This window comes from Tolypothrix sp. PCC 7601 (assembly GCF_025677855.1).
Lineage (GTDB): Bacteria > Cyanobacteriota > Cyanobacteriia > Cyanobacteriales > Nostocaceae > Aulosira > Aulosira diplosiphon.
In genome coordinates this window covers 8,939,078-8,996,748 of sequence record NZ_CP064879.1, presented here as the reverse complement: position 1 = coordinate 8,996,748, position 57,671 = coordinate 8,939,078, and the positions used below count along the sequence as shown (strand labels likewise).

Below are 57,671 nucleotides of genomic sequence, written 5' to 3'. Positions count from 1 at the left end.
CGGGTCAAGAATCGACTTACTCTGGAAAACCTCAAACAGCGATTAACAGCTAAAAATCCTCATCTAATAGCAGAAAAGCATGATTTACAACACAGCAACATATATATAGATGCGATGTTGCATAGTGCTAAGGTAGGCATTTGTCTGACTGATGAAAATGGATATTTTTTAGAGGTAAATCCTACCTACTGTCAAATGTATGGATTTACCAGTGAAGAACTAATTGGTCAACAATTTACCCTACATTATGCAAATTTAACAGCTGTTGCTAAATCTAATTTAATTCAGCAATATAAAAATTTTATTGTTAATGCGACTCAGTCAGAAAAAAGAGAATTTATTATTACCCGTAAAGATGGTTCGCGCTTACCTGTAGAAATGACTCAGGTAATTGGGCAACAGGATGATGGTAAATATTTTGTAGTCACCACATTCACAGATATCAGCGATCGCCAAGTTGCACAAGCTGCCCAAAAATCTCGCGAACGTTATTTAGAAGCTTTACTAGAAATTCGACGCAAATTATCTACTTTTGATGGCAATAAAAAATACTACGGCGAAATTGTCCAAATTTTGGGGATAGCCGCAAAAGTCAGTCGTGTATATATTTTTGAAAATCATCATGCAGCCGGAGGTGGTTTAGTGATGAGCCAATGTGCTGAATGGTGCGCGCCAGGAATTCAGCCGAAAAATCATAACCCTGCGCTACAAAGCGTTGCTTATGATAAGTCGTTTCCACGTTGGGCTACCTTATTATCACAAGGCGAAATGATTTCCGACATTGTGGCGGAATGTCCGGAGTTAGAACGGGAGATTTTAGCTAATCAGGGAGTTTTATCAATTCTGGTTCTCCCGATTTTTGTCAAAGGTGAGTTTTTCGGTTTCATTGGCTTTGATAACTGTGTCGCCGCTCGTTTTTGGGAAACTGCGGAAGTCTCACTTTTACAAGCCACCACTGCAGCTATTGCTGTTGCTCATGAGCGAGCGCAACTATTAGAAACAGAAAAACAAGCACGTGCAGAATTAGAAAAGCAAAATCGCCAACTCCAGCAGCAAATTCGTATCAGCGAAGCTTCGCGGAAGGCGCGCCTGTTTGCTCTTAAAGCTAGTGAAGGTAAATATCGTCACCTAGTTGAGACTTCCCAAGATATCATTTGGTCTGTGGATATAGAAGGATTAATTACTTTTATTAATCCGGCGGTGAGAAAGTTATATGGTTACGAACCCCAAGAGATGATTGGGCGGGCGTTTACTGATTTTATTTTGCCTAGCCAAGTGACGCAGATGCAGGAAGTGTTTCTGCGTCTTCTCAATGGCGAGTCGATTTTCCAGCATGAAACTATTTGTAGTACGAGAGATGGTAGTATTCTGTATCTGATGCTGAATGCGATCGCTCTACATAATGATGAGGGCGAAGTTGTTGGCATCACTGGTACAGCTAGTAATATTACGCAGCGCAAACGCGCCGAACAAGCATTACAATCCAGTGCAATTAAGCTGCGTCAGCATAATTTAGTACTTACAGAACTCGCCACCAATCAGGTGCTTTATCAAGGCGACTTAAAAGCAGCTGTGAGTCTGATTACAGAAGTAGGGGCAAAAAATATTGCGGTGGAACGAGCCAGTGTTTGGCTATATACAGAAAACGAGACAATTTTGCAGTGCATAGATTTATTTGAGCAAAGCCAAGATCAACATAGCGAAGGATTTTCCCTCATTACCGCCGATTATCCGGCTTATTTCCAAGCTTTGCATCAAAACCAACTAATTGTAGCCCATGATGCCTGTAACGATCCGAAAACTCAAGAGTTATCTCAGTCTTACTTAACTCCTTTAAATATTACTTCCATCCTTGATACACCCATCCGACTAGGGGGAAAAACTGTTGGTGTTTTATGCTTGGAATCTGTATTAATTGCTCATCATTGGACACAAGAAGACCAAAATTTTGCCCGTTCCTTGGGAAATTTAGTCTCTTTAGCCCTAGAAGCAAGAGAACGCCGACGCGCGGAAACCGCACGCCGCATTTCCGAAGAAAAGTTAGGTTCGGCTTTTCGCTCATCTCCTGACCCGATTAGTCTCAGTATTATTCCGGAGATGCGCTATATCGAAGTTAACGATAGCTTTTGTTCATTTTTTGGTTATTCCCACGGTCAAGTCATTGGACATACTAACCAAGAATTGCAGATTTGGGTAAATCCAGAAGAATATGCTTATCTTCAGCAAATTTTGCGCCAAACAAAAGCAATTCGTAACCATGAAGTTGATGTCCGTACTGCTACAGGTGAAGTGAAAACTACCTTGTTCAGCGCGGAAATGATTGAAATTGATGGGCAACAGTACATACTGGGTACAGCTAAAGATATCACTGAGCGTAAACAAGCTGAAAACGAAAGCCGTTTATTGTTGTTAACTACCCAAGCGATAACTCGCGCCATTGATGTAAACACAGCTTTAGTGGTGATTCTGCGCTTAATTTGCCAAAATATCGCCTGGGATTTTGGCGAAGCTTGGATACCGAGCGATGATGGCAAAATTTTAGAACATACTCTCAGTTGGTACGGTGAAGATAGCAGCTTAGAAGAATTTGGGTTAGAAAGTAAAACTATTAGCTTAAATCTGGGCGAAGATTTGCCAGGGCGAGTTTGGCAACAGAAACAGGCAGAATGGTTAGAAGATGTGTCTGGTGTCACACAGCCTGTTTTTTTGCGATCGCCACAAGCAGCTAGGGTAGGATTAAAAGCTGTGTTTGGTGTGCCAATTTTAGCTAGCAACAAAGTCCTAGCAGTTTTGGCCTTTTTTAAAAGCAGCTCGGTACAAGTTGATAAGCGGTTGCTATTGCTAGTATCTGCAGTTGCAGCCCAGTTAGGGGGATTAATTCAGCGCAAACAAGTAGAAGCAGCCCATAGAAAGAGCGAAGAACGCTTGCAATTAGCCCTAGAAGCCAGCGATTTGGGATTGTGGGATTGGAATCTCACCAGTAACAAAATTTATCGTGACTGGCGCTGGAAGAAAATGCTGGGCTATGAAGAACATGAAATTGAAGATAATGTCCAAGCTTTTGAACAATTAGTCCATCCCGAAGATTTACCTTTAGTTAACGCAGTTTTAGCGCAGCATTTGCAAGGTGTCAGCCCAATCTATGAAGTAGAATTTCGGATGCGCTGCTCTTCCGGTACTTGGAAGTGGATTCAAACTCGCGGGCAGATTTTTGAGCGTGATGAACAAGGTGTACCACTGCGAATGACAGGTACAAACAAAGACATCACTCAACGTAAAGCCTTAGAAAAAGAAATCGCCCTGAGAGAAGCGCGCCTCAATGCCTTTTTCTCTGGTGCGCCTGTGGGTATGAGTATTTTAGATAATCAACTGCGGTTTGTGCAAATCAACGAATTACAGGCAGATATTAATGGATATCCGCAAACAGACCACATTGGTAAGACTATTCAGCAAATTATTCCCCATATTGCCCCTGTGGTTACTCCATATTACGAGCAGGTGCTATCAACTGGGAAACCAATTCTCAACATAGAAGTCAGCAGCCCTGCACCCCAGCAACCAGATACGGTGCGTCACTTCTTGATTTCCTATTTTCCCATTCCCGGTGAAGACGATCGCCCTTCTGGTGTGGGTACAGTCATGGTAGAAATTAGCGATCGCAAATATGCAGAGCAAAAATTGCGTTTAGCTAACGAACGCTTACAATATCTCCTGACTTCTAGCCCTGTGGTGATTTATAGCTGCAAAACCTCTGGGGATTTTGGCACTACTTTCATGAGTGAGAACGTGAAGAAAATGCTCGGCTATGAAGCGCGAGAATTTCTGCAAGATTCGAGTTTCTGGTTGCGTTACGTCCACCCAGAAGATGTGGAATCTATCTTGAAAAAGTTTTCTGAGCTGTTTGAGCAGGAGTATCGGTCTTACGAATACCGCTTTTTACACGCTGATGGGACTTACCATTGGATATACGAGCAAGTACGGTTAATCCGCGATGAGGCTGGGAACCCGATTGAGTGTGTGGGTTATTTAGCAGATGTCAATGTGCGGAAGTTAGCAGAATTAGGTTTGCAAGCCAGTCAACAACGATATCAACTGTTAGCAGAAGCCTCACCAGCTTGTATTTTCCACACCGATGTTGATGGCAATATTTTATATTTTAATCAACGCTGGAGTGAAATTACTGGGCTTTCCTTAGTCGAGTCTCTGGGTAGAGCTTGGGCAAAAGCCATGCATCCAGATGATTACGAGCTTGTGTTGTCAAGTTGGGATACATCTAGGGCAAACAAAAGTCCCTATAAAATGGAACATCGGTTTCTCAGCCCTGATGGTAAAATTATCTGGGTAATTTGTCAGGCATTGCCAGAAATCGGCGAAGATGGCGAAGTTAAGGGCTACATCGGTACAGTTACAGATATTACCGAGCGCAAGCTAGCAGAAGAAGCCTTACAAGAAAGTGCGGAACGGGAAAGAGCGATCGCCCAAGTTATTCAAAGGATGCGCCAAACCTTAGATTTAGAGACGATTTTCGCCGCCACCACCCAAGAATTACGACAAGTGCTAGACTGCGATCGCGTTGTGGTTTACCGTTTCCACCCCGATTGGACTGGTGAATTTGTCTCTGAATCGGTGGGATTTGGTTGGTCTTCGCTCTTAGAAGCACAAAAAAATGACCCCTATCTTACCGAAGGTGCTTTAGCAGAAGGGCGTTGTATTTGGACAATGTTGGATAGTCTACAGCAGGTGCGAGATTCAGATCTGAACACTATCCCAGAGATTGAGTATACCCAAGTTGCCAATTTTCGCTATGTTGCAGACATTGACAAAGTCAAATTTCAACCCAATTACATCAACTTTTTAAAGCGCCTGCAAGCTAAAGCTTATATTACTGTGCCTATTTTATGTGGCAATGAAGTGTGGGGATTATTAGCTAGTTACCAAAATTCTGTCCCCCGTCAATGGAAAACAGAAGAAATAAACATTGTTGTCCAAATTGGTAATCAGCTAGGAGTTGCTTTACAGCAAGCGCAATTACTAGCCCAAACTCAAAGTCAGTCACAAGCATTACAAGCAGCTGCGATCGCAGCTGATGCGGCTAATCGGGCTAAAAGTGAATTTCTGGCGAATATGAGTCATGAATTGCGAACACCACTCAACGCGATTCTTGGTTTCACCCAAATCATGACCCGCGAAAATACCTTATCCAGCGAACATCAGCAACACTTAGCAATTATTAATCGTGCTGGTGAGCATCTATTAAATTTAATTAATGACATTTTAGAAATGTCGAAAATTGAAGCTGGTAGAACGACTTTGAATGTCACTAGCTTTGATTTAATTCATTTATTAAAAAGCTTGGAAGATATGTTACATTTCCGGGCTGCTGCTAAGAACTTACAGTTGCTATTTGAATATGCTGATGATATTCCTCAATATGTGCAAACTGATGAAAGTAAATTACTGCAAGTTCTGCTCAATCTTTTAGGGAATGCTATCAAGTTTACTCATCAAGGTAGCGTCATACTGCGAGTAACATCGCAGCAGCAAGAGCAAAATTCAGACCATGTTACCCAAATTGTATTTGAAGTTCAAGATACTGGCCCCGGTATTGCACCCCAAGAAATTGATTTATTATTTGAAGCCTTTGGACAAACTGAAACTGGTAGAAAATCGCAACAGGGAACAGGACTCGGTTTAGCCATTAGCCGCAAATATGTACAATTAATGGGTGGAGATATTAGCGTTAGTAGCACTTTAGGCGAAGGAAGTAAATTTACTTTTGATATTCAAATTAACCTCGCTTCAGCTAGCGACATTCATCTCCAACCAACTAAATCCCCTGTTATTGGTTTAGCACCTCATCAAGAACAATATCGCATCTTAGTAGTTGATGATGCTAGAGAAAGTCGTTTATTGATAGTTGAGCTATTAACATTTATCGGTTTTGAGGTGCAAGAAGCTACTAACGGCAAAGAAGCGATCGCGCAATGGCAAGAGTTGCAACCACACCTAATTTTTATGGATATGCGGATGCCGATTATGGATGGCTACGAAGCCACAAAATTTATTAAAGCTTCCGAAAGCAAACTTTCTATACCTCAGCGTCGCACGATCATTATTGCCTTAACTGCCAATGCTTTTGAAGAACAACGCGGCGCTATGATTAAAGCTGGTTGTGATGACTTAATTAATAAACCCTTCCGCGAAGAAATTTTACTAGAAAAGCTGAGTACTTATTTAGGAGTCAAATATCTTTACCAGCAAGACAGCAATCAATTAGTCAAGGCGAAGCTTAATAAAAAAGAACAAATTCTCACTTCTACCGAATTACTACCTTTGTTATCGCAAATGTCACCGGAATGGCTCACCCAGCTCTACCATGCTGCGGCTCAGTGCAGTGATGGCATGATTTTAGACTTACTGGATCAGATTCCCACAGAAAATCCTGTTTTAAAAACCTTTTTAACTGATTTAGCAGATAACTTTCAATTTGAAAAAATTATGGAACTCGCAGAGCAACCAGATATTTTTTCATGAGATGAGGTAGATGAGGGAGCAGGGGAAGAATAAATTACCAATGCCCAATGCCCAATGCCCAATGCCCCAATACAATTTTTACACCCTGCCCAAGTATGAAAATCTACCCGCCTTATTCTCTACCTAAAATTTAAAAATCCCCGAAAACTATTTATATAGGTACTATTGCCAAATTTTTATAAGCAGATATACTGAATATATAGAGACTCAAAAAAACTCTCGCATCTACAAAAAAAGTGAGAAGCTAGCTACAAGATATAGCAGCTAGCTTCTAAGGGTATCTACCGTTTTTCGTCTTCAGCCGCTTACTGCTCCAGTTCTCATACTAAGTTTGTCATTTTTTTTTGTCAAGCTGTCATTTAATTAAGACAAAAAAAAATGTCTTGCATTTGTGACTTCATGAGAGAAAATAAAAGACAAGCGTAATATTCAGGATTTCGGTATATGACTGACAGAAGGCGTTCTGATGATTACAAGCAAATCAGCGGCTATATTCCCCTAGATTTAGCGCTGGAGTTCAAGAGCATCTGCGCTCGTTTGGGTATTTCCCAAAGCGATGCGATCGAAGAGATGGCCCATGAGTGGATAGCCCAAAAAACGGGTTCTCGCTCGAACAGTTCTCGAAATGCTGCTCCCAAAACCATTGCTGATTTAGTGCGAACCAATATGACAGAACTGAAACGCTGTGGAATAAAAAACTTATCAGCGTTAGCCAAGGGTGAAGTTTTACCTACACCAGGAGACTTTGCAATTATCACATCGGCTTTAGCCATCCCGGAGGAGGAAAGAGTAAAGATTTGGGAAGAAACTTTTAAATTGTCCGTATATCAAGATACTAGGGGTGTAAAAGTGTATAGAGATTCTGGAGGTGTCAAAGAAGATGAGTGTGAGTATTCTTAGAATCCTCAACTTACCGGGATGGAATTATAAAATGTCTTATGAAGGAGTTTCAATTGTTGCTCCTACTAAGCGTGATGCTACGCAGCTTGCTCAAAGCTACGGAGACGCTCTCAGTGAAACTGCATACAGAATTAATGGGAAAGTGCGGATTCGCTGGCGAGGTTGTAAGAACCCAATTGAATTTTTTGGGTGGATGGCGACGCAAGAACCGCCAACATCCGCAGAAACTGCGGAACGGATATTACAATATCAAGGTTCTGTGTTTTGTAGCCAGTTGCAAATACCGTCAGAATTGTTGTACCGCATGGTAGCTGCTGCAGAAAATGAGCGCCCTGTGAGTATCGTCAGACAAGATACTCGCAAGCAAATCATTGTTAATCAGCCAATGGCTGAGATGCTAGAGACACCACCAGAAATTGCGACTCAGAGGGTAATGACCCAATTTTGGCTACCTGAGGATTTAGCAGAACTGGAACAAAGGTTACATAATGATCGCCAGTTCACCTGGACATATTCTGCGGGATTGAATGAGCGCGCTTGGGCGATACTCACCACTCAATTCGAGGCTTTTGAGGTTGATGGTATTTGGTATAGACAGGGAACCTGTTTATCAACGCCTCAACTTGTGCCGATTCCACCAGGGGTATTGGAACAGGCTTAAATAAATAATTTGACTCCTTCAAGAATTTAAAAATCATCAGGTGCGTCCTTTCTTTTGCAATTTCAGGGTGCGCTCCTTCAAAATTTGCGATATTAAATTTTGCGAAAAGTTGCAAGGAGGGTTTCCCTACGTAGCAAACTTTTCAAGACGGATTTTGGAGGAAAATTTGTGAAATTAAATAATACAGAATTTAATTAATAATTCCTGCAATCATTCTCGAGTAATTGAGATTTTGGACTATTATTAGCCCTCTTATGTCACTTGCGGAAAACAATAATCGGAGCGAAACTCTGAAACTTTGATTTGATAAAGTTTTGAGCTTTTATTTTCTAACAGAAACTAAAATTTATAGCCAAAAACTGAAAAGTAAAACTCTCAAAGGCTTTCAGGCATTGGTTTCTCCCAAAGTGACAGAACAGGGTTAGTCACATGTTTTTTTCAAAACCTCATTCCTCATCCCAAAAGTATCTTATTTACCACTTCCAAGGGCGGAATCTAGGTTTCAGATTTAGATTCGTTATCTGATGTGGTTTGTAATCCTTTTAGCTGTGATTGTGCATCTTTATAGCTATCTTGATCGCCTCTTTGCTTAAATAATTTTGCGGCTTGCTGAAAATCTGCGATCGCGCCTTTTTTCTCCCCTAATTTTGCCCGCAGTAAACCGCGATTATAATAGGCTAAGGCATAGCGCGAATTCACTGCGATCGCTTTGGTGTAATTTGCCAGTGCTACTTTTTTATTTCCCCATTCCAGATAAGCATTACCCCGGTTATTATAAGCAACTGCATTTTTAGGTTCTAGTTGAATCGCTTGGTTATAATCTACAATTGCGCCTTGATAATTTCCCAAAGAAAAGCGATGCATTCCTCTATGGAGATATGCTACAGCTAATTTCGGATTTAGCTCGATAACTTTGTTATAATCTTCAGTTGCTTCTAAATTTTTGCCCAAATCGCTATAAACATCTCCCCGACTTAGATAAGCTTCCAGATATTTCGGATTGATGTCAATGGCGCTATTATAATCTTGAATCGCAGCTTGACTTTGGTTATTTGTAAATAAAGTTAAACCCCGTTGATAATAGGCTTTAGCATCATGGGGATTTAGCTCAATCACTGTATCAAAATCTTGAATCGCAGCTTCTTTCATTTTTAAGCGGCGGCGGACAATACCCCGTTGTAAGTAGGCTTCGCTATACTTTGGCTGAAAGGCGATCGCTTTACTAAAATCAGTGATTGCTGCTGGATAATCTTTTAATTCTACACGTGCTAAACCCCGCCCATAGTAAGTATAAGGATTTTTGGCATTCAGTTTAATTGCTTGATTAAAATCTGCGATCGCCTGTTTATATTTACCTAATTCATAAAAAGAAAAGCCACGGTCATAATAAGCATTATCATCCCGGCGATTTAGCTGAATTGCCTTGCTAGAATCTGCTTGAGCTTTTTGATATTCTCCTAATCGATAAAAAGCATCACCTCGGCGATTATAAGCTTGTGCATGTCGCGGATTTAATGTAATTACCTGAGTCAAATCTTTAACAGCTTCTTGGAATTCACCTTGCTCATATTTTTCTATTCCTTGCAGGTATAATAACTTGGCATCACCCGCAGGTTTGGAAGTGAGTGAAAACCATGCAGCAGCACCAACTGTAATCAAGCTAGCGATTCCAGCAACAATTAACCAAGGCTTGTTAATTATCCGTTTTTGAGTGCCATTTGTTAGATGCTTGAGGTCATTTAATACTGCAGTAGCAGACTGATAGCGTTTGTGGTAATCAAAACGCACCATTTTATCGATAATTCTAGCTAAACCTTTGTTGACTTGTGGAATTTTATCACGCCAAACAATTTCACCTGTCAGCAAATTTTTGTGCTTTGGTAATATAGCTATTTCATTATCTGTTAAACCGATGAGAGCTGCGATCGCTATCATACCTAAAGCATATATATCGCTGTTAGGTTGGGTGTTACCTTGTAATTGCTCTATGGGTATATATTCGAGATTGCCAACAATATTAGCGACAATTTCTTTCATAGAACCAAAGTCAATCAAAACTAACTTGTTGTCCGACTCCCGCCGAATAATATTTGCTGGTTTAATATCCTGATGTATGACTTCTTGACTATGGATCAATACCAAAATTTCTAATATCTCAGTTAAGAGATTAATAACTTGCTCTTCCTCCCAAGGAGTACCTAAAAAAATTTCCTCAGTTAACGGCTTACCAGGAATAAATTCTTGTACTAAGTAGAATTCTTCATTTTCTTCAAAATAATTAACTAGCTGCTGAATTTGCTCGTATTTTTTACAGACTTTTTCTAAAGTTGCTGCTTCACGTGCAAACAAGCGGCGCAAAATTTTTAGATCTTGAGGATTTTTGTTGGCAGGTTGTAGTTGCTTCAAGATAAATTGACTGTTAGGAAGGTTTGTATCTTCCACCAAATAGGTTTGTGTCAATTCCCCTGTATTTAAAACCGCCAAGATTCGGTAACGTGCATCCAGAAGGTGACTATGCATGAAAATAAATATAGTTTTATCCGGAATGATTTGATTATAGCTTGCGTATTATTACTGATGTAAATTTATTTAGTTAGATAAAAATATGCAACAGTTTATTGCTAACTATAGGCAGTAAAGTATATTATGCCGTAAGTTAACGCCCCGCCAATGATATCAAAGTTGACGTGTTAAAGAAATCACTATCTTGAAAATAGGGAGCAGGGAAAGAGAAATTTTGATGTTTGGTTGTGGTATTTTTCCCTGGGGGCGAATTTGAAAATAGGGGCACTTAGGCTAAATAAGAACGATTTTCATGCTTTTTATGGAATTTTAATACCTAAAAACAGTACTGACGCTTCTACGGCTTCCCAAAGAGTAGCACCACTGTGTAGATCACTTCTGAAACAAGGTTAGCGCCTACCGTAATATTAATTTGAAAAGAGAATGCGACAGCTTGTAGAAGCACGGCAGTGCCTTGCCCTCTAGAATATATTGATGTATCGCAAACATTATTTGATTTGGTATAAGATATCCAAATCGTGGTAATGGACATACCCCCTTGTAGTCACTGCTGTCAAGTGGGATTGCTGAGTAACTTATATTAAGCAGTTAAAACAATTAATTACACAGATTATTTCTCTGTTCTCTCTTTCTACTAATAAACTTAATTTTGCACGATTATTAGTGTACGCAGTTGATGAAGGTTACTGAGTACTACTTTTCCAAATCAAAAATCTTAGCAAATATAGAAAACACAGAGTAAAAAATTATAATTTTTTACTCTGTATTTACCTATGTATCTGCACCCTCAAGATTCGTGATGCCCTTTGCTTTATTTCTGATAATCTTAGTTTTTTTTAAACAACATTTCCATCTGTCTTACGATAGGTTTGAAGATATTCTATTGTCTATAAGATTCTATTTTTTTCAGTGGTTAATCTCTATTAATGTTACCAGTTTATACTCATCAAAACAATGATACTACAGGAGATTTAACTTGTTGTATTTATTACGTGTTGCGCTTAAATAGGAAAATACAAGCTTAAAAATTTTGCTACATATTTGTAACTAGCTTCTTACATATAACAATTCGGTTTGATACCTGAAAATGCTTGTGTAGCAAGGGGAAAGAGCAACGATAATCAGGAATAAAACTATACCTACCTTTTTCATAAATCAAATATTATTCTTATATATGTTGAATTTATACAAATACAACTGGGTGCATCCCAGTTTTTATTTTATAACTAGAGAATTAAGCGTCATTGCGAGGAGGAACGACGAAGCAATCGCATGGATTTATTCCTGGTGAGAGATTTTGCGATTGCTTCACTCCACTTCGTTGCGTTCGCAATGACATTGAAAAAAGTGGGATGCTCCCAATACAACTCTTCTACAAGAATCATATTTTATACATTATTAAAAGCTTCATATTTAATAGAAAGCCATGAAACTTTGCTTATACAAAGCTATAGCTAGTAAAAAAAGCTGCATTATATAAGTACAGCGCGTCTTGAAGTAGGCTAGAATGCGTATATGTAATGTGTAGTTTATTAGCCACCCACTTGAATGTAAGAATCATATTTGATGGCTAAAAACTCTATATACCTTAATTTCTTCTTTCCTGTTCTCTTTCTACTTCAGTATTTTCTTTGCATCAAAACTGATTGCTATGGCATAGTTTGCAGCACAACAATATTGTGTTTTAATACATAGCAACTACATACAACAGACTATTACTGATTTTTAAATTGCTCGTCTACGGGAATCTGATAGCCATTAGCAAGGCGGTTAGTTGTATTTGCTGTAGCAACGATCGCTAACAATTCACCAAACATCGTATCAGTCATGCCCTTGGCACGTCCTGATGCTGTGTGTGAAGCAATACAATAATCACAGCCATTGGTCACACTGACCCCAATGTAAATTAGTTCACGCATCAATGGATCAATCTCCCCTGGACTGGTCATGACTTCCTTGACCGTTTGCCAAGTACGTTGCAGGGTAGGGGGATGATTAGCGATCGCTTTCCAAAAATTGTTGATATATTCAGTCTGACGTGTAGCGCGGATATCATCATATACCGCCCGCACTTCATCGCTAGCTTGTTCGTATTCTATTAAATTAGTCATTTGTCATTTGTCATTTGTCATTTGTCATTTGTCATTTGTCATTTGTCATTTGTCATTTGGTAATGGGTAATAGCTATTTCTTACTGTCTCCTCATCCCCCTCATCTCCCTCATCTTCCCCAGTTCCCAGTCCCCAGTCCCCAATCCCCATTACCCCTTATCCCCAGAGGGGGCCCCAAGTTCCCCAATCCCCAACTAAACAGTACTTTCTACAAGTTGGTTTTCTTGACGCAAATAGGCTTGAATGAAAGCGTCAAGGTCGCCGTTCATCACATCGGTAATGGCTGTTGTTTCAATGTTGGTACGCAAATCCTTCACCATTTGGTATGGGTGAAACACATAGTTACGGATTTGGTTACCCCAAGAAGCTTCCACCATATCGCCGCGAATTTCGGCAATTTCTTGGGCGCGTTGTTCTCGCGCAATCACTAGCAACTTTGCTTTGAGACGAGCTAAAGCTTTCTCTTTATTTTGCAATTGCGATCGCTCTTCTGTACAACGCACAGCCAGACCAGTGGGAATGTGAACAATTCGCACTGCTGTTTCTACTTTGTTGACGTTCTGTCCGCCTTTACCACCAGCACGAGATGTAGTAATTTCTAAATCCTTTTCGGGAATGTCTAGTTGTACAGAACTATCTATTTGTGGCATAACTTCCACCCCAGCAAAACTGGTTTGGCGTTTACCATTGGCGTTAAATGGCGAAATCCGCACTAAGCGATGTGTACCAGTTTCCGATCGCAAATAACCATAGGCGTAGCGACCAGTAATTTCCAAAGTAGCCGATTTAATCCCGGCTTCATCACCTTCTGACTCTTCAGCTAAAGCCACCTTGTAACCGTGGGCTTCTGCCCAACGGGTATACATTCGCATCAGCATGAATGCCCAGTCTTGAGCGTCTGTACCACCTGCACCAGCGTTAATTGTTAACACCGCGCCTTTATCGTCATAGGGGCCGGAAAGTAATTGTTGTAACTCCCACTGATCGAGTTCGCTATTGAGTGTGGTAATCGTAGATTCCGCTTCTTGCAACAGCGATTCGTCGGTTTCTAACTCCAACAACTCAACCACAGCCTTGGTATCTTCCAGATGAGTTTGCCACTGATGATACTGCTCAAGGTGGGCTTTCAGGTCATTGAGTTCTTGTAGAGTTTCTTGGGCTTTAGTTTGGTCGTCCCAAAATTCTGGCTGGGCGGAAATTTGTTCTAAATCTTGAATTTTCGCTGTCAGTGCAGGTACGTCAAAGATAGTCCTGGGTTTTACCCAGGCGGTAAGACAACGTTTCGATTTCGCGTTTGAGTTCTAAGACATCCATAGTGCTTACTAAAGATAAAGCGCTCCCGATGGTAAGGAACTTGCTCTTAATTTCTATTTTCCTTTTTGATTTTAGCTGTAGTTGACCAAGTTCTCTCGTTGCATTTGTCTAAGTTGCTAAAATTACAGAAATTATTCAGTATGCATATTTGCTCGCGCTAGGGTTTGATATTGCTGTTGCAAATAGGCTTTGATCAAAAAATCAATGTCACCATTCAAAACCTCCGTTGCAGCTGTTGTTTCTACTTGGGTACGCAAATCCTTGACCCTGGTATAGGGATGCAAGATATATTCACGGATGGGCTTTTTGAATAGAGATTTGATTCTGCCAGATTGAAGATCAGAAATATTCTGAACACCTTGGGCTTGCATGAAAGCCCATAGCTTACTTTTAAGAATAGCTAAGGCTTGCTCTTGGTTCTGCAGTTGATTACGTTCTTGGTCACACAAGACAGTAATTCCTGTAGGAATATGAAAAACTTGTACCCACGTTTGTGGGCGGTTGACATTTCCACTATGCCAACATTTAGTTATATCTAAATCCTTTTCTGGAATTTCTAACTCAAAAGATTTATCTAAAATGGGGCTAACTTCTACAATTGCTTTGCAAGTGAGTCGCTTACCATTACCATTTTGGGGATAAATCCTAACTATTTTTACATGAGTTCCTTGTTCTGATTTGAGGCAGCCGTATGCGTAAAGACCTGTAATTTCTAGGGTAGCGGACTTAATTCCAGCTACATCTTTGCAAGATTCTGCGACTAGATATACTTTGTAATTGTGGCTATTTGCCCACCGATAGTACATTCTCAACAAAATCGAAGCCCAATCTTCGGCATCTATTCCACCAACCCCGGCAGTAATAGTAAGATATGCGCTCTTTTGGTCGTAATATTCAACTAGTAACTGTTGTATTTCTAGTGTTTTAAGTTCTTGTTGAAGCTGGATCAGGTTAGTTTGCGCCTCATGCAATAATTGCTCATCGGCAGAGTATTCTAACAGTTCTAGAGCAGCTTTGATATCTCCTAGAAGTGAATGCGATCGCTGATATTGTATCTTTTTGGCATTGAGAGATTCAATATCTCTAACTGTTTCATAGGCACTAACGCTAGTTTCCCAAAAATTAGGCCGAGAAATTATATTTTCTAATTCTTGAATTCTTGCAGTTATTTCTCCCAGGTCAAAGACAATCTTCTGCTTTGCCCAGGATATTCGATAACCTTTTTACTTCACGTTTGATGTTTGAGAGTTCCAGCATAACTTTGCTCACTTACGGCTGATAACTTACTACATATTGTATTACAAAAATTTCTTCTTAAGTTTAAATGTCATCCAAATTAAAAAACCGTGGTTGAATCTCAACAACCACGGTAATAATTTATCAATTTTACTTACCTATGGGTGCTTAATCACGGCCATTCAGGGCAATTAGCAACCGCAAAATAAAAATGAATAGGTTGATGTATGTGAGGTACATAGACAAAGCCGCAGGCAAGTACTGATCGTTGCGATAAGTACGAGGCAAGATATAGAAATCAACTACAGATGCGCCGACGAACAAAAATACGCCCAAACCAGAAATTGCTATTTCTAGCCAGGTTGGTGTATAAACACCAAACAAAGCAAAGACAAATTGAGCCAAACAGACAACTACTAAGGCAATGATGCCGAGAGAGACGGTTTTACTTAAAGCCATCCCGTCTTGTTCCGAAAGATTGGAACCAATTTGACGGGCAACAATAAAGGTAACACCACAACCTAGGGCAGCTAAACCAATACCTTGAATGCCTACACCTTGAGTTCTCAAGGCGACAAACACTAAGCCACTGAGAGTATATCCAGTTAAGAGGCTATAGGTAGCTAGTAGGGGTAATGCCAAACCTTTGTTGCCTTTTTCAGCAACATTTTGCGCCACAAAGAACAAAATTAGCTCTAGAATTACCGCACCAATGAAGGTGGGAAAGAAAATTCCGGGGTTAGTACGGATAACTCCCAAACCACCGTAAGTTCCCAGTGCTGTGAGTACAAGACCGCCACCGACATAAGGAAGGGCATTGGCAATTACATTAGGGCCTACGAGGGCTTGAGTTCTAGCGTCCCGAATGGCATCACGAAAATTGCTGGTGTTGCTCATATTTAAAAAAGTGTTTTACAGATAAACGTTCTGCTTTACTCTCATTTTTACCAATATCTGCGGCAAGTAACCAGGGAGTAACGCTAAGGACTTCCAAATAAATATCCTATCGTTATGTAAGTAGAAGGAGCAGAGGAGGCAGTCCCAATGAAAAAAATTTCATCACCATGTATGAAAGTAGCAATGGGCAGTATTTGTACTCAGCACTTTCAAGTCAGCTATTAATGCCTAGTTTTGGCACAACCAAGCATAAAAATCTGTCTTTCCCATGCCCTATGACGGCAGTTGCTACAACGGGGGGAACCCGCTCATGCGACTGGCTCCGCAACGCACTGCCTTCCCTATGCCCCATAACTATTTTCAACCTAGAGGAAGACGATGATTGTGGTCTTCACTCTCTTAATTGGATAATTTAATTTCTGTAACTCCCCTAGATAAATTCTGTTTTTTGGTGTATTTATCAAATCAGAACGATACTTTTGTGCTTAAAAAATTTTAGTCTTGAGTTTTTGGAGACTCTACAGTATTGTTCTTACTGATAGAGAATTCTTGATTGTTCCTGCCCAAGAGCAAAGGTAAGGATCGGTAATATTGAGTCAGTAAATTAGAAGCAGCCAAAATAGGGCGATTGAGATAACTTTTCGATGTCCAGCAATCTCCGCAAATGCTGGTATGGTTAGTTCTGATAGCAGAATGGGCAATCTAAATTTTAGATAGGTTGGTAGTATTTTTTTCCCATTCAACTCAGCAAGCAAGATACTCATTGATAAATGTATGTATTTTTAAGCAGAAACATTTAAGGTGTGTTGCCAGAACTCAAGAGAATGAGCTTCTGCAAATTGTTGTGGAGAAAACTACTTTTATCAACAACAGAGATCAATAAAAAATCATGCGTGTAAATACTGAACTAGAGCTTCGAGACCCTAATAAGTTCAGTATAACGACGATGGTTTATTCAGTCTCGTCTAAGGAAAATAATGACAGCTTTGATAACAATATACGCAACTCCATTTCTTCAGAAAAAGGAGTTACAACAAAGGAATTTTTATATGGCAGCAAGTGAGTCCTCTGTGCGAATAGATGGTATAGAGCTATTACATTTATACCACCAGAATCCTTCTATTAAACTTCGTAATCAACTTGTACAGCTACATACTGGTTTAGTACGGAAGATGGCTCACAAATTTAGCCATCAATGTAATGAACCTTATGAAGATTTAGAACAAATCGGTTATTTTGGTTTGATTAGAGCCATTGAACGCTTTGATCCCAGCCAAGGATATGCGTTTAGTTCCTTCGCTGTACCATATATTCGCGGTGAGATGCTGCATTTTCTGCGCGATCGCAGTACTCTATTAAAAATTCCCCGGCGTTGGCAAGAATTATATAATGAGGGGCAAAAGGTTCGCAAAGAATTATCAATTGCTTTAGGTCGTCCTCCTAAAGATTCCGAAATCGCTAAACAGCTGCATGTCTCTGTTCAAGAATGGCAAGAAACTAAATTAGCTGCTCAAAATCGGATGCCTTTAAGTTTAGATGCTACTGCAGTTCATTATGTTGATTGTCAAATAACTTTAGGTGAAGCCCTTCCTTGTCCTCGTTCTAGTGCGCTTCAGCAACAAGAAGAAGAACGCCAACAACTGCAAGGTGCTATCAGTTTGTTAGAAGAAAAGCCGCGTATGGCAGTTGAATTAGTATTTTTAAAAGAACTTTCCCGCAAGGATGCAGCTAAAAATATCGGTACCAGCCCCATGACAGTAACGCGATATCTGCAAAAGGGAATTCAAGATTTAATTTCCTATTTACAACCGCAAGCTGTAGCTAATGGGTCATAGTTCAGTAGTAAGGGTAGATGAGGGAGACGAGGTAGATAAGGGAGATGAGGGAGAATAGTGGAAAAGTTATTAAAGACCATAAAGACTTAGTAGTATATAAAATGGCTTTTGATGGAGCCATGAATATTTTTGAACTATCTAAAAATTTTCCATTAGAAGAACGCTATTCACTCACCGATCAGATTCGTCGTTCTTCTCGTTCAGTTTGTGCTAATTTTGCTGAGGGATGGCGTAAAAGAAGATATCAAGTAGCTTTTGTAGCGAAGTTAAATGACTGTGAGGCAGAATCGGCGGAGACTCAGACTTGGATTGAGTTTGCTGTTAAGTGTAACTACATGGATATTGAAATAGGCCGAGAACTCTATGGTACATACAATAAAGTTATTAGCGGCTTAGTACACATAATCAACAAACCATCACCTTGGCTAATTAAGCATTAATCTCTCCCTCATCCCCCTCATCCCCCTCATCCCCCTCATCCCCCTCATCCCCCTCATCCCCCTCATCCCCCTCATCCCCCTCATCTCTACTCAACGAGATTTTAAATCCGCGATCGCACCTTTAGTCATGGCAGCAATCGCTTTATCGGTCGCTTTCGGCAAATGATAATATTTACCTCCGGCTGTTTGCGCTAATTCTTTGGCAAAGCCAGTGGAAACAAATTTACTCTCCGTATCAATTACTAACAGCTGTATTCCCAAAGCGCGAATTCTCGCTGCAATTTCTAACAATTCGCTTTTGATATCTGGCTTTTCTCCTGGTTCCTGTGGTTCACCCAAAGAACGAGCTAAGGGTATATTACCCCGACCATCGGTGATCGCTACAACCACAACTTGCCCAATATCTCCACTCATTTGAGCATTTAACCCAACGCGTACAGCTTGGGTTAAACCATGCGCTAAGGGTGAACCGCCACCACAGGGTAGTCTTTCCAAACGGTTACGTGCTAAAGCAATGGAACGAGTAGGAGGTAATAATACTTCTGCTTGTTCGCCACGGAAAGGAATTAAGGCTATTTGGTCGCGGTTTTGGTATGCTTCGGTCAAAAGTTGCATGACTGCACCTTTAGCTGACTGCATCCGGTTGAGGGCCATGGAGCCAGAAGCATCTACTACAAATACTACCAACGCCCCAGCTTTGCGTACTAAGCGCTTGGCGCGGATGTCTCCCTGTTCAACTATGACTTTGCGATCGGGGTGTCTTTCTCTACGTGCTTTTTGATACGGTGCTGCGGCTCTGAGTGTGGCATCTACAGCAATGCGTCTCACCTTGCCTTTGGGCAACATGGGCTTAATGTAGCGTCCCCGGTCGTCTGAGAAGATAATACTGCGGCTACCAGATTTACCTTGCCTCTTTGCCATCTGAGCAAAATAAAGCACAGTATCATCAAGGATCACCCCTTCTGGATCGAAGATAAATTCTTCGGGGATGCTGGGTGGTTCTTGTTGTTCTTGTTCCTCTTGTTCCTGTTCTTCTTCCTGTTCGTCTTGTTCAGATTCGTCCTGATTTTCTGGTGGCTGAGGTGGCGGCGGGGGTGGTGGTGGTGCTTGTTGTTCTGGTGGTGGTGTCTGCACAACTGTAGCGCGGGGAACAATTACCAATTCCACAGCGCGGCGCAAGTCTTCTGCGTTGACGGTGTTGCGTCCTTCCAAAGCCGCTGCCGCTTTCGCCACACGCACTGCAAATAACTCGGCGCGGTGTCCTTGAACGCCGCCACGAATAGCTTCGTTTACCAAGTAAGCAATTTGATCGTGGGTAATTGTGACATCTTTCAACCATTCCCGCGCCAGGATAATTTGAGTTTTCAGTCCGTCTAAGTCTTCGTTATATTGTTCTAGGAATTCTTGGGGAGATACTGAATAAGCGATCGCTTGTTCAACTGCTTGTACTCTTTGATCTAAACCCAGGACTCCATCTGCTGAGAGTGCGATCGCAATTCTATCTAGTAAATGCTCCCGTAATGCGCCTTCTTCTGGGTTATAGGTAGCAATAAACAAAGGTTTGCAGGGATGCTGAAAGCTGATCCCTTCCCGTTCAATTTGGTTGCGTCCTTCTGATAATACTGTTAGTAGCTGATTGCTAATTTGGTCATCTAATAAGTTGATTTCATCCACATACAACACACCCCGGTTAGCTGTAGCGAGTAAACCAGGCTGAAATACCGTGTCCCCTTCTTTTACCGATTTTTCCACATCCACAGAACCCAGGAGCCTGTCTTCTGTCACCCCTAGGGGAATTTGCACAAACGGCGCAGGGACAATTGCAGTAGGAACTTCTTGAATGTCTTTATCTGCGTATTCTGCTAACAGGAGATCGTCCCAATCTTGGGGCTGATTGGGGTCACAGTTACTAATCGAACCTTCAACAACTTCAATGGGTGGTAGCAAGGCGTGAATTGCACGAGCCATCACAGATTTTGCCGTACCACGACGGCCTGCGATCGCCACTCCACCCAATCCAGGATCAACTGCTGCTAAGAGTAAAGCTAATTTAATTGCTTCTTGTCCGACTACGGCTGTCAGTGGGAAGGAAGTGACTTTAGGGGTGATAGTAGGCGCAGGCATTGTTTGGCAATATAGCTAGTCTCGGCTTTTAGCATATCAAGCTTCTGGCACATTTAGAATAAGTGTTGTGACAACTTTCCCCAAGGAGCAAGATTGATGAGTATTGCTCAGGCTAAACGCTTCACTTTAGACGAATACCACAGACTCACAGAGTTAGGTTTTTTCCATGAGGATGACCATATTGAATTAGTCAACGGAGAAATCATCGAAATGGTATCGAAGGGTAAAGCACATGAAACTTGTTTAAGAAATTTGTGGAAACTGTTACCGAAGTTAGTAGAAGATAGAGCTACTTTGCAATCTCAAGCGCCAATTACAATACCCCCTAACAGCGAACCTGAACCGGATTTTGCGATTGTTAAAAACAAAGATGATAATTATCTATCTGCCCACCCATCACCTATTGATGTGTTACTGCTTATAGAGGTTGCAGATTCTTCTTTAGATTATGACCAAGTTGTAAAAATTCCCCTTTATGCTAAAGCTGGAATTACTGATTATTGGATATTTAATTTATTTGATAATCACTTAGAATGTTACAGCGAACCTTATGCAGATAGTCTGGGAAAATACGGTTATTCAAGTAAGCGAATTGTCTTAACTAATCACTCCCAGTTCGCCCATTTTTTTGGAAGTTAGAAGAAAGACTACTCAGGAGTAAAAGATTGACCATCAAGTTGAGTGTAAATACTGATGGAAAAGCCCAGTAAAGCAAGAATACGCTTCTGCAAAGGTGAAAGAGCGGTCAAGTGAGCATAAATTTCGTTTTTCACCTCAATCAACAGCAGTGTAATCTCTTTAAATGCAGCCAGAATTATTTCTGCGCTAGGTCTTGTAGTTTCGCGCTTCGGATTGCCAACATAAAGACCCGCAAGTTTTTCTTTCTCTTTTTCTAGATTGTGGCGAACCTGGAATTCTAAAAGGTTTAAAACTCGCAAACCAATAGACAGTAGTCTTATTAAACCAGTAATATGGTCTTCACGTTGTAAATATATCGGAGTCAATGAAAGAGGAAAGTTTTTCAGCCTCGCAAATCCTCGTTCCATTAAGTACTCATCTCTATAGGCACGAACTGCTTGTTTTAAACCAAATTCATTTGGATTTTTATTTGTAACGTAAACCCGCCAGCCTAACATTTGAATTTGGTGTTGAACTGCGGAATCGTCAATCTTAAAACTCATGTCAAACCATAGTTCTTCTACTATTCTAGCTTTGCGGTCTCGGTATCTTTTTTGAACTTTTTTAACTCTTTTTTGTTTGAATGTCAACTTGAAATAATCCACTTGTTTGATATCTGTTGAAAATAGCTTCACATGTTTCTAACCATTCAAAGTGTGAAGTGAGCTTTTTCTTGCCACGTCGAGGCACTTTAAGTTTTTCTAGAGCATCTACTGTTTTCTGTATTCGTTCACGTAGATGTTTTTCTGCTGTTTTTTGAATCGCAAATGAGCGCACAATTAATTGTCTTTCCGACCAAGAGATTTCTTGCCCATCAATCTCTATTTCATGGATAATCTCTATTTCAAAGCCATCCGCTATATTTTTGGTTTTGGCATCTGCATATTCGTAATCTATAATTGTTAGTTCTTGTTGACCATCCCAAACTGGTTGGAGATATTTGCTTAGTTCTTCGTTAGATACTTGCTTGGCTGTTAAAGGACATAAGTAAAAATCTCCGCCCAATACTATATGAGTTCTTGTCTTTATTGATGACATTTTACAGTCACCAATATATAACAATTCTGACTTTTTTATTGTTGAACGTACTTTATCTATTGCTGGAATATATAATGGGTCATCTGCTTTTTCTCCTGACAATATTTCCGTCGCTATTGGCATTCCTAATGGGTCTAATGTCGATAGCATTATTTTCACTTGCGCCAAATCCGGACGATTGTCTTTGCTATGACCCCATTGAAATAAGCCTTCTGGGTTAACTCCACAATGACTTGAAGCCGTTGTACTATCTAAACGTACCTGTTCTGGGATAATATCGTACACCCGTAGCAAACTACTTCCTAGTTCCGACTCAAATGAAAACCAGTTTGCATCTATAGATAGGTAACGTAATACTGCTTGCAAACGGTCATCTGCCAAATCGAGCGAGCGTAAAGATTCTTCCGTAAAGCTTTTTAACGTTTCTAACCGCTTACTCACCCAACCTTGAACGTGGTTCAAACGGTGATCTGCTTGCGATAATATGTGTGTTAACCATATTACCACCACACTACCTAGATTTAATCCTTGCCAGTTTCCGTGACATGGAAAATGTTTATCGATTAGTTGTTCTACTCCCATCTGCTCCAGTTGTGTTAGCAGTAGGGGTATATCATCAACTCGTTCGTTTGTAATTCTGGGTTCAAATTCCATAAACCCGAACTTATACCTACTTAGTTCTTTTTGGAATATATCTAGAGGTATACTTTTTTGGCTAACTCAGAAAAAAATGAGCGAACCGGGAGTAATCAAATGATAATTTTACCTTGTTTTTCTGATTTATCTCTTGATTTAAGTAAAATATTTCCGCCAAAGCTTAATTTCTAATTTGTTTATGGCTTATAGTGATTTTAAACTAGCTGAGATTATTGATGCTTTTAGTTTAACCATCCACGAATCATCTGGAATGTTTGCCAGCGTCCAAGAGCAAGAATGTAGCGATTTATTATCTACCATCCTCAAAGAAAATGTTGATTTAGCAGTTGCTATCAGTTCTGAGAAAGCTCGCAGCGAAATGATTATTAGCCCGATATTACTAGAAATTAGGCGGAAATTTAATTATGAAATCAGTTTATTTTCTGGAGTCGATTTTACAGTTGATAGCCAACGCGGACTCAATGGTTTTTGTGATTTTATCTTAAGTCTATCTTCCGAGCAGTTACTTGTACGCAGTCCAGTTGTTGTTCTCGTAGAAAGTAAGAATGAAAATTTAAGATCTGGGTTAGCGCAATGTATTGCTGAGATGGTAGCCGCCCAATTATTTAACGATAAAAGTCAAAATCACATCAAGGCTATATATGGTGCTGTAACTATCGGGACTATCTGGCAATTTTTGAAGCTAGAAGGAAATATAGTTTCGATTGATTTGAGCGAATATTACATCAAAGATGTTAAGAAAATATTAGGCATTTTGTATAGTGCGATCGCCGAAAGTAAACCTTAATCAAATAAAACTACAGATGAATTGTAAAGTTATTGTATCGGGCGATCGCTTGTGTAATTTTTCACCAAAAGGGGTATTGACATAACTTTAACACTATGCAATTCTCAGTATAGAGACAGCAAAATAATTCACTCTAAAGTGCAAGTATTTGGTGTTGTCTCAGCAGCAGAATTCCTAGTTTACTGACAAGCTTCGTGTCATCCCTTCGGCTGAATCTTCAGACTGATATCTAGTCTACTGATTGACTAGAGTTTTTAAAGGTAAGACAAGATGTTTGGGTGAACATTCAGGGGAAGCGATGACGCGATGCTTGGTAGTAAGCCAGGAGTTCTACGGCTGAGACTTGAACCAAACGAAAGCCTTAGTAGAAAGCTTTATAGCAGGGAAGTATTAATTGAGGATACATCCGTTATATAAAGCCATGCTACTGCCAAATGTGTGATTTTTTGAAGCTGTCCAGTTCACCAAACAACACTGGATAAATTCCAATGGCAGACATTCACATCTCCTTAAATAGACAGGCAAGTCAACAGAAAAATTATATCGGTATTTTTTGGGATCTTCAAAACGTTAACTCAATTAAAGAAAAAGGTCATTTATTACTAAAATTTGCCCAATTGAGAGGATGTATACATTGCAAAAACCTTTATTATAATTCAAAACATAAATACCAAACTGCTACGAAGAATATTTTAGAAAGTCTTGGTTTTTCATGTGTTGATGTTCCTGATAGTTCAAAAAACAGTGCAGATCATCGATTGATGGCTGACTGTGTTCAGTTATTTACTCCCCAGCGTTCACCTATTCCTAATATAATTATTCTCGTATTAGGAGACTGGGACTATGCTGGCTTAATTTCTATACTCCAAGCTTTGGGTAAAAAGGTGATAATCTTTGCTCAAAGAGGTAGTGCAAGTCCAAAACTGATTAAATTAGTTGGTGATGATAACTTTCATTTTGTGGATGAATTACCTCAGTTAGTCGCTAATGAGACTCAACCTCAAACTACGGTTTTTAAGTCTCAAATTAGTTACAATGAAGCTATAAATTATTTAACTGAGGCTATCAAAACTGCTTTACACCAAGGTAAGCCTACAGTATTTGGATACATTGATAAACTAATGCGTCAGCGTTGTGCTAACTATCAGGGGGTTTCTTCAATTATGAAACCTGATGGTAAACCATTTTCACGCTTTAGTAAGTTTGTTGACGTTGCTGTGAAGGATGGAAAAGTCAAAATGCAAAATCAGCAATTGTTTTTAATTGAGTTAGATAAACTTGCTGCTTAAGTTGGATTTTCACAACCTAGTTATCTGGCGGTGCGTTAGGCTAAAGCCTAACGCACCCTACCCAAAGATTGACTAAACAGCGCCGCTATTTGCGGTTTTTTCATGTTTAAAGACAAATTTCCCAACAGTTACTTTTCGCAACAAAACACCAGATAAAAATGCACAAACTTCTAACATTCCGTGACGAAAAACTATTACGCCGTGCGCTTACCCACCGTTCTTATGTTCATGAAAATCCCGGAGAAGGCGAACACAACGAACGCTTAGAATTTCTGGGTGATGCTTTGCTAAATTATTTAAGCGGTGAGTACCTCTATAATCGTCACCCGGAAAAGGGAGAAGATGAATTAACAAGGCGACGTTCTGCATTAGTTGATGAAAAACAATTAGCGAAGTTTGCTATTGAGGTAGGTTTAGATTTTAGAATGCGTCTAGGAAAAGGTGCAATTCGGGATGGTGGTTACCAAAATCCTAATTTACTCAGTAGTACCTTTGAAGCAGTTCTAGCCGCTTATTATTTAGATAATGATTCTAATATTGAAGCAGTACGCGCCATTGTTGCACCACTATTTGATTCTGTACCAGAACAAGTTGTTGTGATTCGTTCTAATGTAGATTCTAAAAATCGCTTTCAAGAATGGGTACAACGCAACGTTAGTCCGACTCCTCCCGTATACGAGACAGTGCAAACGGGTGGGTTATCTCACGCGCCAGAGTTTTTAGCTAAAGTTTTTGTCGATAAAAAAGAGTACGGAGAAGGTAAGGGACGCAACAAGAAAGATGCGGAAAAAGCTGCGGCTGAAGATGCATTAGCTAAATTAAAAAGACAAGGATTGTTGTAAATAAAATTTTTGACTAGTGCATAGATACAAAATTATCTTTGGCATTGAAGTAAATTGGTGAGAAAAATTCAATTTATCTTGAATTATTAATGCTTTGTCGGTGCGTTGCGCTGCGCGACAACACACCCTACTTATCTATGCACGAAATCAAATTTTTTACATTTTTAATTGCAAAGGGAAAGTTAAAGAAAAAGTTGAACCAACCCCAACTTCTGAAACTAAGTTAATTTCACCTTGCAATAGTTTTACCAGCCGCGCCACTATTGCTAACCCTAGCCCAGTACTTCCGGGAACATAGGACTTCTGACAACCCACGCGGAAGTATGGATCAAATATCTGAGTTTGATTTTCTGGCGCAATCCCAATACCTGTATCCTTAACTGCGATCGCCCATTTTTGATCGTCCAATATCTGACAGCTGATATCAATGCTTCCAGATTCAGTATAGCGAATAGCATTGCTAATAAGATTTGTAATAACTTGTTGTAATTTAACTGGATCTGTAAAAATTTGTTGAGGAGCGCTTTGGCAATTAACGACAATTGGTAACTTTTGTTCCCTAGCTAAAGGTTCCAACATTTCCAGAACATTGTTGATGATTTCGCTCACATTAATCAATTCTGGTTCTGGTTGTACCTTTCCTGCGTCGTAGCGCGATATCTCTAAAATATCGTTAATTAGGCGGAGTAAATGCCTACCATTACGTAGTACTCTTTCAATATGTTCTACATTTACATTGTTGTTATTTACTCTAGTTTGCTGCCTTTGTTGGCGTAAAAATAAATCTGAATAACCAATAATTGAAGCTAAAGGACTTTTTAATTCGTGTGCTAATTGAGCCAGATAATCTTGGTTAGCGTTTACTAAACGATTAAGTTCTTCGTTATGCAGCATCAATGAATTATATAACTGTTGTAATTCTCGCAAGCGCTCTTCAAAATAACTATTAAAACACCGTGCGATCGCTTCATCAATTACAGTATCAATTAACCGCATCGCCCGCACAATTGCTGTTGGTGTTCCTTGTAATAAATTTGTTTCTATAGTTTCAAATATTACTCTTCTCAGCAGATGATATTCCCGCGCAATTTCGCCTGGATCAAAGCCCTGTTCAGCGCGCAGAACTCCGTGCTGCCAACTAGCCACAACAATTGATTTTACATCATTACCCTGGGATTTTGACAGTACTGTGACCATTGCTTTGATGACATCAGGCAGATGATTTTTGATTGCTGTATAAGATAAATCATCCGCGCTTTCAATATGTTGATCTTTCCGTACCTCTAACACCCATTTTTGCAGGATACTTTCAGTCTTTTCAGCCAGTACTTGACTAAAATCCATTATTTTAAATTCTGTAAATAGACAGATGAGCCAAATTCTATATGCACTAAGTTTAACAAGTGCCGCCTTGAGTTAGGCTAATTCCAAAAAAATACAACTACCAAACGGTATATATTTCTTTAACTATTACATCAGCTAACTGCTGTGTTAGCTTGCTCAATAACTAATGCTCTGCAATGAATATGTATATTATTTATCTCTATACTCTTAAAATTAATCAAACGCTCAAATACCTTGTTGCTTGATATATCTTTCTTTAATAAGCCTGGTCACACCATAATTAACTGATTGAATCTGACTATATACATAGATGTAAAACAATACTGAGCCAAGAGAATATCTATAAAATTTAAGTAATTCAATTGAAAATTTAAATCTATAGACAGATAAATTTACTGATAAATCATGTTATATTGAGCAGACTTAGAGTAAGTCAGCCTAATCTAGTGTATTACAGTATGTGACACTAGAGCGGAGGAACCAATTTTATGGGGCGTATCTCCTACAGGAGAGGGGCATCTCTCAGCCCTAGCCCGTCAGCTAACTTCGTAGGCAATGAGAGGAGACTGAAGAGAAAACATTTTTGTAATCTCATCAGTGTCCAAGGCTGGTACTGCTCGGATTATTGTACCCGTGCTTACATTGTGTTGAGGTTGTAAATGCTATTGCAACTAAATTTAGCTGCGATTTTTGCTGTAGCTGGACAAGTCGCTTGGAAAAAAGCTAAACCTGTCCTGGTTAAAGATGTTGTCATCCTCCCAGCTTTAGGATTTTTAGGAATCATCGTACTGTGGTGGATTGTCGCATTATTCAATCATGAATTAATGCCTACTCCACCAGAAGCACTTGTTGCTAATCTGGACTACATTCTCAACCCTTTCTACGAACGAGGGCCAGGTAACTTAGGTGTCGGTTGGTTATTACTCGCCAGCCTACGCAGAGTATTGCTAGGTTTTCTTTTAGGTGCAATAGTGGCGATTCCCTTGGGATTTTTGATTGGGATGTCCAAATCCGCCATGTTAGCCTTAAATCCCATTATTCAAATCTTTAAACCAGTATCGCCTTTAGCTTGGCTACCAATTGCTTTAGCTATCTTCAACTTGGCAGATCCTTCAGCAATTTTCGTAATTTTCATCACCTCCCTATGGCCGACAATTATTAACACCGCCTTAGGAGTTTCTAGCGTTCCCAAAGATTATTTAGATGTCGCCAGAGTATTAGAAATACGCCGTTGGCGACGCATTACTAAAATTATTTGGCCTGCCAGCTTACCCTATATTTTTACTGGATTGCGAATTAGTTTAGGTATTGCTTGGCTAGTAATTGTTGCTGTAGAAATGCTCACCGGCGGTATCGGTATCGGCTTCTTTGTTTGGGATGAATGGAGTCGTTTAAATTTGAGTTCAGTGTTTCTCGCTGTATTTGTCATTGGCTTAACTGGATTAATTCTTGATTACGCAGTTGGCAAACTTCAAGAATTAGTAACCCGTCGCCCCACAGTAGCTAAATAATTCACTTTTCTCACGCCAAAACTCTCAAAAACTCTGACCTTTGCACCTCTGTCTTGAAAAGTTCAGTCCCCTCCGACTTTTCGCTGCGTCTCTGCGTGAGCATATTTACCCTATTAATGATTCTGCTGGAGCCACATAAATGGCTAATAATAACTGGACTAGAAGAGAATTTCTCATAGGAATGGGAGCAACAACTGCTGGAATGGCGTTGTCCTCCTGTGCCATCAAAGGTAATACTGGTGCTAAAGGACTCACCGAAGAAGCTTTAGCCATAAAACCAGTAGTTAGATCCCAAGACTTAGAAAAACCGGATATTACTGTTGGCTACGTACCTGTAAATGATTGTGCACCATTTGCGATCGCCTGGAAAAAAGGCTTGTTCCGTAAATATGGTTTAAACGTCAAACTCAACCGCGAAGCTAGTTGGGCAACTTCCCGCGATGGCTTAATATTTGGTCGATTGGATGCTGCACCTGTCGTCTCTGGTGCAGTTACCAACGCCAGAATTGGTGCGGAAGGCGCACGCCATGCCAAATTATGTGCCGCCATGACAATTCACCGCCACGGTAACGCCATGACGATGAACAAAGCCATGTGGGATTTTGGGCTGCGTCCTTGGTATGAATACCAAGAAAAATATGGCGATGGTGCTTTAGAAGCCTTCGGCAGAGATTTTCGCAATTACTTTGACAACCAACCCCCAGAAAACAAAGTTTGGGCAGTAGTTTTAAGTTCTGCCATCTACGAATACTTTGTGCGTTACATCTCCGCCGCTGCTGGAGTTGACCCCCTCAAAGAGTTTCGCGTCATCATCGTGCCACCCCCCCAGATGGTAACTAACGTGCGGATTGCCGCGATGCAAGCCTACATGGTTGCTGAACCTTGGAATACTAGAGCGATTACAGGTAACGAAGGCGTTGGTTTTACCTTCGCCCAAGGTAAAGAAGTCTGGTTAGGACACCCAGATCGACTATTGGGAGTGATGCAATCTTTCATCGAAGACTATCCCAAAACCTATCGTTCCTTAGTCAAGGCGATGATTGAAGCCTGTCAGTATTGCAGCAAACCAGAAAACCGCCAAGAAGTTGCCGAACTAATTACAGATCGCTCCTTCACTGGTGCAAAACCTAAAAAACCAGGTGCCCTAATTACCAAATTTACAGGGCCAGCAATTTTAGGCAATTACAACTATGGTGGATTTGATGGCAAAGATCGCACCATTCAAGCTGCTGATAATACTATTTTCTTCGATATTCCTGACAATCTTCCCAAACAGCCCGGAGAACACTCAACATTTTTATGGAGATCCAGAAGTATCTGGTTAATGACACAAGCAGCGCGTTGGGGACAAATTAAAGAATTTCCTAAAAATGCTGAACAATTAGCCGAAAAAGGTTGGCGAACCGACCTTTACCGCGAGATAGCTGCAGAAATGGGTATTGAATGCCCCAAAGATGATTACAAAGTGGAATCAAAAGAAGTATTCATCGATAAAAAAGCTTTTGACCCTAGTGATCCCGTGGGCTATTTAAATAGTTTTGAAATTAGGGCTAAATCTCCTATGCGTTTTTTCATGTCTTAATTTCTCAGTATTGTTCATCAAATAGCTAAATAAAAAATCAAAATACTTCTTCACCTCTTCTCTGTTCCCTATTTCCCAGTAGCAATATTGACTCACGACTAAATATTTTCCGGAGCATTTGAGCATGAAATCTACCTCAGTACCTATCAATACTCATAACCAGGTTATGCCCCGCAATGGTTTCCTAGAAATTGAGAATTTAGTCAAGTCTTATCCCACACCAGATAAAGGAAATTTTGTCGTTTTAGATGGTGTTAATCTTTCGATTGGTGAAGATGAATATATTTCTGTAATTGGTCACTCTGGTTGTGGAAAATCTACATTGTTAAAAATTGTAGCGGGATTAGAAAAAGCTACCTCCGGCTCAGTAAGGCTAGATGGCAAAGAAATTCGTCAGCCAGGGGCAGAAAGGATGATGGTATTTCAAAATTATTCGCTTTTACCTTGGTTAACAGTACGAGAAAATGTGCGTTTAGCAGTAGATGAAGTGTTAAAAAATGCCACTCGTGCTGAGAAAATTAGCATTGTGAACGAACACTTAGCAATGGTAAACTTAACAGCTGCAGCTGATAAATATCCTGATGAAATTTCAGGAGGAATGAAACAGCGTGTGGGTATTGCTAGAGCTTTAGCAATTCGCCCAAAAATGTTGCTGATGGATGAGCCTTTTGGTGCCTTAGATGCGTTAACTAGAGGTAAATTGCAGCGGCAAGTATTGGATATTTGGGAAAATCATCGCCAAGCCGTAATGATGATTACTCACGATGTCGATGAGGCGATTTATATGTCAGATCGCATCGTATTAATGACTAATGGCCCGGCGGCGACAATCGGAGAAATATTAGAGGTGCCTTTTTCCCATCCACGCGTTAGCGAAGCTCTTCCGAAGGAAGCTCGCTCTGCCATGCGAAACTCAAAAGAATATTTTGAACTTCGTAACCACGCCCTGAATTTTCTTGACCGTTATTTTAGCCAAGACGAATAAATTAGATTATCATTCTTAATAGTGGGTAGCCTAATTCAAATTCGTCATTTTTTGGATTTGAAGCGGAGGAACCAATGTTTGGGGCTAATCTTTATGAGAGACACCTTCCAGTCTTAGCCCGTCAGCTAACTCCGTCGGCAGTGGAAGGAACCGCCAAGAACTTTGGCTTTTAGACCAGTTGTTATTGGGGTTTCTTTTACCGATTTTATTTATTAGTCATTCGTCATTAGTCATTCGTCATTGGTAAGAAATTTGAACAAATGACTAAGGACTAAGGACAAATGACAAAAGACAAAGTTGGTTACCCTGCTTCTCATTAGTAATTTGTTTTATGGGAGAGAAGTTAAGCTGTGAAAATCAAGCCAATGTTAGTGCGCCTACAAAGCACTATAGGTCGAGACGACTTAATTGAACAAATGGTCTTGTTACCAGAACCTGAAAAAAACTCTTCTATACAAGGTTCTACTACAAAACCAGTCAACTTAATTGTCGCTTATGATGCATCTCCCAAAAGTCATACTGCATTAGATATTGCCTTTTGGATTGCCCATCAAACGCGCTTGGCTACAAATACCCAAGTCACAGTTCAAGCTGTCTATGTGGTAGCAGACAAACAAAAGAGTCAATATACAGATATCTCTAGCTTTAGTAGAAATCTCACTCCTTTAGAGTGTCCTACAAGCAATGTATCTAAATCCGTCACACCCGTTTTAACTCAACCAAAACTAACAGTTATTGCACCAAATTTACAAGAAAAATCCTTAGCTGTGATCCAACAAGCAGACCAAATTTTATGGCAAGCACGTAGTTTAGCAGAGGAATGGCAAGGTTCCTTTAAATCACATTTGCGGTTTGGTTCAATTGCTACCGAACTAAAAAAAGTTGTGGAATTAGAAAATGCTGATATTCTATTTATCGGTTGTAGATCTGTCGAGCATCCTATTATTCGGGCATTAGGTTCCGATTTCCCCTGTGCTGTTTTAGGTATCCCCAGTGGTATTGAAGATTAAACAAGGGCTATAGAGTTCAGTTTCTCTTCATTTAATTTAAGATGTCTCACATTCCGATTTGATTGCTGAAAAACTCCACATTCCGTCTAATTCGCTTCTTTTTCGTTCCCTTTTCTATTTATTGTGTTCCCAGCCTTTAGGAGTAATTCACAAATCAAGTTAGGAATGCTAACTCCAGAAGCCACCTATACTTAGGTGGCTTTTTTCATTATTATGCAAATAATTAGACTAGGAGAGGGAAAGCGTGGAAAATTGGCAAGCAATCCTCAGCATCATTACTTTTATCACTGTCATTGTCTTAATCATGACAGAATGGGTACATCTCACCATTGCTGCATTTTTAGGAGCATTATTACTAGTTTTTACCAACGTCATGACTTTACAAGAAGCTGTTGGTTACATCGGTAATAGTCATGGCACACTGGGTTTATTTTTTGGTGTGATGGTACTAGTAAGAGCATTTGAGCCTACCAAGATATTTGATTACTTAGCTACACAAATGGTGCTATTAGCTAAAGGTGATGGTAAGCGTCTCTTACTAGGAATTGTGGGAATTACTACGCCTATTTGTGCAGTTTTACCCAATGCGACAACAGTGATGTTACTAGCGCCTTTAATCCCACCTATGGCGCAAGAAATAGGCATAAATTTTGTACCTTTATTGATTTTAATGGTATTTGTTGCTAATAGTGCTGGACTACTGACATTGGTGGGCGATCCAGCGACATTTATTGTTGGTGATGCAATTAATATTAGTTTTACAGATTATTTGTTGAAACTAAGTTTAGGTGGAGTTATTGCCGTTGCCGCAGTAACAGCTACATTACCATTTTTATTTCGCAAAATTTGGCGGACAAAATTAGAAAATCTTGAACAACTACCACATCCAGAAATTAATCATCCACGGGTTCTCGCTGTGGGTACATTAATTATTGCTTTTGTCCTGTTATTTTTTGTTATTGGCGAATCTCTACCTGTTCCTATTTCCCCTGCTGCTGTTGCTTTATTAGGAGCAGCTTTAGCTTTACTGCTATCTCACCACAGTAAAATTGATTCAGTTAACAACATATTACGAGATGTCGATTGGAGCACATTGATATTCTTTATGAGTATCTTTGTGCTGATTGGCGGGCTAGAAAAAACTGGGGTAATCAATGGTTTATCAGGAATATTAGCAATAGTCTTAGGAAAAAATATTGTCTTAGGTTCGCTAGCTTTAGTATTTTTTGTGGGTATCTTATCTAGCATTGTGCCTAATATTCCGTTAGTGGTAGCAATGGTACCCTTGCTGAAACAATATCTTGTCAACGTGGGATTAGCACCAGCCGCAGTTTTAGCAGCCGACTTCCAAGGACAATTTCCTCCAGAAGTATTACCACTGTTTTACGCCATGATGTTTGGTGCAACCTTGGGCGGTAATGGCACATTAGTGGGAGCATCTTCTAATATCGTCGCTGCAGGTATTTCTGAGCAGCATGGAAGGCGCATCTCTTTTAAAACTTTTCTACACTACGGGATTCCGGTGATGCTATTACAACTAGTAGCTTCGGCGTTGTATGTGCTGTTTCGCTTTTTACTCTAGTACAGTGTGGAGTAAGTCAAGCACCCATGCTCAAGTATGACAACACTGACGCTCTATTCATTACTAGTGCCTACCTAACAACTTAATGAAGTTAAATATTTAATTTTTTCTTTGCTTTCTGCAATCATCAATGTCTGTTTCTATGATTGCTTGCGATCGCCAGCTTATTCCCAGTAATCATGACCTACTCTACATTCTCTAACTACTCATCACATCGCAGTTTGTAGGGTATGACCCCTGATTCAGTAATGGTATCCTTTGATGGGGGTAAGATTTACTCTCAATAACAATCTCTACTGCAGATAAATTTATATCTGGGGATAGATGCTTTTGCTGATTGTATTCAAAGATTCTACCCAACATAGAGATATTTGGGGCGCTAGATCTGGTACAACAACTATAAAGCCCAATTAATTCTACTTTCAAAAAGGATTAAAACCATGAACCCGCCAGAAGAATATACCAATAGTAATTCCCGAGAGCCAGGGCAAGGGGGGTCAATTTCTGACATCAATAAACTACAATCAAATGGGACAAGCCTCGCCGAACTTAACAGCTTAGATAGAGTTAGGGATATTCTTTTTGGTAACCAGGTAAGGGAAGTTGAAAAAAGATTTACCCGCTTAGAAGACCGTCTGGTTAAAGAATTGAATAATGTCCGAGATGAAACAAAAAAACGCCTAGATTACTTAGAATCATATATTAAAAAAGAGGTTGATTCTTTAACAGAGCGCTTGAAAAATGAGCAAATAGACAGAGATGCAGGAGCTAAAGCGCTTGCTGAAGAACAGAAAACCCTCACCATTAATTTAGAAAAAAAGTTTGCCCAATTGGACGAACAAACTAGTAATAGTCAACGAGAACTCCGCGAACAAATACTTAACCAAGCCAATAGCTTACAAGATGATATTCGGCAGAAGTATCAAGAAATCCTGACTTTATTAGAAAGAGAATCTCAAGAACTACGGAGAGATAAAGCAGACCGTTCCAAACTCGCATCTTTGTTTACAGAACTAGCTGTAAGGTTGAACTCTGATATTAAGTCTTAATTAAATTCGCCAGCTACGCTGATTGTATTCTCAATTTGTGCTACAGCACGTAAATTTATAAATTGAAAATTTAAAAGGTCGAAACTGCTTCATGGCAAGCATTACAACAGTTAAATCGCCACAGTTAAACGCGCTGAAATTTAGTATTGCTTATATATCAGGAAATTTTAGCAATGAGTAATAAATCTACGGATGAAATAGCTAAAGAATCCCTGAAAACTTTGAGTAATGGTAGCCAAATTAGCATAGCTATTAACCCTGCCATTGCTCTAAAAGAACCCCAATCATCTATTTCAGAAAATGATTCCGCTAACTCTTATACTCATACTGTTGCTATTAATTCACCTGTAAATAATCATCATTTACAAAACAATGATGAATTAAATATCCTCCGCAGTTTGCTTCTTGGTGTTGAGCCAACTGCGCTCAATAAACTATATGAGAGATTAGAGAATCCTCAAATTCAAGCAGAAGATATTAGTCGTCTGCTACCAGAAGCTGTAGTTTTACGCTCTAAACAGGATAAACAATTAGGTGAAGCTATAGTAACTACTGTAGAAACAGCACTCCAAAACTCAATTCAACAAGACCAAAATAGACTCTCGGAAACTTTTTTTCCGATTATTGGCCCCGCAACTCGCAAAGCGATTTCTACAGCTTTGGAAGAGATGCTGCAATCTTTAAATCAAACTTTAGAACATAGCTTGTCACCACAAAGTTTGCAGTGGCGACTAGAAGCAAAAAAGACCGGGAAATCATTCGCGGAAATAATTCTCCTCCGCACACTGATTTATCGAGTAGAACAAGTATTTTTAATTCATAGAAACACTGGATTATTGCTGCAACACCTGATAGCACCCCAGGTAACAACTCAAGATCCTGATTTAGTTTCAGCAATGTTGACAGCTATTCAGGATTTTGTTAGAGATTCTTTCAGTGTAGGCACAGAAGATGGACTGCAATCTTTGCAGTTTGGCGAACTCACCATTTGGATTGAAGAAGGGCCACAAGCAGTACTAGCTGCAATTATTCGGGGGAAGCCTCCCCAAGAATTCAGGTTAACCCTCAAAGATGCCCTCGAGAAAATTCATCTGCGATTAAGCAGCGAAATGAATGATTTCGTTGGGGATACAGAGCCATTTATTACCAGTAAACCTTATTTAGAAGCTTGTCTAGCCGAAGGCTATAAATTACCACTGAAAAGAAATTATACTTATGCCTGGGGATTTTTAAGTACGATTGCGATCGCTTGTGGTATTTGGGGCTTTGTTACCATCCGAGAGCAATTTCGCTGGCATTCCTATGTACAAAAGCTGGAGTCCCAACCAGGAATCGTTGTAGTGAATACAGAACAGCGTCAGGGAAAACATTTTATTTCCGGAATGCGCGATCCCTTAGCTGTAGATCCTAAAAAACTGATACAGCAAGCAAATATCAATCCAAAAAGCGTAATTGCTCAGTGGCAACCTTATATATCATTAGACCCACAATTGATTACCCTCAGATCGGAGAAATTGCTGCAACCGCCAAAAACCGTAACCCTAAAAGTTGACGAGAATGGCATTCTTAACGCCACTGGTGCAGCACCCCGCCAATGGATTTCTCAAGCAAAGAATTTATGGCGTTTTATTCCCGGGGTAACTCAATTTAATGACAACAATCTTCAGGACATTGCCCTGGTTCAATTAAATTCATATAAACAGCAACTAGAACAAGAAATGCTCTTTTTTTCTGAAGGCACAACTGAGTTGATTGCAGGTGAAGTGAATAAACTTCCTAATTTAGCAATCAAAATTAATCAACTTTTAGATATTGCTCAATCTCTGAATAAAAACGTGAGTTTGCAAATTTCTGGACACACAAGTACCACGGGTACAGAACAAATCAATAATTTACTCAGCCAAGCCCGGGCTAATAAAATTCTTGCCGAGCTAACTGCCCAAGGTATCAATCCTAGCCAATTGAAAACTGAAGGTTTAGGTGATACTGCTCTCCCTTCACAACCAGAATTAGCACCAGCAGGTAACCGGAGAGTTACCTTCAGAGTATTGATAACCGACACCTCTAAGCTGAAGCAACTTCAATAATTATGCTCCAGAAAAAGATTTGCATGGTTGGTGCATTTGCCACAGGTAAGACTAGTTTAGTATCTAGGTTTGTAAGTAGTATTTTTTCAGAAAAATATCATACTACTGTAGGAGTAAAAATTGATAAGAAAACACTGAATATTCAAGATAAAACTATTAATTTAATACTTTGGGATCTGTATGGAGAAGATGAATTTCAAAAAGTAAGAATGTCCTATTTACGGGGTTCATCTGGTTATTTATTAGTAGTTGATGGTACCCGGAGAAATACTTTAGAAAAAGCATTTGACTTGCAAACAAGAGTAGAAGAAACAATTGGCAAGGTTCCTTTTATTATGATACTTAACAAATGGGATTTAACAGATGAATGGGAAATCGACCCTGTAGAAATCGATGCAGTGCAGCTCAAAGGTTGGACTGTCATAAAAACAAGTGCTAAAAATGGTTTGGGTGTAGCAGAAGTTTTTCAAACTCTTGCTGAAAAAATAATGGATGAATAAATGTTAGATATCCCCACGCCTGTGATTGCTTATCTTCTGACTTTTATTATCGAAGAACTCTCTCTTGCTTATCTATTAGTTAAAAAAGATGGTTGCTTGTCTGCGTGGGGGGGGAAATTGGCAGCATATGGAGTTAGTAACCTACAAGCAGGTGAGCATATTACAGAACAGGTTTTTTTTCTGGAAGGACTATTACCATTAGATGATTTTCCTCTATTTCTCCCCCGTATGAAAACTGAATATGGTATCTGTGCAGATGTCCATCTCTTCCCCTCCAAGGAAGGTGATTGGATATTAATGTTAGATGCTACTCGCGATGAAAGTCATAAATCACTTGTGCAACAGCAAGCCAATGAATTCAGCTTATTACAAGAAAAATTAATCAAAATTTTCCAGCAAGAATCAAATCAAAATTAATTTATGGCGGCATAAACTCATGAATGACTCTATCACAGCAGACCTATTTGCAGCCTTAAATATTTTAGTGTTAGAGCGAATTAATTTCGGTACATTTAAAGTTACTGGAACAGTACCCAATTGGTTAAGACATTTTTGCCATCCCAAAATTACATCAGGGATGGAGGTATTAATCCCAGAAGAACAGTTTCCCTTTTTAGAAAACTTTGTGATTGATGCCGAAGAATTTTGGCAAAATAATAGCACTACTAAACTCACTTCCGGCTTCTGGACAGACCGCTCCCTATCTGGTAAGGAATATCATTTTGAAGCTTCAGCGATTTGCTTAAATAACAGAAAACTTTTATTAATTGAATTATTAGATAATTCTTTTTACGAAAAACAATCTATTATCCAAAAAGCTAGAGAAAACCAATTAGTTTATCAGCAATTATTAAAAGATAATCAGAAAAAAGAAGTATTAATTCACTGTATTATCCATGATATAGCAGGACAATTAAGTAGTATTAATTGTTGCTTGGCTCTGCTGGAATTTGAAAACTTAACACCTAAAGGAAAAGAACATTTAGAAGTTGGCAGACAGCAGACTATTAAACAAGAAATGCTGATTCGGGAAATATTGAATGCATTCTCGGCTGAAATGCAATCCCTAGAAGCTTTCACACTCGATCCCGAACAAGCACCCAATGTTCTCGCTTCTGTACAAGAGGTAATCAAAGTGTTGAGTCCTAGCTTTGCACTCAACGATATGCAATTACAAATAGCCAGCAATGTTGATTTTACCGCCGATTGGAGAGTAGTAGGCGATCGCTCGCGTTTGGATCGGGTAATTTCTAATTTGGTAGAAAATGCATTCCGCCATAGCCCACCGCAGTCTACAGTGGAAATTGGCTTACAACTAGATGCAGAATCGGTGCTGGTAACCGTCGATGATCGGGGTACAGGTGTAGAGCCAGAGTTTGTACCAACGTTATTTCAAAAATTCTCTCAAGGTAAAAGCAGATCTGGTAGAGCAGGTTTAGGACTTTACTTCTGTCGCATTACAGTTGAACGCTGGGGAGGGAAAATTGGTTATTTACCGCTTCCTGAAGGTGGTTCTCGTTTTTGGTTCCGCCTCTTAAAACCAAAAATGCCAAATTAGCAGAGCCTGAAATCATCCCATTCCTTGTGAAGCAGGGGGAAGGAAACCCTTGTGTCCATTGCTCAAAACTAACTGAATCACAACTCTTGACTATACCCAAATACAGTTCAGTTAAGAAAATTAATTGATAACAAAACCAAAAAACTAGTACAACAAGGCAAAAGTCAAAATTCAAAATTCAAAAGAAAGAATACTTATACCACAAGCCTTTTAGCAATTACAGATGATCTGTTTCTCTTACAAAGTTTGGCGGGACGGAAACCGACACCGCCAACTTTGCGCTATTTACGCCCCAGAGTACTAGTTACTCAACAAAAAAACAGAACAATAATTTTGGAGGGGGTTTGGGGGACGCAACCGTCACCCAATCGGGGGTTTGGGGGAGAATCCCCCAATTCTTCTGGCTTCTTTAATAAGTGACAAATCAATCGCTAATGAGCTTAACCCAAGCGTATTGGACTATAGGCTAATAGTAAAAGTAAGTATCTTCAGTAAGTTTATTGTATTTTGAGTATATTTTTAATTATTTTATCAACCGTAATATTAAGCGTTAATTATAAGTATTATTATTTACGCAGTATTTAGAGCGGTTTTGTCAATATAATCAACAGGCGATCGCGCTGAGTATCAACATTTCTCCTCTGTAACCTTGATTTTTGAGCCTCTAGCCACTATTTCCCAAAACGTCAACACTTCTTGAACAACGATTAATTTTTCTATAAAGACTTAACATTCACCTAGGAAATTGGCTCTAAAGTTTTAATTTTCAATAAAGATGTATTGAAAGTAACTATGATTTTTATAAATTAGGTCAGAATGAAATAACTAAAGTCTAGAGTTAGCACGTACGCATTAATACATGCTGTTTTTAAACATCCGATAAATTGTTAACCAACTTAATTTACTTTCAAGTTCTCACTTAAAAAATAACTAATTAAATAATGCTATGAATCACACTGCTGAAGCAGACATCACTATGTGGTATTGCAGCTTTATTAGTGGGAATATCTCATGCTTTTAATTGCCTGATTAATTGTATAAAGAGCAGATTAAGGTTTACGTAAAAATCATTACTACCAATGGTGTATCAAATCTCCCTATCTGAAACTAACCCAGAACAAGACACCTTAAAATTACCTATTTTGTCAGCAACAGAACAACAGCAATTACTAATTGAGTGGAATCATACTCAAACCGATTATCCCAAGCAAGCTTGTATTCATCAGTTGTTTGAAGCGCAAGTAGCGAAAACACCCGATGCTGTAGCCTTAATTTTTAACGAGCAGCAAATTACCTACAAAGACTTAAATAGTCGTGCTAATCAACTAGCACAATATCTGCAAATATTAGGGGTAGGTGCAGAAGTTTTAGTAGGAATTTGTGTAGAACGCTCAATAGAAATGGTTGTAGGGCTACTCGCCATTCTTAAAGCTGGTGGAGCTTTTGTACCTCTAGATCCATCGTATCCGCAAGAACGTTTAGCTTTCATGCTGTCTGATACCAATGTATCAGTACTATTAACTCAAAAAGATTTAGTTACTAAATTACCTCCTCATAATGCATCTGTAATTTGCTTAGATAAAAATTGGGATGCAATTTTTCAAAATAGCCAAGAGAACCTAACTACTAACATCACTGCCGAAAACCTGGCTTATGTGATGTATACCTCAGGTTCCACAGGTACACCCAAGGGTGTTTGTGTGATTCATCGTGGTGTTGTGCGGTTAGTCAAAGAAACTAACTATCTTCAATTAACAGATAAAGAAGTAATTCTGCAACTTGCGCCGATTTCCTTTGATGCTTCAACTTTAGAAATTTGGGGTTGCTTACTCAATGGTGGAAAATTAGTAATTGCTCCTCCTCACACACCATCTTTAGAAGAATTAGGGCAGATTATTCAGCACAACCAAGTGACAACTTTGTGGCTGACGGCTGGTTTATTTCATCTCATAGTTGATGAAAAAATTGATGCTTTAAAATCTTTGCGTCAACTTTTAGCCGGGGGTGATGTATTATCAGTTCCCCATGTCCAGAAGTTTCTCCAAACTGTAGAGAACTGTCAGCTAATTAATGGTTATGGCCCGACTGAGAATACAACCTTTACTTGCTGCTACAGCATCACAGCACCATTGCAACCAGGTGCTTCCATCCCCATTGGTCGCCCCATTGCCAATACCCAAGTTTATATCTTAGATGACAACCTCCAACAAGTTGCGATCGCAGAAGTTGGCGAGTTGTATATTGCTGGTGATGGACTTGCTAGAGGCTATCTCAACCGTCCAGATTTGACTGCTGAAAAGTTTATTTTTCACTCTTTTGATGGTAGTTCACAAACGCGCCTCTACAAAACTGGTGATTTAGCGCGGTTTTTATCAGATGGTAATATCGAATTTTTAGGAAGAATTGACAATCAAGTCAAAATTCGTGGTTTCCGCATTGAACTTGGTGAAATCGAAAGAGAAATCGCTCAACATCCTGACGTGCGGGAAAATGTGGTTTTAGCACTTCAGCAAGAAACAGGCGAAAAGCAGTTAGTTGCTTATATTGTGCCGCACCAGAACAGTAGTTATACACACCATCAATTACGGAGCGTTTTACAACAAAAACTACCTAATTATATGGTGCCATCAGCGTTTGTCTTGTTAGAATCACTACCTTTAACTGCAAACGGCAAAGTTGATAGACATAAATTACCTGTACCCAGTAGAGAACGTCCGCAACTCGAACAAGCCTATATTGCTCCGCAAACCGATTTAGAACGTCAATTAGCAAGTATTTTGGGCGATTTGCTGAAAATTGAGCGCGTTGGCATAGATGATAACTTCTTTGATTTGGGAGCAACTTCCATCTCAATTCTGCAAGTTACAGCGCGGATACAACAAGAACTTAATATTGAATTACCTGCGGTGAAGCTCTTTCAATATTCAACAATTGGCGCATTAGCAAAGTATTTGCAATTCAAACAGAACAGCCAACCATCTTCTGACAAGCTGCAAAATCGCGCCCAACGCCAACAAGCAGCTCATGCTCGTCGCCGTCATCATCAACAAGGTGTTTAAATATGCAAGCATCCGATAACCACGATCCTATTGATGGTATTGCCATTATTGGCATGGTAGGAAAATTTCCTGGCGCTAGAAATGTCGATGAATTATGGCGCAATCTCTGTGAGGGAGTAGAATCAACAACTTTTTTTCAAGATGAGGAATTAGATCCCAGTATTGACCCCAACCTTTGCCAAGATCCTAGCTACGTCAAAGCTAGAGGAACTATCCCCGGAGGCGAAACCTTTGATGCAGCTTTCTTTGGTATCAATCCCGCAGAAGCTGTAGTGATGGACCCCCAAGCCAGAGTTTTTCTAGAGTTGGTGTATGAAGCTTTAGAAAATGCTGGTTATGAATCAGAGTCTTTCGATGGTTTGATTGGGTTATACGCTGGTTGTGGACAAAATACTTATTTTGCTAACAACATTAGCGGCCGGATGGAAATTGTCGATCGCATCGGTGAATTCCAAACGATGCTAGCTAATGAAAAAGACTTTTTAACCACCCGTGCGGCGTATAAACTTAACCTCAAAGGCCCGGCTGTCAGTGTAAATACTGCTTGCTCTACTTCATTAGTAGCAATTATCCAAGCTTGTCAAGCCCTAAGCAACTATCAATGTGATTTGGCTTTAGCTGGTGGTGTATCTATGACTACACCCCAAAATAGCGGTTATATAGCTCAAGAAGGCAGTATGCTTTCCGGTGATGGACATTGTCGCCCCTTCGATGTCAACGCTCAAGGCACAATGTTCAATAACGGCGCAGGAATAGTTGCCCTAAAGCGTTTAGAAGATGCACTGCAAGATGGCGATCGCATTTATGCGGTAATTCGGGGGCTGGGTATTAATAATGATGGTGGTGATAAGGTAAGCTTTACGGCTCCCAGTGTAGATGGACAAGCCGAAGCCATTGCGATGGCCCAAGCTTACGCCAACATTCACCCCGAAACTATCTCTTATATTGAAGCGCACGGTACAGCCACACCGCTAGGTGACCCGATTGAAATTGAAGCCTTAACCCAAGCATTCCGAGTCCATACAGATGCGAAACAATTTTGTGCGATTGGCTCAGTCAAAAGCAATCTTGGGCATTTAGTAGCAGCCGCTGGGGTAACGGGTTTAATTAAAACTGCGCTCTCGCTGTATCACAAAAAGCTACCCCCAAGCCTGAATTTTACAGCCCCCAACCCCAAGATTGATTTTGCCAATAGCCCCTTCTATGTCAATACCAAACTAGTGGAATGGCCAGAAGGTGAAACTCCGCGCCGTGCTGGTGTGAGTTCCTTTGGTGTGGGTGGGACAAATGCTCATGTAGTTTTGGAAGAAACCCCAGAAATTCAATCTTCTGGTGCTTCTCGCCCACAGCAGCTATTGTTGCTCTCCGCCAAAACAAGTACAGCCTTAGATGCTGCAACCGCCAATTTACAGCAACATCTGCAATATAACGCCGAAGTTAACTTGGCTGATGTTGCCTATACCTTACAGCGTGGACGTAAAGCCTTCAACTATCGCCGCTATGTAGTTTGTCACGATATTACAGATGCGATCGCCTCTCTGCAATCTTTAGACCCCAATCAAGTCAGTACTCGTCATACAGAAATCCGTAATCCCCCTGTTGCTTTCATGTTCCCAGGGCAAGGATCGCAATATGTGAATATGGGATTGAATCTCTACAATCGCGAACCTATATTTCGTGAAGTAGTAGATCGATGTGCGGAAATTCTCAAACCTTTGCTGGGGAGAGATTTACGAGAAATCATGTATCCCGCGCCAGGCGATCGCGAAACTGCGGCTATTTCTTTAAAACAAACCTTCTTTACCCAGCCAGCATTATTCGTGATTGAATACGCCCTAGCGCAACTATGGCAAAGTTGGGGAGTCAAACCCCAAGCCATGATTGGGCATAGTATTGGTGAATTTGTCGCCGCCTGTATTGCGGGTGTATTTAGCTTAGAAGATGCGCTGCTGTTGGTTGCAACTCGCGGGCGCTTAATGTGGGAATTACCGGGAGGAGCCATGCTTTCAGTGCGTCTCCCAGCTAAAGAGGTAGAGCCGCGATTGAGTGCAGAATTAGCGATCGCTGCTATTAACGGCCCTTCCCTATGTGTAGTTGCAGGCCCTACAGAGGCGATCGCATCACTACAACAACAACTAGAAAGCGAAGAAATTGTCTGTCGCTATCTCCATACCTCCCATGCTTTCCACTCCCCAATGATGGATAGCATTGTGGCTCCCTTTGCAGAGGTAGTTGCACAAGTTAAATTATCCGCGCCTCAAATTCCCTTTGTTTCCACAGTTACCGCTAACTGGATTACATCTGAACAAGCCACTGATCCAATGTATTGGGCAAATCATCTGCTCCAGACAGTGAGATTTGCGGAAGGCGTACAAACTCTCTGGGAACAGCCAGAACGGGTACTGCTGGAGGTAGGGCCACGCGCGACAACTGCAACCCTAGCGCGCCAACAAGCAAAAGATATCAAACAACAAATTGCGATCGCATCTCTGGCTGATAACGCTGAGAACGCAGCCGAATGGAATGCATTACTCAAAGCAGTAGGACAACTGTGGTTAGCAGGAGTGACTATCGACTGGAGCAATTTCTATCAAGACGAAACACGCCAGCGAATCCCGCTTCCGACTTATCCCTTTGAACGCCAACGTTTTTGGATTGATCCACTACCCCATCCCAACCGCGCCAAAACTACTCAACCTCCCAATCCCCAAATTTTAGAGAAACCTGCAACTATGTCATCCCCCAAGCAAAAACTTATTCCCCTGCTCAAAGAAGTTCTCGAAGAAACCTCTGGACTAGAAATCGCTGGTTTTGACGACTCGACAACGTTTTTAGAAATGGGGTTAGATTCCCTATCTTTAACTCAAGTTGGGCTAGCGTTAAAGAAAAAATTTAAAGTCAAGGTAACACTCAGACAGTTACTAGAAGTTTGCCCAAATTTAGGAACCTTGGCTGACTTAGTTAATGAAGGTTTGTCTCCAGAAACTGTATCCGCGCTTGGTTTGACAGAAACCGTTGCAGAACCTACTCCCGAAGCACCATTACCGACACCTGTAACTACATCTCCGATAGTGCATCAAGTCCCAACAAATGTATCTGCACCGCAACAAATTGCTGCTCAACCTGTTGTTGCATCCAGTTTCCTAGAAACTGTGATTAATCAGCAGCTACAAATCATGACTCAACAATTGGCGTTACTGGGTAACAACAATTTATCCCTAACAACGCCAGTTGTACCGACAGTATCCACTCCGCAAAATACTGTATCTGTTACCCCTACCCAAACCACCAAAGAAGTAAAACCAACAGTAGAAGCTGAATCCAACGGTGCTAAAAAGGCATTTGGTGCAGCAGCGCGAATTGAAAAAACCCAGAAAACTCTGACAACCGCACAACGCACTTATCTAGATAAATTTATCCAACGATATACAAAACGGACGCAACAATCTAAAGAATATACCCAATCTCATCGCCGTTACTTGGCAGATCCCAGAAGTGTTTCTGGCTTCAACCCCACGATGAAAGAGATGGTTTACCCAATTGTGGTATCTCGTTCATCAGGTTCTAAACTTTGGGACATTGACGGTAACGAATATGTTGATTTAAGCAATGGTTTTGGTTTGAATTTATTTGGTTGGTCACCAGCTTTTATTACCGAAGCAATTGAAGCCCAACTGAAACTTGGTATGGAAATCGGCCCCCAAACTCCTTTAGTGGGAGAAGTCGCAAAGTTGATGTGTGAATTGACCAACTTTGACCGCGCCGCTTTTTGTAACACAGGTTCAGAAGCCGTTTTAGGGGCGATGCGGTTAGCGCGGACAATCACAGGCCGTAACTTAATCGCCATCTTTTCGGGAGCCTATCACGGCATTTTAGATGAAGTCATTGTTCGCGGTAGCAAGCAACTGCGGTCAATTCCCGCCGCGCCTGGTATTCCCCCAGAAAAAGTAGAGAATATTTTGGTACTGGATTATGATTCACCCGAATCTTTAGAAATCCTCAAAAGTCGGGCTGATGAATTAGCTGGGGTGATGGTGGAATCTGTACAAAGCCGCCGCCCAGAATACCAACCCAAGGAATTCTTGCAGCAATTGCGTGAGTTTACTGAAGAGGCTGATATTGCTCTCATCTTTGATGAAATCGTCACAGGATTTAGAATTCATCCCGGTGGCGCACAAGCTCACTTCGGTATTAAAGCTGACATTGCCACCTACGGTAAGATAGTCGGCGGTGGGCTACCGATTGGAGTCATTGCTGGGACATCAAAATATATGGATGCTCTCGATGGTGGCTTTTGGCAGTATGGTGATGATTCAGTTCCAGAGGTTGGTGTCACTTACTTTGCCGGTACTTTCGTCCGCCATCCCCTAGCACTAGCAGCCGCAAAAGCAGTACTGCAACATTTAAAGCAGAGTGGCCCCAGCTTACAGCAAAATCTCAATGCTAGAACCGATAAGTTTGTAGCAGAAATAATGAGATGTTTCCAACAAGTAAATGCACCCTTCACAGCCTATAATTTCGGTTCCCTATTCATGGTGAAACCTGCGCCAGAGTTCATATATGGAGATTTGTTCTTTTACTTGATGCGGGAAAAGGGAGTACATATTTGGGATCACCGTCCTTGCTTCCTCACCACCGCCCATTCGGAAGCTGATTTGGCTTTCGTGATGACGGCTTTTAAAGAGAGTCTTGCTGAAATGCAAGCTGCTGGCTTCTTTGCTACACCTGCTGAAGAAGTCACAACCCGCAGCCAAAATGAAGTTGTCGTTACCAATAACAGCCTCCGCAATCGTCCTCCCCAGCCTGGTGCAAAATTAGGACGCGATCCGCAAGGTAACCCCTCTTGGTATATCCCCGATCCTGAGCGTCCTGGGAAATATTTACAAGTCGCCGGTGTTTCCTAAAGTACTGTAAAAATCGGCGTTGCTGGCGGAATGATTTGTTTCATCCAATTCAGCAGCGCCAAACATCAATCACATAAATCTAGAAATCATCATCTACTGAAATACAAATTTATCTGCGTCCATCCTCTTCTATCGGCAGTTAATTATTTCTTTTGACAAATTTGTAAAAATTGTCCCAGCAAAAGTATCAATGTATAAACACATTAATTCGCTTACTTCTCTGCGGGGTATTGCAGCTTTAGTTGTTGTTATCCATCATTTCTCTTACTACACATTACCTAAAATTGGTTCCACATTATCAACATATAGCAATTTTTTTCATAATGGATATTTGTGGGTAGACTTTTTCTTTATCTTGAGTGGTTTCATCATGACCCACGTTTATGCTAGAGATTTTTCTGCAAAATTGAATTCAGCTAACTATCGCTCATACTTACTTTCGCGGTTTGCCAGAATTTATCCTCTACATATATTCATTTTGTCTTTATTTATTGGATTAGAAATTTTAAAAGCCTGTTTAATTCATCATTCTGTGTTCACGGGGAAGTTTAACTTAACAGCCTTGTTTGCCAATGTTTTTCTTCTCCAAGCCTTTGACCTCAATTGCCCGCCTCTATTTTGGTGTAATACTTATTGGAATGAGCCTGCTTGGTCAATTAGTGTTGAGTTTGTAATTTACTGTATATTTCCATTTTTATTATTCTTTATATTAAGAAACAATTATAAAAATGATTTGCTGATGTATATTTCTAGTCTCTTGGGTATATTATTATTAATTACTTTTACTCGTGGGAATTTAGATAGTATTATTGGCGTACCTGCGATAGCTAGATGCGGACTAGAATGTGTACTTGGCATTATCACTTACAAAGTCTATCGTCGAGGTCATTATCAAAAGTATTTTAATCTCAATTTATTAGCAATCATAGCTATAACTTGGATAATGTTAATTATGCATAATTACTGGCATCATTGGCGGAGCCTTCATGATTGGCTAATTTTACCAGGGTTTTCTTTACTTATTTTGGCTGTAGCTGTCAATAACAAAGGGATGATATCAAAATTTTTAAATTCACAGCTAATGCTCTATCTTGGGACAATATCTTACTCAGTTTATCTGGTTCATTGGTTTATTCAAGAAATAATTAAATTTGTCTGGTCTTATGAATTTAACGAAATTTTTGGGCAAAGTTTTACTAGGTTAGAAAACTTCCTCGCTCTAGGAGTATTTTTGATGATTACTTTATTAGTAGCATCACTAACATATAAATTTGTAGAGGTTCCTATGCGTCATTATTTAAAGTCAAAACTTTTAGCTAACCAGTATTGAGTATCAGCAGTTTATTAAACCAAAATCCATCTAAAACCATTAAATAGCTTGAGAGAATAAGAGATTTTTATGACTTTATCACCTGTAAATTTCCAGTCTGAATTAACTGCTGTTGAGTTTGACCCATTTGCAGAGGGAGAATTACTATTAACTGCTCCTGCTACTGAATCTCAAAAAGAAATTTGGGCTTCTGTGCAAATGGGGGATGCGGCAAATTGTGCTTATAACGAATCCCAATCTCTGCGATTCAAAGGTAAACTTGATGTTACAGTTTTCCAATCTGCACTGCAAGAGTTAGTGCTACGTCATGAAGCGCTCAGAACAACTTTTAGCACAGATGGTAATACGCTCTGCATTGTTGATTCGCTACAAATTGAAATCCCAATTATTGATATTTCTAGCCTAGAACCACAAGAGCAACAGGAAAAATTAGCTAGTATCAGAATACAAGAAGTAGAAAAACCCTTTGATTTGGAACATGGCCCCCTATTCCGGGCGCAAATTATCAAATTGCAGCCGCAAGAACATATAGCGATTTTAACGGCTCATCATATTATTTGTGATGGTTGGTCTTGGGCGGTGCTGATGCCAGATTTAGGTAAACTGTATTCTGGCTTGCTAGAAGGTATTGTTCCCGAATTAGATGAAAGCGATCGCCTCAGTGATTATGCTGTTTTGCAAGAAGAAGAGGTAGATAGTCCAGAAGCGATCGCCACTGAACAATACTGGTTAGAACAATTCGCTGACTCTGTACCTGTACTAGATTTCCCCTGCGATCGCCCTCGCCCACATATCAGAACTTTTAACGCCGCGCGCGAAGATTGGCAATTAAATCCGCAATTAGTTGCAGATCTCAAACAGCTAGGCACAAAATTTGGTTGTAGTTTTATGACTACTATCCTGGCAGGATTTGAGGCTTGGCTACACCGTATCACCGGACAAAATGACTTGGTTGTGGGTATTCCCGCCGCCGGACAAGCTGCTTTAGGTCAATATAATCTCGTAGGTCACTGTGTAAATTTATTACCACTACGTAGCCAAATTAATGGCGCACAATCTTTCAGCGAATATTTGCAAAGTCGTCGTTCTACTGTTTTAGATGCCTACGATCATCAACAATTTACCTTTGGGAGTCTAGTTAAAAAATTAAGTATTCCAAGGGATTCGAGCCGGATTCCTTTGGTTCCGATTACATTTAATATCGATCAAGGTTTAGATAGCGATAAACTCCCCTTCAGTGGTTTAGAAGTAGAATTTTTCTCTAACCCTCGCTCCTTTGAGAACTTTGAGCTATTTATTAATGCTACAGAATTACGCGGTCAACTAACTCTGGAATGTCAGTACAACACTAACTTATTTGATGCTGACACTATCCACCGCCGGATGGCAGAGTTTGAAACTTTGTTGCAGGGTATAGTTGCAAATCCCAATCAAACTATTGCGAAATTGCCAATTTTACCAGCAGTTGAGCAACAGCTATTAGCAGCTTGGAACCAAACTCAAACCAACTATCCTCAAGATCAATCCATCCATCAATTATTTGAGGAACAGGTAGCGCGTACCCCTGATGCTGTGGCTTTGGTATTTCAAGGACAGCAACTTACTTATCAAGAGTTAAATACTCGCGCCAATCAATTAGCACAATACCTACAAACATTAGGAGTAGGCGCAGATGTGTTGGTGGGAATCTGCGTGGAACGCTCTTTAGAAATGATAGTAGGTCTATTAGGTATTCTGAAAGCTGGTGGGGCTTATGTACCTTTAGATCCGGGTTATCCCCAAGAACGTTTGGCGTTCATGCTTGCGGATACCCAAATTAAATTATTAGTCACCCAAAAACGACTAGTTGAAAAACTACCTACTCATAACGCAAATGTAATTTGCTTAGATGCAGATTGGCATACTATCAGCCAACAAGCAGCAGAGAATTTAATTACTAATGTCAAGCCTCATAACTTGGCTTATGTAATGTATACATCTGGTTCTACAGGTCAGCCTAAAGGTGTTAGTGTTATTCATCAAGGTGTAGTGAGGTTAGTTAAAGAAACTAACTATGTCAGTCTCACCGAAAAAGAAATATTCCTGCAAATTAGTCCTGTTTCTTTCGACGCTTCCACTTTTGAAATTTGGGGGTGTTTACTTAACGGTGGCAAATTAGTTATCTTCCCTCCTCATACCCCATCTTTAGATGAATTAGGGGGAATTATTCAGCAATACCAAGTGACAACACTGTGGCTGACAGCAGGTTTATTCCACTTGATAGTTGATGAAAAAATTGAGGCTTTAAAACCCTTGCGTCAACTGTTAGCAGGTGGTGATGTTTTATCTGTTCCCCATGTTCAGAAATTTCTTAATACGGTAGAAAACTGTAAATTAATTAATGGTTACGGGCCAACAGAAAGTACAACTTTCACTTCCTGTTATGAAATTACAGCACCATTAAAGCCAGGGGTTTCTATTCCGATCGGTCGTCCAATTGCTAATACCCAAGTTTATATTTTGGACTCCCATTTACAACAAGTTCCTATTGGCATTACAGGTGAGTTGTATATTGGTGGTGATGGTTTAGCACGAGAATATTTCAATCGTCCAGATTTAACTGCTGAGAGATTTATTGCGAACCCCTTGAGCGCAGATTCTCAATCACGCTTATATAAGAGTGGTGACTTGGCGCGCTATTTGCCCAATGGCGAGATTGAATACCTCGGTCGGATTGATAACCAGGTAAAAGTTAGTGGTTTCCGCATTGAATTGGGTGAAATTGAAATTGCACTTTTACAATCTCCGCTAGTGAAAGAAGCTGTAGTAATTGTGCGTGAAGATTCTCCTGGGGAGAAATTGCTAGTTGGGTATTTTGTAGCTGAAACTAATGAAGATAGTTCGCAAATTATTTCAGAGTTACGGAGATTCTTAAAACAACAATTGCCTGAGTATATGGTGCCAAAGATTTTTGTGGCACTAGAAGCTTTACCTCTGAATGCGAACGGCAAAGTAGATCGCCGCGCCTTGCCAAAGCCTGATGCTTATAGTCCAGAATTGGAAGCAAATTATGTTGCACCGCGCACTCCCATTGAGCAGAAAATTTCAGATATCTGGACGCAGGTTTTAAATGTCAAGCGAGTTGGGATTTACGATAACTTTTTTGAATTGGGCGGATATTCTCTTTTAGGAATTCAAGTAATTTCTCGCCTGAGACAGGCTTTGCAAGTAGAAATTTTGATGTCCAATTTATTTGAATTACCCACGGTAGCAGATTTGGCTGAACGAGTAGAAACTCTGCGTTGGGCTACTCAAGGTATTGAAGGTGCTGAGAGTGATTCAGCAGATGATTACGAAGAAGGTGAGCTTTGATACTTCCATAGCTAATCAGCTTTGGTGAGGGAAGGGGAGAAATCCCCATTACCCATTACCAATTACCCATTCCCCATACAGCCACATTTTCCACGAGGTTTTATGAAAACATTGGATGAACTACTATCTGAGCTACGTCAGCGCGATGTCAAACTTTGGTTAGAGGGCGATCGCCTGCGTTATCGCGCAGCAAAAGACAGCCTGACACCAGAATTGTTGAATGAGTTAAAAACGCAAAAAGCTGAAATCATCAACTTTCTGCACCAAGTTACCACAACCGCCACTTCTAAAATTCCGCCAATTGTCGCTTGTGAGCGAACTGGTAATTTGCCGGTTTCTTTTGGACAGCAACGCTTATGGTTTCTGCATCAATTTGAACCGAATAGTTCCTCAAATAATATGCCCGTTGTGGTGCGGTTTACGGGGAATCTCAATGTTGCTGTGTTAGAGGAAAGTTTGCGCGAAGTTGTCCGTCGCCATGAAGTTTTGCGGACAACTTTCCCGGCTGTGAATGGTAAGCCGACTCAAGTCATCGCCACAGATGTTTCCTTAAAGCTACCAGTTATTGACTTACAGCAAGTACCAGAGGAACAAAAAGAGACAGAAGCTCATATATTAGCAACCAAAGAAGCTCATCAACCCTTTGATTTAGCCAATGGGCCAGTTTTGCGAGTGCTGCTGCTGCGGTTGAGCGATCGCGAACATTTGCTGATTTGGAATATGCACAGTATAGTTTGCGATGGTGCTTCTTCTGATGTTTTCTATCAAGACTTTACTACCATCTACAAAGCACTGTCAGCAGGCCAGCCTTCGCCTTTACCACCCTTACCAGTGCAGTATGCTGATTTTACTCATTGGCAACATCAATGGCTGCAAGGTGAGGTTTTAGAGTCACAAGTAAACTACTGGAAGCAAAAGCTAAAAGGCCATTTACCAATCATAGACTTACCTTACGATTATCCCCGTCCCCAAGGAGCACAAACTTACCGAGGCGATCGCGCTGCTTTGTTACTACCCAAGGCGCTCAATCATGCGTTGACAGACTTGAGTCAAAAATGGGGAGCCACCCTGTTTATGACGCTACTAACAGTATTTGAGCTATTACTTTATCGCTATTCTGGGCAAGAAGATTTACTAGTTAGCTTTGCTAGTGCTGGACGCGGACAAGTTGAAACCGAAAGACTGATTGGATTTTTCTCGAATACTTTGGTACTGCGGAGTAATTTAGCTGGTAATCCCACTTTCCGAGAATTATTAGACCGAGTACGTAAGGATTGTTTAGAAGCTTATAGCCATCAAGACTTACCTTTTGAAAGACTTATTGAAGAACTTAAACCAGAACAACAAAGCCGTAATACTTCCTCATTATTTCAAGTAAAATTCTCCCTGAATCCGCCTTGGTCAAATGGTCGTGGTATGGCTGCGGTAGAATTACCTGATTTGACGATCGCTTCTCTATTTGGCTACATCTATCATGGCAAGACCAAATACGATCTGACATTGGTATTGCGGGAACAGGATAATGGTTTGGGCATGGTATTTGATTACAATGCCGAGATGTTTGATACCAGTACTGTAGAACGGATGCTGGGACACTACAAAACTTTACTGGAAGCTATTGTTGCTAACCCAGATCAGCCGATTTCGGAATTACCGCTGTTAACAGCCGGGGAACAGCAATTATTAGTTGATTGGCATGGCAAACAAGCTGATTATCCCCAAGATATTTGTATACATCAGTATTTTGAGAATCAAGTTAAACAAACTCCCGATAATATTGCAGTCAGTTTTACAAATCAGCAGTTAACCTATCAAGAACTCAATCAGCGCGCAAATCAACTAGCTCACTATTTGCAAACTTTAGGCGTAGGAGCCGGGGTAAATGTCGGTTTGTATTTAGAACCTTCCCTAGAAACGATTGTGGGGCTATTAGGTATTTTAAAAGCTGGCGGCACATCTGTTGCGATCGCACCTACACTTGGGGCTGAGATTTTAGCAGATGCTCAAGTATCTTTTCTCTTAACTCAAAGTTCCTTAGTTGAGAACATTCCTGAGTATCAGGCAAAAGTTATCTGTATAGATACTGAATTAACAAGTATCTCTTTGCACTCAAATGACAATCTAGTTTGTAGTGAAACACGCTCAGAAATTCTTTTAGGAAAAGTGATCGCTAATACCCAAGTCTACATCCTCGACAAGCGATCGCAACTTTTACCCATCGGCGTGACTGGGGAAATCTACATCAGCGGTATCGGCATTACTCAAGGCTACTTCAACCTTCCTGAGTTAACATCTGAGAAATTTATTCCTAATCCTTTTAGCAACGAATCTGGAGCATATCTTTACAAAACTGGTGACTTAGGACGCTACTTAAGTGATGGCAATATTCAGTTTTTGGGAAGTTTAGATCATCAAGTCAAAATTTCTCAAAATCTAACTAATACTCAAATAGAAAAAACATTTGTTCCCCCACAAGACTCATTACAAATTCAGTTAACAGAAATTTGGCAGAATTTCTTAGGTATTCATCCAATTGGCATCACAGACAACTTTTTTGATTTGGGTGGACATTCACTAATTGCAGTCAGGCTATTTGCTGAAATTGAAAAAACTTTTGGCAAAACTCTACCTTTATCTATTCTTTTACAAGCCCCAACAATTGAGCAATTAGCTCATTTTATTCGCGACAAACAGACTGAAAAACAAGCAAATATTGAGCAACCGAGATATTTAGTTAAAGACTTTTTTGGCAAAGTTATATCCAAAGTTTTTAAAGGTGAAAATTCCTCACAAATTGTAGATGAAAAGCAAACCAATTTAGAGACAAGAGAATGGCTGCTTTCTTCATCACTAGTACCACTACAACCCAACGGTAATAAGCCACCTTTATTTTGTGTTCATGGTGCTGGTGAAAGTGTGCTTTACTATCGCGATTTTGCTAATTATCTTGGTGCAGACCAGCCAGTTTATGCATTACAAGCTATAGGCGTGGATGGTAAAAAAGCCCCCCTTACCCGTGTTGAAAAAATGGCGGCTCACTATATTAAAGAAATCCAAACTATTCAACCACAAGGCCCTTATTTTTTAGGAGGTTATTCTTTTGGTGGCTTAGTAGTTTGGGAAATGGCTCGACAGCTAGCTGCACAAGGTCAAAAGGTTGCTTTGTTAGCTTTATTTGATACTAGTAATACCATTCGTCTCCAGACTAATATCAAGCCTATACCTACACAGAAGCGCATTTCTCACCATTGGGATAACCTTATAGAAATTGGCCCTGAATACATTCTTCAGCAAATAGAAGGTAAGTGCAGTTGGATTGATTATATGGTTAAACGAAAGCTAAATAAATTAAGTTTCAAAGCTTACCTAAATATCTCCCGCTTCTTACCTTACGCCTACCGCAAACAAGTAAAAATTAAAGATTTTAACAAACAAGCGGCTAAGGAATATGTTCCCAAAGCTTATGTGGGTAGAGTTACTGTATTTAGAGCAGAAGAACGCCCTGTAAGTGTGGTAGATCCAAACATGGGTTGGGGTGAATTGGCTTTAGGTGGCTTGGATATCCAACATGTTCCAGGAAACCACTTCTCAATTTTTAACGAACCCTATGTTCAATCTTTGTCAGAAAAGATGAAGGTTTGTATTGAGAAAGCTATGGCAGAGGCTTCATAATCCATGAATTTAAAATTATTGGCTGTTAGAAATTAATGGAATGAAGCATTAGGCTTATTAGAAATATAATTCAGGCTGGTAGAAAGTAAATTTACTTTCTACCATTTTTGTATCAGGATGGATTAACCACCGATAGAGGAATATTAATACCAATTCAAATAATGTTTGCGACACATCAATATATTCTACAGGGCACGGCAATGCCCATTAGTGTCAACTTAACGTGAAACCCGCTTTGTAGCTAGGTTTTCGCCCTCACCCCCAACCCCTCTCCCGCCGGGAGAGGGGAGCAAGAGATTTAATTCCCCTTCTCCTGGGGGAGAAGGGGTTAGGGGATGAGGGCGCGAGGTATTTGTACAACGCCCGCCCTATATAGCTTTTAGCTTAAGTTGACACAGGTGGGCAATGCCTTGCCCCTATAATCTGTGGCATTCTTTTTTCAAATTTGTATAACGCTGATATACTCAAGATATTTACAATTTTGCCAGTTAATATTAGGACAATTAGATTTAGTGATAATAAAAAAGTAGAGTGAGTAATGCTCACTCTACTTGTATTTCGGAAATCTATATAGAAACCCTAATAGTTGCTCAAGAGTGTGAAAGTTCCCAATCTTGCAGCATCAATATAGCTTGTTTATAAACAGAGATATCTACCTGATTAACTTCTATTTTCTGCCCAATTGCTTGGAGTAGGGTAATTGTTAATTTGCCACCTAAGTGTTCACGGAACTCACTCAGTCCTCTAAATAAATAATGAGGATGTTCTGGCTGATGTAATTGCTCTCTTAATGCAGATAGGTACAAAGTGAAGCCTAATGTTTCCAGTGTGCCTAAAATCTTTTGCCATTCTGATTGCGATAGTAGTCCTGTTAAATAGGAATAGGTGCTATCTAAGGCTATACCAATCGCCACAGCTTCACCGTGACGCAATTTGTAGTAGGTGATGTCTTCCAATTTATGAGCCGCCCAATGCCCAAAATCTAAGGGACGGGATGAACCTTTTTCAAAGGGATCACCGCTATTGGCAATATGTTCTAAATGCAATTGAGCGCAACGATAAATTACCTGTTCCATAGCTCTCATATCACGAGCAGCTAATTTCTCAGCAGATTGCATAATGAACTCGAAGAAATCTGCATCTTTGATTAATGCTACCTTCACAGCCTCTGCAATGCCCGATCGCCAATCGCGATCGCTCAGACTGGTGAGAAAATCAAAGTCATTCAATACTGCATAAGGTGGCATAAATGTGCCGAGGAAGTTTTTCTTACCGTAGGCATTGATGCCATTTTTTACACCTATACCAGAATCGTTTTGCGCTAACACTGTGGTCGGTACTCGTATTAATCGAATCCCTCGGTGCGCTGTTGCTGCTGCGTATCCTACCATGTCTAATAATGCTCCACCCCCAATGGCTAATACGTAAGAGTGGCGACATAATCCAGCAGCATCAATCATCTGATGAATTTGTTCTACAAATCTTGGCTCGTTCTTAACTATTTCTCCACCGGGAATGATGATTGGAGGCTCACTTAAGTTGATGACATCTGAATAAAAATCTGCATAAACTGATATTTGTTTTAATAGTCCATGCTGATGTTTTAACAGTCCTCCATCTACTATTGCTAGAACTTTTTTTGCCGTTATTTCTCCATCTGCGGCAATTACTTGCGCTAGTAAAGAATTGTCTAATTGAAACAGACCATTGCTAAAGTAAACATCGTAGTTAAAGTTAACACAGACAGATTGCTGAATTGCTTGCAGGCTAGTAGAAGGCTTGTGTGTAATGAGCATCTTTAGTGAATAATTTTTTAAGTATTACTATCCCAAGTTGGGATTTTTTAGTAGCTAGGAATTGCCCAGATTCCATCATTAAGAAGGCATTCCAGTACTGAAATACTGAAATGCTTGATAGAAGATAGATTCTCACTAAGTAAGTGAGTGTAACTAGCTTAATTTCCTAGGTAAATCTGTGCAACATTCACATTCTGACTGCAATTTGCTTTAGGCTTTAACCTTTATTGAAAGGTACGTCTTAAGGGAGATTATTAAATTTCTAGAGTAGACTTATTCTATATAATTTGCCCTTATAAATCAGCACTTGATAGCCCTATCTTTACATGATCTTATTTAAATTCTACAGATTTTTATAGATTTAGTAAAGTTAGATATGAATTTTTTTATACATCTCAGTAATTTTCTTATAGTAGAAAAAATATGATTGCGATTATTGCGAGTGACTTAAATAAATATTTTTACGTAGGAAAAAGTTGGAAATT

34 protein-coding genes and 2 riboswitches (1 of these 36 cut by a window edge) are annotated in these 57,671 nt (G+C 40.1%); of the genes, 24 read left to right on the top strand and 10 right to left on the bottom strand.

Annotated elements, in window-relative coordinates; all coding sequences use genetic code 11:
• From HG267_RS36400 to HG267_RS36390, 3 genes are all read left to right on the top strand, one after another.
• A protein-coding gene (locus tag HG267_RS36400) for a PAS domain S-box protein (protein WP_063749831.1) crosses the window boundary here: on the top strand, window positions 1-6,534 show its 3' portion. Its footprint begins 357 nt before the window's first position; only the last 6,534 of its 6,891 coding nucleotides appear in the window; the start codon falls outside the window, past its left edge; its stop codon occupies window positions 6,532-6,534.
• A gap of 444 nt (window positions 6,535-6,978) precedes the next feature.
• The gene (locus HG267_RS36395; protein WP_045871090.1) at window positions 6,979-7,434 is read left to right on the top strand and encodes a ribbon-helix-helix protein, CopG family; all 456 of its coding nucleotides are present in this window, start codon (window positions 6,979-6,981) and stop codon (window positions 7,432-7,434) included.
• Window positions 7,415-8,095, top strand: a complete 681-nt coding sequence (locus HG267_RS36390) for a PAS domain-containing protein (RefSeq protein ID WP_045871089.1) — start codon at window positions 7,415-7,417, stop codon at window positions 8,093-8,095. Before HG267_RS36395 ends, HG267_RS36390 begins: the two co-directional genes overlap by 20 nt.
• 495 nt (window positions 8,096-8,590) lie before the next feature.
• Here the strand turns inward: HG267_RS36390 and HG267_RS36385 are convergent, their stop codons facing one another.
• From HG267_RS36385 to HG267_RS36365, 5 genes are all read right to left on the bottom strand, one after another.
• On the bottom strand, window positions 8,591-10,615 hold the full coding sequence (locus HG267_RS36385; protein WP_045871088.1) for a serine/threonine-protein kinase: 2,025 nt from the start codon (window positions 10,613-10,615) through the stop codon (window positions 8,591-8,593).
• A gap of 1,718 nt (window positions 10,616-12,333) precedes the next feature.
• Window positions 12,334-12,729 carry a carboxymuconolactone decarboxylase family protein gene (locus HG267_RS36380; RefSeq protein WP_045871087.1) on the bottom strand — a complete coding sequence of 132 codons (396 nt, stop codon included), beginning with the start codon at window positions 12,727-12,729 and terminating at the stop codon, window positions 12,334-12,336.
• Between the two features lie 194 nt (window positions 12,730-12,923).
• Window positions 12,924-14,043, bottom strand: a protein-coding gene (gene prfB / locus HG267_RS36375) for a peptide chain release factor 2 (RefSeq protein ID WP_096621659.1) whose coding sequence is annotated in 2 segments (ribosomal slippage) — window positions 12,924-13,970 and window positions 13,972-14,043 — 1,119 coding nt in all. Because the reading frame shifts where the segments join, the coding sequence is not laid out codon by codon here.
• A 131-nt stretch (window positions 14,044-14,174) separates the two neighbouring features.
• Window positions 14,175-15,297 (bottom strand): PCRF domain-containing protein gene (locus tag HG267_RS36370; RefSeq protein ID WP_096622135.1). Its coding sequence is split into 2 segments (ribosomal slippage): window positions 14,175-15,224 and window positions 15,226-15,297, totalling 1,122 coding nucleotides; the frame shifts between segments, so codons are not numbered across the junction.
• 150 nt (window positions 15,298-15,447) lie between these two features.
• Window positions 15,448-16,176 (bottom strand): Bax inhibitor-1 family protein, encoded by a 729-nt coding sequence (locus tag HG267_RS36365; protein ID WP_045871084.1) that lies wholly within the window; start codon window positions 16,174-16,176, stop codon window positions 15,448-15,450.
• A gap of 1,049 nt (window positions 16,177-17,225) precedes the next feature.
• Here HG267_RS36365 and HG267_RS36360 point away from each other — a divergent pair.
• Both HG267_RS36360 and HG267_RS36355 read left to right on the top strand, forming a co-directional pair.
• Window positions 17,226-18,011 carry an RNA polymerase sigma factor SigF gene (locus HG267_RS36360; protein WP_045871083.1) on the top strand — a complete coding sequence of 262 codons (786 nt, stop codon included), beginning with the start codon at window positions 17,226-17,228 and terminating at the stop codon, window positions 18,009-18,011.
• A gap of 44 nt (window positions 18,012-18,055) precedes the next feature.
• A complete protein-coding gene (locus HG267_RS36355) occupies window positions 18,056-18,451 on the top strand; it encodes a four helix bundle protein (protein WP_045871082.1) in 396 nt (131 codons plus the stop codon).
• Window positions 18,452-18,541: 90 nt separating this feature from the next.
• Here HG267_RS36355 and bchD read toward each other — a convergent pair whose 3' ends face one another.
• Window positions 18,542-20,575 carry a magnesium chelatase ATPase subunit D gene (gene bchD / locus HG267_RS36350; RefSeq protein ID WP_045871081.1) on the bottom strand — a complete coding sequence of 678 codons (2,034 nt, stop codon included), beginning with the start codon at window positions 20,573-20,575 and terminating at the stop codon, window positions 18,542-18,544.
• Window positions 20,576-20,671: 96 nt separating this feature from the next.
• On the opposite strand from bchD, the gene HG267_RS36345 reads away from it, so the two are divergent.
• On the top strand, window positions 20,672-21,214 hold the full coding sequence (locus tag HG267_RS36345) for a Uma2 family endonuclease (RefSeq protein WP_045871080.1): 543 nt from the start codon (window positions 20,672-20,674) through the stop codon (window positions 21,212-21,214).
• An 8-nt stretch (window positions 21,215-21,222) separates the two neighbouring features.
• Here the strand turns inward: HG267_RS36345 and HG267_RS36340 are convergent, their stop codons facing one another.
• Entirely contained in the window at window positions 21,223-21,843 is a 621-nt protein-coding gene (locus tag HG267_RS36340; RefSeq protein WP_263420012.1) for a hypothetical protein, read from the bottom strand.
• A complete protein-coding gene (locus tag HG267_RS36335) occupies window positions 21,818-22,945 on the bottom strand; it encodes a hypothetical protein (protein WP_263420011.1) in 1,128 nt (375 codons plus the stop codon). The genes HG267_RS36340 and HG267_RS36335 overlap by 26 nt, the downstream gene beginning before the upstream one ends.
• 181 nt (window positions 22,946-23,126) lie before the next feature.
• On the opposite strand from HG267_RS36335, the gene HG267_RS36330 reads away from it, so the two are divergent.
• From HG267_RS36330 to rnc, 3 genes are all read left to right on the top strand, one after another.
• Window positions 23,127-23,735, top strand: a complete 609-nt coding sequence (locus tag HG267_RS36330; RefSeq protein WP_045873865.1) for a hypothetical protein — start codon at window positions 23,127-23,129, stop codon at window positions 23,733-23,735.
• A gap of 488 nt (window positions 23,736-24,223) precedes the next feature.
• Window positions 24,224-25,024 carry an NYN domain-containing protein gene (locus tag HG267_RS36325; protein ID WP_045873866.1) on the top strand — a complete coding sequence of 267 codons (801 nt, stop codon included), beginning with the start codon at window positions 24,224-24,226 and terminating at the stop codon, window positions 25,022-25,024.
• Window positions 25,025-25,182: 158 nt separating this feature from the next.
• The gene (gene rnc, locus HG267_RS36320; RefSeq protein ID WP_045873867.1) at window positions 25,183-25,866 is read left to right on the top strand and encodes a ribonuclease III; all 684 of its coding nucleotides are present in this window, start codon (window positions 25,183-25,185) and stop codon (window positions 25,864-25,866) included.
• Between the two features lie 156 nt (window positions 25,867-26,022).
• On the opposite strand, the gene HG267_RS36315 is transcribed toward rnc, so the two are convergent.
• A complete protein-coding gene (locus HG267_RS36315; protein WP_045873868.1) occupies window positions 26,023-27,210 on the bottom strand; it encodes a sensor histidine kinase in 1,188 nt (395 codons plus the stop codon).
• A gap of 425 nt (window positions 27,211-27,635) precedes the next feature.
• A riboswitch (cyclic di-AMP (ydaO/yuaA leader) is annotated at window positions 27,636-27,780 on the top strand.
• A gap of 89 nt (window positions 27,781-27,869) precedes the next feature.
• Between HG267_RS36315 and ntrB the strand changes: the two genes are divergently transcribed.
• From ntrB to HG267_RS36240, 15 genes are all read left to right on the top strand, one after another.
• Window positions 27,870-28,721, top strand: coding sequence for a nitrate ABC transporter permease (gene ntrB / locus HG267_RS36310; protein ID WP_045873869.1), 852 nt, complete (start codon window positions 27,870-27,872; stop codon window positions 28,719-28,721).
• A 139-nt stretch (window positions 28,722-28,860) separates the two neighbouring features.
• Entirely contained in the window at window positions 28,861-30,303 is a 1,443-nt protein-coding gene (locus tag HG267_RS36305) for an ABC transporter substrate-binding protein (protein ID WP_045873870.1), read from the top strand.
• 124 nt (window positions 30,304-30,427) lie between these two features.
• A complete protein-coding gene (locus HG267_RS36300) occupies window positions 30,428-31,288 on the top strand; it encodes an ABC transporter ATP-binding protein (RefSeq protein WP_045873871.1) in 861 nt (286 codons plus the stop codon).
• Window positions 31,289-31,305: 17 nt separating this feature from the next.
• Window positions 31,306-31,440, top strand: a riboswitch (cyclic di-AMP (ydaO/yuaA leader).
• Between the two features lie 213 nt (window positions 31,441-31,653).
• A complete protein-coding gene (locus HG267_RS36295) occupies window positions 31,654-32,298 on the top strand; it encodes a universal stress protein (RefSeq protein ID WP_045873872.1) in 645 nt (214 codons plus the stop codon).
• 244 nt (window positions 32,299-32,542) lie between these two features.
• Window positions 32,543-33,880, top strand: coding sequence for an SLC13 family permease (locus tag HG267_RS36290; protein ID WP_045873873.1), 1,338 nt, complete (start codon window positions 32,543-32,545; stop codon window positions 33,878-33,880).
• 440 nt (window positions 33,881-34,320) lie between these two features.
• The gene (locus HG267_RS36285) at window positions 34,321-34,929 is read left to right on the top strand and encodes a hypothetical protein (RefSeq protein WP_045873874.1); all 609 of its coding nucleotides are present in this window, start codon (window positions 34,321-34,323) and stop codon (window positions 34,927-34,929) included.
• 173 nt (window positions 34,930-35,102) lie between these two features.
• Window positions 35,103-37,016 carry an OmpA family protein gene (locus HG267_RS36280; RefSeq protein WP_052335399.1) on the top strand — a complete coding sequence of 638 codons (1,914 nt, stop codon included), beginning with the start codon at window positions 35,103-35,105 and terminating at the stop codon, window positions 37,014-37,016.
• A gap of 2 nt (window positions 37,017-37,018) precedes the next feature.
• A complete protein-coding gene (locus HG267_RS36275) occupies window positions 37,019-37,516 on the top strand; it encodes a Rab family GTPase (RefSeq protein ID WP_045873875.1) in 498 nt (165 codons plus the stop codon).
• A complete protein-coding gene (locus tag HG267_RS36270; protein WP_045873876.1) occupies window positions 37,517-37,933 on the top strand; it encodes a hypothetical protein in 417 nt (138 codons plus the stop codon). It abuts the gene before it with no gap.
• A gap of 19 nt (window positions 37,934-37,952) precedes the next feature.
• On the top strand, window positions 37,953-39,074 hold the full coding sequence (locus HG267_RS36265; protein WP_045873877.1) for a sensor histidine kinase: 1,122 nt from the start codon (window positions 37,953-37,955) through the stop codon (window positions 39,072-39,074).
• Window positions 39,075-40,156: 1,082 nt separating this feature from the next.
• The gene (locus tag HG267_RS36260; RefSeq protein WP_235623127.1) at window positions 40,157-42,133 is read left to right on the top strand and encodes a non-ribosomal peptide synthetase; all 1,977 of its coding nucleotides are present in this window, start codon (window positions 40,157-40,159) and stop codon (window positions 42,131-42,133) included.
• 2 nt (window positions 42,134-42,135) lie between these two features.
• On the top strand, window positions 42,136-47,037 hold the full coding sequence (locus HG267_RS36255) for a type I polyketide synthase (protein ID WP_045873879.1): 4,902 nt from the start codon (window positions 42,136-42,138) through the stop codon (window positions 47,035-47,037).
• 190 nt (window positions 47,038-47,227) lie between these two features.
• Window positions 47,228-48,367, top strand: a complete 1,140-nt coding sequence (locus HG267_RS36250; RefSeq protein WP_045873880.1) for an acyltransferase family protein — start codon at window positions 47,228-47,230, stop codon at window positions 48,365-48,367.
• A gap of 69 nt (window positions 48,368-48,436) precedes the next feature.
• Window positions 48,437-51,718 carry a non-ribosomal peptide synthetase gene (locus tag HG267_RS36245; protein ID WP_045873881.1) on the top strand — a complete coding sequence of 1,094 codons (3,282 nt, stop codon included), beginning with the start codon at window positions 48,437-48,439 and terminating at the stop codon, window positions 51,716-51,718.
• A gap of 102 nt (window positions 51,719-51,820) precedes the next feature.
• Entirely contained in the window at window positions 51,821-55,390 is a 3,570-nt protein-coding gene (locus tag HG267_RS36240) for an alpha/beta fold hydrolase (RefSeq protein WP_045873882.1), read from the top strand.
• A gap of 590 nt (window positions 55,391-55,980) precedes the next feature.
• Here HG267_RS36240 and HG267_RS36235 read toward each other — a convergent pair.
• Entirely contained in the window at window positions 55,981-57,186 is a 1,206-nt protein-coding gene (locus HG267_RS36235) for a 3-dehydroquinate synthase (RefSeq protein WP_045873883.1), read from the bottom strand.
• Between the last annotated feature and the right edge of the window lie 485 nt (window positions 57,187-57,671).

Bases quoted from the DNA above. Each gene is read 5' to 3' on its own strand.
- HG267_RS36330 (WP_045873865.1), top strand. From the start codon at position 23,127: ATGGCTTATAGTGATTTTAAACTAGCTGAGATTATTGATGCTTTTAGT.
- HG267_RS36265 (WP_045873877.1), top strand. From the start codon at position 37,953: ATGAATGACTCTATCACAGCAGACCTATTTGCAGCCTTAAATATTTTA.
- HG267_RS36275 (WP_045873875.1), top strand. From the start codon at position 37,019: ATGCTCCAGAAAAAGATTTGCATGGTTGGTGCATTTGCCACAGGTAAG.
- rnc (WP_045873867.1), top strand. From the start codon at position 25,183: ATGCACAAACTTCTAACATTCCGTGACGAAAAACTATTACGCCGTGCG.
- HG267_RS36345 (WP_045871080.1), top strand. From the start codon at position 20,672: ATGAGTATTGCTCAGGCTAAACGCTTCACTTTAGACGAATACCACAGA.
- HG267_RS36235 (WP_045873883.1), bottom strand. From the start codon at position 57,186: ATGCTCATTACACACAAGCCTTCTACTAGCCTGCAAGCAATTCAGCAA.
- HG267_RS36305 (WP_045873870.1), top strand. From the start codon at position 28,861: ATGGCTAATAATAACTGGACTAGAAGAGAATTTCTCATAGGAATGGGA.
- HG267_RS36285 (WP_045873874.1), top strand. From the start codon at position 34,321: ATGAACCCGCCAGAAGAATATACCAATAGTAATTCCCGAGAGCCAGGG.
- HG267_RS36325 (WP_045873866.1), top strand. From the start codon at position 24,224: ATGGCAGACATTCACATCTCCTTAAATAGACAGGCAAGTCAACAGAAA.
- HG267_RS36385 (WP_045871088.1), bottom strand. From the start codon at position 10,615: ATGCATAGTCACCTTCTGGATGCACGTTACCGAATCTTGGCGGTTTTA.
- HG267_RS36240 (WP_045873882.1), top strand. From the start codon at position 51,821: ATGAAAACATTGGATGAACTACTATCTGAGCTACGTCAGCGCGATGTC.
- HG267_RS36280 (WP_052335399.1), top strand. From the start codon at position 35,103: ATGAGTAATAAATCTACGGATGAAATAGCTAAAGAATCCCTGAAAACT.
- HG267_RS36300 (WP_045873871.1), top strand. From the start codon at position 30,428: ATGAAATCTACCTCAGTACCTATCAATACTCATAACCAGGTTATGCCC.
- HG267_RS36250 (WP_045873880.1), top strand. From the start codon at position 47,228: ATGTATAAACACATTAATTCGCTTACTTCTCTGCGGGGTATTGCAGCT.
- HG267_RS36295 (WP_045873872.1), top strand. From the start codon at position 31,654: ATGTTAGTGCGCCTACAAAGCACTATAGGTCGAGACGACTTAATTGAA.
- HG267_RS36390 (WP_045871089.1), top strand. From the start codon at position 7,415: ATGAGTGTGAGTATTCTTAGAATCCTCAACTTACCGGGATGGAATTAT.
- HG267_RS36380 (WP_045871087.1), bottom strand. From the start codon at position 12,729: ATGACTAATTTAATAGAATACGAACAAGCTAGCGATGAAGTGCGGGCG.
- HG267_RS36355 (WP_045871082.1), top strand. From the start codon at position 18,056: ATGAGGGAGAATAGTGGAAAAGTTATTAAAGACCATAAAGACTTAGTA.
- ntrB (WP_045873869.1), top strand. From the start codon at position 27,870: ATGCTATTGCAACTAAATTTAGCTGCGATTTTTGCTGTAGCTGGACAA.
- HG267_RS36360 (WP_045871083.1), top strand. From the start codon at position 17,226: ATGGCAGCAAGTGAGTCCTCTGTGCGAATAGATGGTATAGAGCTATTA.
- HG267_RS36255 (WP_045873879.1), top strand. From the start codon at position 42,136: ATGCAAGCATCCGATAACCACGATCCTATTGATGGTATTGCCATTATT.
- HG267_RS36335 (WP_263420011.1), bottom strand. From the start codon at position 22,945: ATGGAATTTGAACCCAGAATTACAAACGAACGAGTTGATGATATACCC.
- bchD (WP_045871081.1), bottom strand. From the start codon at position 20,575: ATGCCTGCGCCTACTATCACCCCTAAAGTCACTTCCTTCCCACTGACA.
- HG267_RS36315 (WP_045873868.1), bottom strand. From the start codon at position 27,210: ATGGATTTTAGTCAAGTACTGGCTGAAAAGACTGAAAGTATCCTGCAA.
- HG267_RS36395 (WP_045871090.1), top strand. From the start codon at position 6,979: ATGACTGACAGAAGGCGTTCTGATGATTACAAGCAAATCAGCGGCTAT.
- HG267_RS36245 (WP_045873881.1), top strand. From the start codon at position 48,437: ATGACTTTATCACCTGTAAATTTCCAGTCTGAATTAACTGCTGTTGAG.
- HG267_RS36270 (WP_045873876.1), top strand. From the start codon at position 37,517: ATGTTAGATATCCCCACGCCTGTGATTGCTTATCTTCTGACTTTTATT.
- HG267_RS36365 (WP_045871084.1), bottom strand. From the start codon at position 16,176: ATGAGCAACACCAGCAATTTTCGTGATGCCATTCGGGACGCTAGAACT.